This window comes from Microbacterium sp. NPDC055521 (assembly GCF_053619695.1).
In genome coordinates this window covers 53,839-107,347 of record NZ_JBSHJX010000004.1, presented here as the reverse complement: position 1 = coordinate 107,347, position 53,509 = coordinate 53,839, and the positions used below count along the sequence as shown (strand labels likewise).

Below are 53,509 nucleotides of genomic sequence, written 5' to 3'. Positions count from 1 at the left end.
GGACAACGCTCTGCTGAAGTCGGTGCTCTCCTCCCCCGGTGCGGGCGCGGTGCTCGTCGTCGACGGCGACGGCTCGTACGGCACGGCGCTGATGGGCGACATGATCGCGCAGCTCGCGATCGACAACGGCTGGGCGGGGGTCGTCATCCACGGCTGCATCCGCGACAGCGCCGCGATCTCGGCCATGCCACTGGGCGTGAAGGCGCTCGGCACCAACCCCCGCAAGAGCGGCAAGCAGGGCACGGGCGAGGTCGACGTCGCGGTCGAGTTCGGCGGAGTCGCGTTCCGCCCGGGAGCCCGGCTGTACGCCGACGAGGACGGCGTGCTCGTCGAACGCTGACCACCGGCATCCGGGCAAGAATCGGGATTCCTCCGGATCGCGAGGATTCCCCGGTTCTCGCCGTCGCAACCGCCCGGTGCGGTGCGCGCCCCGCCGAGTACGATCGGAGTCGTGACCGAACGCGCTCCCCTCTCCCGCAAACTGTCCGCCATCGCCGAGTCCGCCACACTGAAGGTGGATGCCAAGGCCAAGGCCCTCAAGGCTGAGGGCAAACCCGTCATCTCGTACGCTGCCGGCGAGCCCGACTTCGCGACTCCGCAGTTCATCGTCGATGCGGCGGCGAAGGCTCTCTCCGACCCGGCGAACTACCGCTACACGCCCGCCGCCGGTCTGCCCGAGCTGCGCGAGGCGATCGCTGCGAAGACGCTGCGCGACTCGGGCCTCGAGGTCTCGCCGTCGCAGATCATCGTCACCAACGGCGGCAAGCAGTCCGTGTACCAGGCATTTCAGGCGGTCGTGAATCCGGGCGACGAGGTGCTGCTGCCCGCGCCGTACTGGACCACCTACCCGGAGGCCATCCAGCTCGCCGACGGCGTGCCGGTGGAGGTCTTCGCCGGCGCCGATCAGGAGTACAAGGTCACCGTCGAGCAGCTCGAGGCCGCGCGCACCGAGCGCACCACGGTGCTGGTGTTCGTCTCGCCGTCGAACCCGACCGGCTCGGTGTACTCGCGCGACGAGACGAAGGCGATCGCCGAGTGGGCGCTCGAGCACGGCATCTGGGTGATCAGCGACGAGATCTACCAGAACCTCACCTATGAGGGCGTCGAAGCGACATCGATCGTGCAGGCGCTGCCCGCGATCGCCAACCAGACCATCCTCGTGAACGGCGTGGCGAAGACGTACGCGATGACGGGCTGGCGGGTCGGCTGGATGGTGGGCCCGGCGGATGCCATCAAGGTCGCCGCCAACCTGCAGTCGCACCTGTCGAGCAATGTGAACAATGTCGCCCAGCGCGGCGCGATCGCCGCGCTGAACGGTCCGCAGGACGAAGCCGAGAAGATGCGCGAGGCCTTCGACCGCCGGCGCAGGCTGATCGTGGCGGAGCTGTCGAAGATCGATGGGATGGTGGTGCCCACCCCGACCGGCGCGTTCTATGTCTACCCGGACGTGCAGGGTCTGCTGAACCGCACCTGGACGCGGCGCGACGGCAGCACCGTGACGCCGACGACCTCGCTCGAGCTCGCAGACTTCATCCTCGACGAGGCCGAGGTCGCGGTCGTGCCCGGTGAGGCCTTCGGTCCGTCCGGCTACCTGCGTCTGTCGTACGCCCTGGGCGACGACCAGCTGCTCGAGGGCGTGCAGCGCCTGCAGCGCCTGTTCTCGGCCTGACCTCGGTCACCGAGACCCCTACCTGCCGTCGACGCCCCAGGGCGGGGCATCCCTGCCTGGGGGTCTCGGCGCGAAGTGGGGGCGTCGACCGTCCTCAGCCCTGGTGGCCGATGAGCCACGGCACGCCGAAGCGGTCGACGAGCGTGCCGTCGTGGTCGCCCCACGGGCGCTTCTGCAGCGGGTCGATGATGCGGCCGTCCTCGGCGAGCGCATCGAACCAGGCTGCCAGGGTCGCCGGCTCCGCCGCGCCCAGCAGCGAGAAGAACATGCCGCTCATCTCGAGCGTGCTCTCGCCGGCCGCGGCATCCGCCCCCGCCAGCTCGACGGGACCGTCGAGCATCCCGTGCGCGATCGCGTCGCCGGGGCCGTCGACGCGCCCGGCCTCGGCGTATGTGAACAGGCGCGTCTCACCGCCGAAGACGGATGCGTAGAACGACAGCGCCTCCGCGGCGCGGCCGGGGAACAGGAGGTACGGGATCAGTCCGGTCATCCGGCGAGTGTACGCGCGGCCACCGCGGTGAGCTACAGTTCGACGCCGACGAGCACCGGCTCGGGCTGCAGCAGCAGACCGAACTCGGAGTGCACTCGGCTCTGGATGAACCGGGCCAGCTCGCTGAGCTCGGCGGCGGTCGCGCCGCCCCTGTTGCTGAGGGCCAGCGCGTGCTTGGTCGACAGACCCGCACGAGACTGCGGCAGGCGGAAGCCCTTGCGGATCCCTGCGTTCTCGATCAGCCACGCGGCGCTGACCTTCACCGAGGCCACGGGCTTGTCCTTCCTCGGAGTGAGTCCGTAGTACGAGTCCAGCGGGATGACCGTCACCGAGTCGAGGTCCGGCTCGACAGGCCAGCGCGGGCACTCGGGCGGCAGGCTGCGCGCCACCGGCTCGGGCACGATCGCGTTCTGGAAGAACGAGCCGGCGCTCCAGGTGTCGGGGTCGTCGGCATCGAGCAGCATGCCCTTCCCCGCACGGGTCTGCAGGATCCGCGAGCGCACCCAGGCGAGCGGCACGGGCTCGTAGTCCTCGAGACCCAGCGCTCGGCGCAGCTGCTCGCCGCGCACGATCCGGCCCGCGTCGCCGGTGACGGCGAGGTCGAGGGTCACCGAGAGGATCACGGCGCGACGGCCCTCGGCCTCGCCATAGTGGTGCTTGAGCACCGAGGTGCGGAAGCCCAGGCCGAGATCGGCGGCCGGCAGCACCAGCGGAGCGTCTTCGTGCTCGTCGATCAGCTCGACCTCGACGAGGGTCTCCTGGATCTCCTGCCCGTACGCGCCCACGTTCTGCACGGGGGCGGCTCCGACCGTACCCGGGATGCCGCTCATCGCCTCGATGCCGGCGTAGCCGCGCTCGACGGCGTAGGCGACCAGGGCATCCCAGTTGTGCCCGGCCTGCACGCGCAGCCGGATGCGGCCCTCGTGCGGCGACGGCAGCTCTTCGACGCCCTCGGTGAGCACCCGGATGACTGTGCCGTCGTAGGGCGCGTCGCCGACGAACAGATTCGACCCGCCCCCCAGCACGAGCCAGTCGTCGCCCGCAGACCAGACGTCCTGCAGCGCGGCGAGCAGCTGCTCGCGGGTTCGCGCCTCGAGCATGCGCTGCGGCGCGGCGCCGGTGCGCAGGGTGGTGAGCTCGCGCAGGGCGATGGGGGTGATCTCGATCACGTCGGCGGGTGTCATGTCAGAGCGCGACCCGCAGCTGGGCCTTCACGAGCACGGTCGTCTCGGCCGCCTTCACGGTGAGGTCGATACGCGCCGTGGTCTCGTCGACCGCGCCGACCTTCGCGACGACGTGCACGTCGGCGCCCGTCTCGGCATCCACGACGACCGGCTTGGTGAAGCGCACGCCGTAGTCGACCACACGCGTGCCGGCAGGAAGAGCCGAGAGCACGACCGACGAGGCGAGGCCCATGGTCAGCATCCCATGGGCGAGCACGCCTGGCAGGCCGACGGAGGCGGCCACGTCGTCGCGATAGTGGATCGGGTTGAAGTCGCCGGATGCTCCCGCGTAGCGGACGAGCGATTCGCGGGTGAGGTGCAGGGTGCGCTCGGCGATGACGTCGCCCACCGTGAACTCGGCCATCACGCGGACTCCCCTTCGCTGTCTGAGCCGACCAGCAGCACGCTGACCGCCGTGACGACGTGCTCGCCCGCGGCGTCGGTGATGCTCGCCTCGCTGGTGATCATCGCGTTGCCGCCGAGCGAGCGGATGCCCGTGACCGCCAGCTGCGCGGTGAGCTCGTCGCCGGCGACGATCGGACGGCTGTACTGAAAGCGCTGCTCGGCGTGGATCGTGCGCGCCAGGACGATGCCGGAGTCGGGCTCGGAGAGCAGCTGCTGCAGCGTGAGGTCCTGGATGACCATCGGGAACGTGGGGGGCGCCACGAGATCAGAGTGGCCCGCCGCGCGAGCAGCCTCGACATCGATGTGCTGCGGCGCGTCGGCGAAGACGGCGCGCGCGAACTCGCGCACCTTCTCACGTCCGACGAGGTACGGGGCCGTCGGCGGGAACTCCCGGCCGATCAGTTCACTGTTCACGGGCACCCCACGATCCTACCCGCGAGGTCTGGGCGGGCCCTGCCGGCAGGGCCGGGGAAACGTTTCAGCGGGTGCGCGACCGCAGCGCCCTCAGCGTCATCTGCACGGCGATCACCACGAGGTAGGCGGCGAAGAGGATGTTCCCCGTGAACGGGTCGATCATCGTCGCCAGCCAGGCACCGAGCGCGGTGGTCGTGCAGGCGGAGACGCCGATCAGGGCGGCGGCGACCAGGTCGACGTTGTGGTGGCGCAGGTTGCCGATCGTGCCCGAGACCGCGGTGGGGATCATCATCAGCAGCGACGTGCCCTTGGCCACGAGGTCGCTGGTGCCGAAGCCGAGCATGAGCACGGGGACGATGATCACTCCGCCGCCGACGCCGATCAGCCCGGCGATGACGCCGGTGACCACCCCGACCGCGACCAGCGCGGCGCCGTTGAGCCAGCCGAGCTCGAACTCGGCGGCGCGTGAGGGGATGACGAGGAACAGGCTCACGATCACGACGAGCAGGAAGGCGACGAACCCCCAGCGCAGCGCGGTCTGCGAGACCCGTGGCAGCAGGCGCGAGCCGATCTGCGCGCCCACCACGGCGCCGGCGGCCAGGATGAGTGCGGGGATCCACGCCACCGACCCCGAGATCGCGTACGAGATCACCCCGACGCTCGCGGTCGGGACGATGGCCGCCAGCGATGTGCCGGCCGAGATGCGCTGCCCGAAGCTGAGCAGCAGCACCAGCAGCGGCACGATCACCGTGCCGCCCCCGACCCCGAACAGACCCGAGAGCAGACCCGCCGTCAGGCCGATGCCGATGAAGGAGAGGTAGGCGCGGGGCCCCCGGGTGATGGCCTGGTGCTCTGCGTTCACGCAGTTCAGACTATCTCCGGCGGCCCCGCGCCCCTGATCCCTGCCTCGTGGCGCGGCGGTTCGTCCTCAGACCTCCTGATCGGCCTTGATCGGCACGGCGATCGACTCGGTCAGCGCCTGCTCGTAGCGCTGCTGCCGTCGGCGCAGCCACAGTCCCCCGGCGACCAGCGCCGCGAGCACCGCGTAGGCGGTGGCCGCGAAGGGCTGCGCCACCAGGGTCGTCAGGTCGCCCTGGCTCAGCTGCAGCGCCTTGCGAAGGTACTCCTCGCCCATCGGACCGAGGATCATGCCGACGACCAGCGGGGCCACGGGATACCCGAAGCGCCGCATGAAGTAGCCGAGCACACCGATGATCACGAGGATCAGGATGTCGACGACGGCGAAGTTCAGCGCGTACGCGCCGAAGGCGGCGAACAGCAGGATGCCCGCGTAGAGGTACGGGCGCGGGATCTGCAGCAGCTTCACCCACATCCCGACCAGCGGCAGGTTGAGCACGATGAGGATGACGTTGCCGAGGTACAGGCTGGCCACCAGCGCCCACACCAGCGCGGGCTGGTTCTGGAACAGCTGCGGCCCCGGCTGCAGGCCGTACGCCTGGAACGCGACGAGGATGATCGCCGCCGTCGCGGTGGTCGGCAGCCCCAGCGTCAGCAGCGGCACGAGCACGCCGGCCGCCGCCGCGTTGTTCGCCGCCTCGGGGCCGGCGACGCCCTCGATCGCACCGCGACCGAACTCGTTCTTGCGCTTCGACAGCTTGCGCTCTGTCGCGTACGAGAGGAAGGTCGCGACGTCGGCGCCGCCGGCGGGGATGGTGCCGATCGGGAAGCCGATGGCGGTGCCGCGCAGCCACGGCTTCCACGAGCGCTTCCAGTCGTCCTTCGTCATCCAGCTGCGCCACCCGCCCGTCACCGGGATCACGTCGATGGCTCCGTGGCGCAGACGAGCGGCGATGTACAGCGTCTCCCCCACGGCGAACAGGCCGACCGCGACGAGCACGATGTCGATGCCGTCCGACAACGGCAGCAGCCCCAGCGTGTAGCGCTGCTGCGCGGTGAGCGTGTCGGTGCCCACCAGCCCCAGGAACAGGCCGACGCCGAGCGAGGTCATGCCGCGGGGCACGGAGCTGCCGATCAGCGCGCCGACGGTGACGAAGGCGATGACGATGAGCGCCACGTAGTCGGCCGGGCCGAGATTCACCGCGAACTGCGCGAGCACGGGTGCGAGCAGGGTGAGTCCCACCGTCGCGATCGTGCCGGCGATGAACGAGCCGATCGCCGCTGTCGCGAGCGCGGCGGCGCCTCGCCCGAGCTTGGCCATCCGGTTGCCCTCGATCGCGGTCACGATCGAGGCGGATTCACCGGGTGTGTTGAGCAGGATGCTGGTGGTCGAGCCGCCGTACATCCCGCCGTAGTAAATGCCCGCGAAGGTGATCAGCGACGCGGTCGGGTCGAGGGTGTAGGTCAGCGGCAGCAGCAGGGCCACCGTCATCGCCGGGCCGATGCCCGGCAGCACGCCGACGGCCGTGCCGATCAGCACACCGAAGAACGCGAACACGAGGTACTGCGGCTGCAGCGCGGTCGCGAAGCCCTCGAGAAGAAGTGTCCAGCTGTCCATCAGAACAGTCCTCCCACCCAGCCGAGCGCCGGTCCCCAGGGCAGCGAGAGCCCCATCAGCCCGGCGAAGACGACCTGCACGACGAGGCTCAGCGCGAAGCCGATGAGGAAGGCGAGCCACCAGCGCCTGGCGCCCAGAGACCACGCGACGATGCCGAACAGCAGAGCGGCTGCCGGCGCCCATCCGATGACGTCGATGAGCACGAGGTGCGCGACGACCGCTCCGACGATCTTTCCGAGGGTGAGCCAGTCGGTCTTCGCGTCGGGGTCGATGTCCTCACCGTCTTCGAGCTCTGCCCGCTTGCCGCGAAGCACCGAGACGAGTACGGCGGCGGCAGAGCCGAGCAGCACGATCGACACGAAGATCGGGAAGATCGTCGGGCCGACTTTCACACCGACCGGAACGTGGATCGAGAAGGCCCCGATGAGCGCGAACGCGCCGAGGGCGAGCATGAGCAGGGCGAAGACGAGTTCACCGAGGGGAACCCGCTGAGCGGGCCGAGTGCCCTCGGCCCGCTCAGTCGCCCCGAGGATCGGGGCGTTCATGTCAGATCAGCCCGATGTTCTTGAGCGTCCCGGTGACGTCGGCGATGCTCTCGTCGAGGAACGCGTCGAACTCGGGGCCCACGAGGAAGGCGTCCGCCCATCCCTTCGTCTCGAGCTCCGAGGTCCACGCCTTGTTCTCGTGCATCTCGGTCACGATGCGCTCCAGTTCGTCGCGGTCGGCGTCGGAGATGCCACCGGGGGCCACCACACCACGCCAGTTGGTCAGCACGACGTCGTAGCCGGCGTCGGTGATCGTGGGCACCTCGGGGAGCGCGTCGACCGGCTCCGCAGATGAGACGGCGAGGGCGCGCATCGAACCGTCCTCGATGTACTGCAGGAATTCGCCGACTCCCGAGATGCCCGCGGCGACCTTGTCGCCGACGAGCAGCGAGACGGCCTCGCCGCCACCGGAGTTGGGCGTGTAGTTCAACTTCGACGGGATCTCGGCGCCGTCGACCCCGGCCTCCTCGAGCAGCAGGCCGGCGAGGATGTGGTCGGCGCCGCCTGCGGAGCCGCCGGTCACGGTGACCTCCTGGCCCTTGTCGACGATGTCCTCGACGAGGTCTTCGAGGGTCTTGTACTTCGAGGCCTCCGGCACGACGACCACGAGAGGCTCGTCGGTGAGGCGGGCGATCGGTGTGGTGTCCTCGAGGCGGACGTTCGACGCGTTCGTCTCGATCGCCCCGACCATCACCAGGCCCATCACCATGAGCGTCGCCGGATCCTTCTGGTTCCCGAGCTGCGCGAGGCCGACAGTGCCGCCGGCGCCGCCGACGTTGGTGACGGGGGCCGATCCGACGATGTCGCCGTCGGTGAGCACCTTCGACATCGCGCGACCGGTCTGATCCCACCCGCCACCCGGGTCAGCGGGGACGATGAGCGACACGTCGGTGAAGGACGATGCGTCGCCCTTCGCGTCGGAGTCGGACTGCGGTGCGGCATTCTGCGATGAGCATCCGGCGAGGGCCAGTGCCGCGACTGCGGCGATGGCGACCAGAGCTGAGCGTGACTTCTTCATGCGCTCCTCCTTGAGCGGTGTAGGGATGCTGGCAACGGTATGCACCGTGCCGCAGCCCGCTCTGCTTTCGAAACCATTGGTCGGGCTTTCGAAAGTATTGGTCTCGGACACCGGGCACCCGGAGGCTCCTCGGCCGACCGGCACGGGGAGAATGGACTCGTGGCTTCGAAGACGATGCGCGCGTCACAGATGACGCACAGCAGGATGACGCTGCGCGTGCAGCTGATCCTGCTGCAGGCGCTGATCGTCTCGGTGGTGACACTGATCGCGGGCGTGACGGCCGGAATCATCCAGGCGCACACGGTGCGCGACGCGTATGAGGACCGCATGCTGGCGGTCGCCCAGTCGATCGCGTCGATGCCCGTGGTGCTCGATGCGTTCGATGACGCCGATCCGTCGACGACCGTGCAGCCTCTCGCCGAGACCATCCGTCGCGCATCGGACCTCACGTATGTCGTCGTGGCCGACGCCGACGGCATCCGCTTCTCGCATCCGAATCCCGAGCGGATCGGGCAGAAGGTGTCGACCGACGCGTCTGTGCCGCTCTCCGGCGAGATCTACATGGGCACGCAGACCGGCACGCTCGGGCCGTCGTGGCGTGTGAAGGTGCCGGTCTTCGAAGGCTCCGAGGTGATCGGCACGGTATCGGTGGGCATCCTCGAATCGCAGGGCACGGGAGAGTTCGCCGCCAACCTCGCGTGGATCATCGGCGCGATGCTGGTCGCCGTGATCCTGGGCATCTTCGGCTCGGCGTGGGTGACGTCGGTGATCCGCAGACGCATCCATCTGCTCGAACCGCACGAGATCACCGCCCTCGTGCGCAACCAGGAGACGACGCTGCACGGCCTCAGCGAGGGTGTGATCACGGTCGACGCCTCGGGCACGATCACCCTGGCCAATGACGCCGCGGCTCGCCTGCTGGGGGTGGATGTCGGCGATCTCACCGGCGCACGGGCGGCGGATGTGCTCGACGACGAGCTGCTCGCCGTGCTGCGCGATGGGGAGGATGCCGGGCATCCGGTGATCGTCGGCAGCCACGTGCTGGTGGCTCGCGGCACCGGTGCGCGGGTCGACGGGGAGGCGGTGGACGCCACCATGCTGCTGCGCGATCACACCGAGCTGCACGACGTCGTGCGCCGGGTGGAGGCCGCGGATGCCATCATCGCGTTCCGTCGTCGAGTCGGCCTTCCCAAGGGTCTGAGCGCCGAGACGCTCGACCGCGTCGTCACCGCGCTGGATGAGCACCCCGACACGTCAGCCGCCGAGCTCGGCGACGTGCTCGGGATGTCGCGGGTGAGCGCACGCCGCTACCTCGAGCACCTGGCGAGCACGGGTCGCGCGGTGCGTACCCTGGACTACTCGACGAAGGGCCGCCCCGGCACCCGGTACCGGATGATCGACGCGGCGACGGAGGGCGCGCGCGACTGAGGTCGCCCGCCGGAGCGTCGGACGTGTGCCGGGGACGCCCGTCGCGGGCATCCGGTCGGGCGACGAAGAAGCCCGCCACCCGTGAGGGGCGGCGGGCTTCTTCGATCCGGGGAAGGTCTTACTCGGCCTTCTCCTCGGCGGGAGCCTCGGTGGTCTCCTCAGCCGACTCGACCGGAGCCTCGGTGGTCTCCTCGACGGGAGCCTCCTCGACCTTCTCGGCCTTCTCGGCCTTGGGTGCCTCGGCCTTGGCGGCCGGCTTCGCAGCCTTCTTCTTCGGGGTGACAGGCTCGAGGACGAGCTCGATCACGGCCATGGGGGCGTTGTCACCCTTGCGGTTGCCGACCTTCGTGATGCGGGTGTAGCCACCCTGACGGTCGGCGACCAGCGGCGCGATCTCGTTGAACAGCACGTGCGCGGCGTCCTTGTTGGAACGCAGCACGGTGAGCGCACGACGGCGCGCGTGCAGGTCGCCGCGCTTGCCGAGCGTGATCAGGCGCTCGGCGAGCGGACGCAGGCGCTTCGCCTTGGTCTCGGTCGTCTTGATCGACTTGTGGATGAAGAGCGCTGCCGCGAGGTTCGCGAGAAGAAGGCGCTCGTGTGCGGGGCCGCCTCCGAGGCGGGGACCCTTGGTGGGCTTGGGCATATTCGTCTAGCTCCTGGTCAGAAAGATGTCGGGGTTCAGAAGGACTCGTCTTCGCCTGCGCTGTAGAAGTGGGCGCCGTCGAAACCGGGCACCGAATCCTTCAGCGACAGACCGAGCGAGACGAGCTTGTCGCGCACCTCGTCGACCGACTTCTGTCCGAAATTGCGGATGTTCATCAGCTGCGTCTCGGAAAGGGCGACCAGCTCCGAGACGGTGTTGATGCCCTCGCGCTTGAGGCAGTTGTACGAGCGCACCGACAGATCGAGGTCCTCGATCGGCATGGAGAGCTCGCTGGAGAGCACAGCCTCGACCGGCGCGGGGCCGATCTCGATGCCCTCGGCCTCGACGTTCAGCTCGCGGGCGAGGCCGAACAGCTCGGTGAGGGTCTTGGCTGCGGATGCGACGGCGTCGCGCGGGAGGATCGAGGCCTTGGTCTCGACGTCCAGCACGAGCTTGTCGAAGTCGGTGCGCTCACCCGCACGGGTGGCGTCGACGCGGTAGCTGACCTTGAGCACCGGTGAGTAGATCGAGTCGACCGGGATCTGGCCGGCCTCGGCGTACTCGTTGCGGTTCTGCGACGCCGAGACGTAGCCGCGGCCACGCTCGATGGTCAGCTCGAGCTCGAAGCGAGCGGTGTCGTTGAGCGTCGCGATGACCAGGTCGGGGTTGTGCACCTCGACACCCGCGGGGGCGGAGATGTCGGCCGCGGTGACCTCGCCGGCACCCGTCTTGCGCAGGTACGCGGTGATGGGCTCGTCGCGCTCGCTGGAGACCACCAGCTGCTTGATGTTGAGGATGATCTCGGTGACATCCTCCTTCACGCCGGGGATCGTGCTGAACTCGTGCAGCACGCCGTCGATGCGAATGGTGGTGACCGACGCGCCGGGGATCGACGACAGCAGGCTGCGACGCAGCGCGTTGCCGATCGTGTATCCGAAACCGGGCTCCAGCGGCTCGATGACGAACCGGCTGCGGTTCTCGGAGATCTTCTCCTCGGTGAGAGTGGGACGCTGTGCGATGAGCACTATGTGTTCCTTTCGATCACATGCCCGCTATATGACATGTGTGGGGTGAGGTCTGAAGTTGTGGAAAATCTGGGGGCGAGTCTGCCCTTCCCCAGCCTCGCGGCTCAGGAAGGGCAGAGCGCGAGATCAGACGCGACGGCGCTTCGGCGGGCGGCAGCCGTTGTGCGCCTGAGGCGTGACGTCCTGGATGGACCCCACCTCGAGGCCGGCGGCCTGCAGCGAGCGGATCGCGGTCTCGCGGCCTGAGCCCGGACCCTTCACGAAGACGTCGACCTTCTTGACGCCGTGCTCTGCTGCCTGGCGGGCAGCGGACTCCGCGGCCATGCCGGCGGCGTACGGCGTCGACTTGCGCGAGCCCTTGAAGCCCACGCCACCCGACGAGGCCCAGCTGATGACAGCGCCGGACGGGTCGGTGATCGAGACGATGGTGTTGTTGAACGTCGACTTGATGTGGGCCTGGCCCAGCGCGATGTTCTTCTTTTCCTTGCGGCGCGGCTTGCGCGCGGCGGCCTTGGGTGCAGCCATGAAAGTGTTCTCCTATTCCCTGGCCGCTTAGCGGGCCTTCTTCTTGCCGGCGACGGTGCGCTTCGGGCCCTTGCGGGTACGCGCGTTGGTCTTGGTGCGCTGACCGCGGACCGGAAGGCCGCGGCGGTGACGCAGACCCTCGTAGGAGCCGATCTCGACCTTGCGGCGGATGTCTGCGGCGACCTCGCGGCGCAGGTCACCCTCCACCTTGTAGTTGCCTTCGATGTGGTCGCGCAATGCGACGAGCTGCTCGTCGGTGAGGTCCTTGACGCGGATCGACTCGTCGATCTCGGTCGCCTGCAGGATCTCGACGGAGCGGGTGCGGCCGATGCCGTAGATGTAGGTGAGGGCGATCACCACGCGCTTGTCGCGCGGGATGTCAACGCCGGCAAGACGTGCCATGCGGTTCTCCTGGAGTGTTGTGGAGGTGTGGAGCAGCATCCGGTCCCGGGCCTCCGCCCCGAGGTGTCCGCTCCTTGGGTCCCTGAGCCTGTCGAAGGGTCAGAGCCTGCCGGAGCATCCGATGCTGCCTGTTCTCGATATTCAGTTCTTCAGTTGCCGGGCCGGATGCCGAAGCACGCGGTCCGACCCCTGCTCAGCCCTGGCGCTGCTTGTGACGCGGGTTCGACTTGCAGATGACCATGACGCGACCGTGACGACGGATCACGCGGCAGTGGTCGCAGATGGGCTTGACGCTGGGGTTGACCTTCATGATGCTTCCTGTTCGCTGTCTTCGTGCCGCCCCGCAGGGCAGGCCGTTACTTCTCGGCCGATCAGCGGTAACGGTAGACGATTCGACCGCGGGTCAGGTCGTAGGGCGAGAGCTCCACGACCACGCGGTCCTCGGGGATGATGCGGATGTAGTTCTGCCGCATCTTTCCGGAGATCGTGGCGAGCACCTTGTGTCCGTTGCTGAGCTCAACGCGGAACATCGCATTGGGCAGCGCCTCGGAAATGACGCCCTCGATCTCGATGACACCGTCTTTCTTAGCCATAGCCTCGCTGACGCTTCTGCAGATCGGCCGATCTGCGGTGGGTGGGTGATGAATGTGGTGCAGCCCGTTCGGACACGCCGGAATAAGGCACAAGGCACCAAGGAACTAAGATATACCCTTTGCGGCGCTGCGGCAAATGGAGCCGCCCTCGATCAGGGCAGCACCTTCGGGAGCTCGGTGTTGATCTCGCTGATGTCGAGCCGCTTGCCGTTGATCTCGATCGTCGGTGTGCCCTTGATCTCGTGCGCCTTCGCCTGCGCAGCGCCGTACTTCAGGTACGTGCCGTCGTCGATGCACCCCGCCGCCTTGTCGGCGCCGACCTGGTCGGCGATCTGCTTGAGCTGATCGTCGGTCAGGCCGGTCGAGTTCTCTTCAGGCTGGTTCGCGAACAGCGCATTCAGGAAGTCGAGCGCCTTGTCGGAGTTGTTCTCGGCGACGCAGTACATGGCTGCGGCGGAACGCGACGAGTACTCCGTGCCCTGCGAGAGGTGGTCGAGGATCGCGATGGGGTGGATCTCGAGAGTCAGCTTGTCGGCGGCGGCGGCCTCCTGCAACTGCTGGCCGTACGCCTGCTCGAACGAGTTGCACGCCGGGCACATGAAGTCGAGGTAGGTCGCGACGACATCCTCGCCCTCTCCGACCGTGATGGCACCCGTCTCGGAGTTGACGATGTCGCCCGTCGGCGCCGGCCCTGCATCGGTGGCCTGGTTGTTCAGCCAGACGACGACCGCCCCCAGCGCGACCAGCACGACGACGACGGCGATGGAGATTCCGATGGCGAACCAGTTGGGCTTGCTCTGGGCGTGGGCCATGACAGTCCGATCTTCAGCACAAAATTGTCGCCCCCCATTCTGCCGCGTGCACGCTATGCCTGCCATGTGAACCCGCCGGTCCGACCCGCCCGCGTTTCCTGCATTTCCTCCGCGCCGTGCTGACGCCGCCGCTTCCCCTGATCACCCGGGAGGAGGCTCGAATGCTCGGTGTGAGGATCAGCGGCGCGACTCACATGGTCGTGCGCCGCGGACTGTATGCGCCGCGCAAGCCCTACCTGACACTGAAACCCTGGGAGCAGTACGCGCTCCGAGTAGCCGGAGAAGGCGGCGGCGAACCTCCGCCAAGAGAAACGCCGGGAAGACCGGCTGCGTCGGCACGGGCATCCCTTCGCCCGGTGGGATCTCGCGGATGCCGGGAAGGTCGAGCCCCTTGTCGCCGCCCTCCGGGGCGCGGGACTGGAGCGCAGACATCCGATCCAGTCGGCCATGCTCGCGACGCTGGCGCACAGCCTTCGCGATCGCCGCAATCGTTCGTGAGACTTGAGTTCCAGCACGGGACAGATCTCAGGGAGGGCTGTCTCGTGCGGGAACGCAAGTCTCGCAAGCGCGGCAGGACGGCCGTCGGGCGCGGCGGCTAGGCGATCGGGACGGGGGTGATGCCGAAGGGCGCGAGGCCCGCGGCGCCGCCGTCGGGCGCGGTGAGCACCCAGATGCCGCCCTCGTGGCGGGCGACGCTGTGCTCCCAGTGCGAGCCGTCCGAGCCGTCGACGGTCGAGACCGTCCAGTCGTCGTCCTCGATGAACGTCGCCTCTCCCCCGGCCGTGACCATCGGCTCGATGGCGAGCACCAGTCCAGGTCGGATCTCGGCGCCGGCATCAGGCGTGCGGTAGTTGAACACGCTGGGCGCCTCGTGCATCCTGCGTCCGATGCCGTGGCCGACGTACTCGCGCAGGATGCCGTACGGCTGAGGTTGGGTTCCTGAGCCTGTCGAAGGACGGGAGGGACCCTGCGCTTCGATGTACTCCTGGATCGCCGCTCCGAGATCGCCGATGTGCGCCGCGGATGCCATGGCTGCGACCCCCGCCCACAGCGAGCCCTCAGTGACCCGGGAGAGCTCCTCGCGGCGCGCCACCAACTCGGGACGCGAGTCGTCGGGCACCACGAACGTCACGGCGCTGTCGCCGTTCCAGCCCTGGTACTGCGCTCCGCAGTCGATCGAGACGATGTCGCCCGGCTCGAGCACCCGGTCACCGGGGATGCCGTGCACGACCTGCTCGTTGACCGAGATGCACGTCGTGTGGCGGTACCCGCGCACAAGCTTGAAGTTCGACTCGGCGCCGCGATCGAGGATGGTGCGCTCGGCCACGGCATCCAGTTCCGCGGTCGTGACCCCCGCCCGCACCAGAGGGCGGATCGCGTCGAGAGCCGCGGCGGTGATCAGCCCCGGCTCGAGCATCGAACGCAGCTGCGCCGGTGTCTTGTAGATCGACTTGCGGAACATCGAGGGGTCAGACCAGCTGCCCGATGCCGCGTGCGGCGAGGGCCGACGAGATGCGCTCGGAGATCTCGTCGAGGGAGCCGACGCCGTCGATGCGATCGACGATGCCGCGCTGCTCGTACACCGAGATGATCGGAGCGGTCTCGTGCTCGTAGATGTCGAGACGGTGCGCGATGGCCTCGTCGGTGTCGTCCGAGCGGCCCTGCTCCACGGCACGCAGGCTGAGGCGAGCGATGCTCTCCTCGCGGGGAACGTCGAGCAGGATCACTGCGTCGAGCGACGCGTCGTGCTCGCCGAGGAACGCATCGAGGTGGTGCAACTGCGCCGTGTTGCGGGGGTAGCCGTCGAGCAGGAATCCGCCCTGGGCGTCGTCCTGCGACAGGCGGTCGCGCACGATCTCGCTGGTGAGCTCGTCGGGCACCAGGTCACCGGCGTCGAGGATCGCGGTGACCTTCTGCCCCAACTCGGTGCCCTCTTTGATGTTCGCACGGAACATGTCACCGGTCGAGACGACGGGGATGTTCAGTGCCTCGGCGACGCGGATGCCCTGGGTGCCCTTGCCGGAGCCCTGCGGCCCGACGATCAGCAGTCGTGCGGAAGACGTCATCGGAGGAGCCCTTCGTAGTGGCGCTGCTGCAGCTGCGCGTCGATCTGCTTCACCGTCTCGAGACCGACACCCACGATGATCAGGATCGAGGCGCCACCGAACGGGAAGTTCTGGTTGGCCTGCACCGTCGCCAGCGCGATCAGCGGGATCAGCGCGACGAGGCCCAGGTAGAGAGAACCGGGGAACGTGATGCGGGTGATGACGTAATCGAGGTATTCCGCTGTGGGGCGACCGGCGCGGATGCCCGGGATGAACCCGCCGTACTTCTTCATGTTGTCGGCGACCTCGACCGGGTTGAACGTGATCGCGACGTAGAAGTAGGTGAAGCCGATGATCAGCAGGAAGTACGCGGCCATGTACAGCGGCTGGTCGCCGGATGCCATGTTCGCCAGCACCCAGGCGACCCACGCGGGCGGCTCGCTGCCGTCGGCGGGCGTGTTGAACTGCGCGATCAGCATCGGCACGTACAGCAGCGACGAGGCGAAGATGATCGGGATCACGCCGGCCATGTTGACCTTGATCGGGATGTAGGTGTTCGTGCCGCCGTAGGTGCGACGGCCGACCATGCGCTTGGCGTACTGCACGGGCACGCGACGCTGCGACTGCTCGACGTACACGATCAGCGACATCACCACGATGCCGATGAGCATCACCAGGAGGAAGGTCTCGAAGCCCTTCGCCTCCCAGATGGCCCACATCGACGACGGGAAGGTCGCGGCGATCGAGGTGAAGATGAGCAGCGACATGCCGTTGCCGATGCCGCGCTCGGTGACGAGCTCGGCCATCCACATGATGAGGCCGGTGCCTGCGGTCATCGCGATGATGATGAGCGCCTGTGCCCACCACACGTCGTTGGTCAGCAGGTTGTTGCAGGCGGCGACATCGGTCTGGCCGAACAGCTGGCCGCTGCGCGCCACCGTCACCACGGTCGCGGACTGCAGCAGTGCGAGTGCGATCGTGAGGTAGCGGGTGTACTGGGTGAGCTTGCTCTGGCCGGCCTGGCCCTCCTGGTGGAGGGTCTCGAAGTGCGGGATGACGACACGCAGCAGCTGGGTGATGATCGTCGCGGTGATGTACGGCATCACGCCGAGGGCGAAGATCGACAGCTGCAGCAGCGCACCGCCGGAGAAGAGGTTTACGAGTCCGAGCAGGCCGTCGGTGCCGGCGTTGGCAGCGAGGCACTCCTCGACGTTCGGGAAGTTCACGAACGGAGCCGGCACATTCGAGCCCAGACGGTACAGAGCGATGATGCCGATGGTGAAAAGGATCTTCTGCCGCAGGTCAGGCGTGCGGAAGATTCGCGCGATGGCGCTAAACAAGGGCGTTCCTCCTGAAGGGATTGCCGAACGTGGAAGGACGGCCGAAAGTCCAGGGTAACGCAAAGGAGGGGCCGGACGATCTCCGACCCCTCCCAGCGTTCACCGCGGCTTGATCAGTTGACCGAACCGCCGGCGGCGACGATCTTCTGCTCGGCGCTGCCGGAGACCTTGTCGACTGACACGGTCAGCTTGACCGAGATGTCGCCGTCACCGAGGACCTTGACCTTCTCGTTCTTGCGCACGGCACCCTTGGCGACCAGGTCGCTGACGGTGACATCGCCACCCTGGGGGTACAGCTCAGCGAGCTTGGCCAGGTTCACGACCTGGTACTCGACGCGGAACGGGTTCTTGAACCCGCGCAGCTTCGGGGTGCGCATGTGCAGCGGCATCTGCCCACCCTCGAAGCCGAGGCGCACGGTGTTGCGCGCCTTGGTGCCCTTGGTTCCACGACCGGCGGTCTTGCCCTTCGAGCCCTCACCGCGACCGACACGGGTCTTCGCGGTGTGAGCGCCGGGAACGGGACGCAGGTGGTGCACCTTCAGCACGGTCGGACGCGAAGCCGGGGCGTCGGCGTCCTTCTTGGCCGGTGCCTTCTTGTCGGCGGCCTTGACCGGAGCGGCCTTCGCGGCAGCCGGCTTCTTGGCAGCGGTCTTCGGGGCCTTCTCAGCCTCGACGGTTTCGTTCTTCTCAGCCATTAGTCGATCTCCTCAACCTTGACGAGGTGCGCGACGGCGCGGACGTAGCCGCGGGTCTGAGCGTCGTCGGGACGAACGACCGAGTCGCCGATCCGCTTGAGACCGAGCGAACGCAGCGTGTCGCGCTGGTTCTGCTTCTCGCTCACCTTGGACTTGATCTGCGTGACCTTGAGGCGCTCAGCCATCAGGCACCTACCTTCTGCGCGGCGGCGGCAGCGGCCTTCGCCTCGTTGCGGATGATGATCTCCGGCACGACGGCGTCGTAGTCGAGGCCACGACGAGCGGCGACGGCGCGCGGCTCCTCGAGACCCTGCAGAGCCTCGACCGTGGCGTGCACGATGTTGATCGTGTTCGACGAGCCGAGCGACTTCGACAGGACGTCGTGGATGCCGGCGCACTCGAGCACGGCACGCACCGGACCACCGGCGATGACACCGGTACCGGCAGCGGCCGGACGCAGCAGAACGACGCCTGCAGCGGCCTCACCCTGCACGGGGTGCGGGATGGTCGAGCCGACGCGCGGAACGCGGAAGAAGTTGCGCTTGGCCTCTTCGACACCCTTCGAGATCGCCAGGGGCACCTCGCGGGCCTTGCCGTAGCCGACGCCGACCAGACCGTTGCCGTCACCGACGACCACGAGAGCGGTGAAGCTGAAGCGACGACCACCCTTCACGACCTTCGAGACGCGGTTGATGGTGACGACGCGCTCCAGGAACTGGTTGTCCCCGCGATCGCGCGAGTTGCGGTCGCGGCTCTGGCCACGGTCGCGACCGCCACGGCGGTTGTCGCGCTGCTCACGCTGCGGCTCGGCCTGAGCCTCGGCAGGAGCGGTTTCGGTCACTTCGTTCTCCTTGATGTCACTCACAGTGCCAGCCCCCCTTCACGGGCGCCATCGGCGATGGCGGCGACACGACCGGCGTAGCGGTTGCCGCCACGGTCGAACACTGCCTCGGAAACGCCGGCGGCCTTCGCGCGCTCAGCGACGAGCTCGCCGACCTTGCGGGCCTTGGCGGTCTTGTCACCGTCGAAGGAGCGCAGTTCGGTCTCGAGCGTGGAAGCGGATGCCACCGTGTGGCCCTTGGCGTCGTCGACGAGCTGCACGAACACGTGGCGCGCGGAGCGGTTGACGACGAGACGCGGGCGGACGTCGGAGCCGACGATCTTCTTGCGAAGACGTGCGTGGCGACGCGCGCGGGCGGCGGACTTGGACTTCACAGCCATGGTTACTTACCAGCCTTTCCGGCCTTGCGACGCACGACCTCGCCGGCGTAGCGCACGCCCTTGCCCTTGTACGGCTCGGGCTTGCGGATCTTACGGATGTTGGCAGCGGCCTCGCCGACAGCCTGCTTGTCGATGCCGCTCACGGTCACCTTGTTGGTGCCTTCGACCGTCAGGGTGATGCCTGCGGGCGGGTCGACCAGGACCGGGTGCGAGAAGCCGAGTGCGAACTCGATCGAGTTGCCCTTCTGCTGCACGCGGTAACCGGTGCCGACGACCTCGAGGCCCTTGGTGTAGCCCTGGGTGACGCCGACGATGTTGTTGTTGATGAGGGTTCGGGTCAGACCGTGCAGCGAGCGCGACTCGCGCTCGTCGTCCGGGCGGGTGACGAGAACCTGGTTCTCCTCGACCGTGACCTCGATGGGGTTGGCCAGGGTGAGCGAGAGCTCGCCCTTGGGCCCCTTGACTGCGACCTCGCGGCCGTCGACCGAGACGGTCACGCCGGAGGGGATGTCGATGGGAAGTCGTCCGATTCGCGACATGTCAGATCACCACACGTAGGCGAGAACTTCTCCGCCCACGCCCTTCTGCTCAGCCTGACGGTCGGTGAGAAGACCGGAGGAGGTGGACAGGATGGCAACGCCGAGGCCACCGAGGACCTTGGGCAGCTCGGTCGACTTCGCGTACACGCGCAGACCGGGCTTCGACACGCGCTTGATGCCGGCGATGGAGCGCTCACGGTTGGCACCGTACTTGAGCGAGAGGGTGAGGTCGCTGCCGACGCGGGCGTCGGTGACCTCGAAGCCGGCGATGTAGCCCTCCTGCTGGAGGATCTCGGCGATGTTCGTCTTGAGCTTGCTCGACGGCATGGTCACGGAGTCGTGGTGCGCCGAGTTCGCGTTGCGCAGACGGGTCAGCATGTCTGCGACCGGGTCTGTCATCGTCATAGTGGATTCCTTAGATCATGAGGTTCCGGCTGCCGTTACACGACAGGCGGCCTTCGATGAGAGTCGCGCCCGAGCGGACGCACAATCTTCAATTGTACGGGCACTTCGACAGGCTCAGCGACCCACAGGGGCCACTGAGCCTGTCGAGGTGTTACGCCGGGGCGTCGGCGGCCTTGAACGGGAAGCCGAGCGCACGCAGGAGAGCGCGACCCTCGTCGTCCGTCTTGGCCGTCGTGACCACGGTGATGTCGAAGCCGCGGACGCGGTCGATCTTGTCCTGATCGATCTCGTGGAACACGCTCTGCTCCTGGAGACCGAAGGTGTAGTTGCCGTTGCCGTCGAACTGGTCGGCCGACAGACCGCGGAAGTCGCGGATGCGCGGCAGCGCCAGGTTGACGAGACGGTCGACGAACTCCCACGCGCGGTCGCCACGGAGGGTGACGTGCGCGCCGATGGCCTGGCCCTCGCGCAGCTTGAACTGCGCGATGGACTTGCGGGCCTTCGTGACGATGGGCTTCTGACCGGTGATCTTGGTGAGATCGTCGATCGCGCCCTCGATCACCTTGGAGTCACGAGCCGCCTCACCGACACCGGTGTTGACGACGACCTTGACCAGGCCGGGGATCTGCATGACGTTCGAGTAGCCGAACTCCTCCTGCAGAGCCTTCTTGATCTCGGTGTTGTACTTCTGCTTCAGGCGAGGCTGGGTCTTGCCAGTCTCAGCAGCAGTTGCCGTTGCCATCAGAGGTCCTTACCTGACTTCTTCGCGTAGCGCACGCGGACCGTGCGCTTCACGCCGTCCTTGACCTGCTCCTCGACGCGGTGTCCGACGCGGGTCGGCTTCTTGGTCGAGGGGTCGACGAGAGCGACGTTGGAGATGTGGATCGGGGCCTCGACGGTCTCGATGCCACCGGTCTTGGTGCCGCGCTGGGTCTGGCCGACACGGGCGTGGCGGGTGACGAAGTTGACGCCCTCCACCACAACGCGGTTCTGCCCGACGAGGACGTCGAGGACCTTGCCCTGCTTGCCGCGGTCGCCGCCCTTGTCCTGCTTGCGGCCGCTGATGACCTGAACCAGGTCACCCTTCTTGATTTTCGCCATGATCAGATGACCTCCGGGGCGAGCGAGACGATCTTCATGAACTTCTTGTCGCGAAGCTCACGGCCGACCGGTCCGAAGATGCGGGTGCCGCGGGGCTCCCCGTCGTTCTTCAGGATGACGGCGGCGTTCTCGTCGAACTTGATGTACGAACCGTCGGCACGACGCGTCGACTTGACTGTGCGGACGATGACGGCCTTGACCACATCGCCCTTCTTGACGTTGCCGCCGGGGATCGCGTCCTTGACGGTCGCGATGATGGTGTCGCCCAGACCGGCGTACCGGCGGCTGGAGCCACCGAGAACGCGGATCGTGAGCAGCTCCTTGGCGCCGGTGTTGTCGGCGACCTTGACGCGGGACTCGTTCTGGATCACTTGGCCTTCTCCAGGATCTCCACCAGACGCCAGCGCTTGGTGGCGCTCAGCGGGCGGGTCTCGTTGATGAGAACGAGGTCGCCGATGCCGGCGGTGTTGTTCTCATCGTGCGCCTTGACCTTCGAGGTGACGCGGATGACCTTGCCGTAAAGCGGGTGCTTCACGCGGTCCTCGACCTCGACGACGATGGTCTTGTCCATCTTGTCGCTCACGACGTAGCCACGGCGCGACTTGCGGTATCCACGCGCGCCTGCGTCGCGGACATCGTGCTCGCCGTGCTCCACGGCGTCAGCAGCCTTCTTCTCAGCCATTACTCGGCCTCCTCCTTCGGAGCGGCCTCGTCAGCGGCATCCGCCTTCTTGGCCTTGCTCTTCTTCGCCTTCGCGGGAGCCTCGACCGGAGCGGGCGTCGCACGGATGCCCAGCTCGCGCTCGCGGATCACGGTGTAAAGGCGCGCGATGTCGCGCTTGACGGCGCGGATGCGGCCGTGGCTCTCCAGTTGGCCGGTGGCCGACTGGAAACGGAGGTTGAACAGCTCCTCCTTGGCCTTGCGCAGCTCCTCGACGAGGCGCTGGTCTTCGAACGTGTCGAGCTCGCTCGGTGCGAGCTCCTTGGTGCCGATCGCCATTACGCGTCGCCCTCCTCGCGCTTGATGATGCGTGCCTTGAGCGGCAGCTTGTGAATGGCCCGGGTGAGGGCCTCGCGAGCGAGTTCCTCATTGACGCCCGCGACCTCGAAGAGGACACGGCCCGGCTTGACGTTGGCGACCCACCACTCGGGCGAGCCCTTACCCGAACCCATGCGGGTCTCAGCGGGCTTCTTGGTGAGCGGACGGTCGGGGTAGATGTTGATCCACACCTTTCCGCCACGCTTGATGTGACGGGTCATCGCGATACGAGCGGACTCGATCTGACGGTTGGTCACGTAGGCGGGGGTCAGCGCCTGGATGCCGTACTCACCGAACGACACCTTGGTGCCGCCTGTGGCCTGGCCCGAACGCTTCGGGTGGTGCTGCTTGCGGTACTTGACCTTGCGAGGGATAAGCATCAGGCAGACGCTCCTTCTGCGACGGGAGCCTCGTTGCGACGGTCACCGCGGTCGCCACGGGGGCCACGACGGTCGCCACGCTCGCGCGAAGGCTTCTGGTTGGCCTGCTCGCGAGCAAGCTCCTTGTTGGTGAGGTCGCCCTTGTAGATCCAGACCTTCACGCCGATGCGGCCGAAGGTGGTCTTCGCCTCGTAGAAGCCGTAGTCGATGTTCGCGCGCAGCGTGTGCAGCGGCACACGACCCTCGCGGTAGAACTCCGAGCGGCTCATCTCCGCGCCGCCGAGGCGGCCGGAGACCTGGATGCGGATGCCCTTGGCGCCGGCGCGCTGAGCGCCCTGCAGACCCTTGCGCATCGCGCGGCGGAACGCCACGCGAGCAGAGAGCTGCTCGGCGATGCCCTGCGCGACGAGCTGAGCGTCGGCCTCGGGGTTCTTGACCTCGAGGATGTTCAGCTGGATCTGCTTGCCGGTGAGCTTCTCGAGATCACCGCGGATGCGCTCGGCCTCGGCGCCGCGGCGGCCGATGACGATGCCCGGACGTGCGGTGTGGATGTCCACACGCACGCGGTCGCGGGTGCGCTCGATCTCGATGTTCGAGACGCCGGCGCGGTCGAGCTGCGTCTGCAGCAGACGACGGATCTTGATGTCCTCGGCGACGTAGTCGGCGTAACGCTGGCCCGGCTTCGTCGAGTCCGAGAACCAACGCGACACGTGGTCCGTGGTGATGCCGAGGCGGAAGCCGTACGGGTTGACCTTCTGGCCCATTACTTGCTCGCCTTCTTCGTCTTGGCCGCCGGTGCGGCCGCCTCAGCGACCTCCGGGGTGGCCAGCACGACCGTGATGTGGCTCGTGCGCTTCTTGATCTGCGAGGCACGACCCTGAGCACGGGGGCGGAAACGCTTGAGCGTCGTGCCCTCGTCGACGTACGCGTTCTTCACGTACAGGTCCTGCTCGTCCAGGAATTCGCCGTCACGGTCGGCCTTGACCGACGCGTTGGCGATGGCGGAGTGCACGAGCTTGTAGATCGGCTCGCTGGCACCCTGCGGTGCGAACTTCAGAATGGCCAGTGCTTCCTGCGCCTGCTTGCCCTTGATGAGCGCGACGACACGACGAGCCTTCTGAGGGGTCACGCGGATGTGCTTGACGCGTGCGATGGATTCCACCATTGTTCTCCTCCTCTGTTTCTGTCCAGAGCGTCACCGCGTCAGCGGCGACGGCCCTTCTTGTCGTCCTTCTCGTGGCCGCGGAAGGTGCGGGTGGGCGCGAACTCGCCCAGCTTGTGGCCGACCATGGTCTCGGTCACGAACACGGGGATGTGCTTGCGACCGTCGTGCACAGCGATGGTGTGTCCCAGCATTGCGGGGATGATCATCGAGCGACGCGACCAGGTCTTGATGACGTTCTTCGTACCGGACTCGTTCTGTCCGACCACCTTGCGAAGCAGGTGCTCGTCGACGAAGGGGCCCTTCTTGAGACTGCGTGGCATCTTCCTCTACTCCTACTTGCGCTTCTTGCCGGCGTTGCGGCGGCGGACGATGTACTTGTCACTTTCCTTGTTGGCGTGACGGGTACGACCCTCAGCCTGGCCCCACGGGGAGACGGGGTGACGACCACCGGATGTCTTGCCCTCGCCACCACCGTGCGGGTGGTCGACCGGGTTCATGGCGACACCGCGGACGGTCGGGCGAACGCCCTTCCAGCGCTTGCGGCCGGCCTTGCCCCAGTTGATGTTCGACTGCTCGGCGTTGCCGACCTCGCCGATGGTCGCGCGGCAGCGCGCATCGACGTTGCGGATCTCGCCCGAGGGCAGACGCAGCTGTGCGTAGGGGCCGTCCTTTGCGACCAGACGCACCGAGGCGCCGGCCGAACGGGCCATCTTCGCTCCGCCACCGGGACGCAGCTCGATCGCGTGGATCACGGTACCGGTGGGGATGTTCTTCAGCGGCAGGTTGTTGCCCGGCTTGATGTCAGCGCCGGCACCCGACTCGACGACGTCGCCCTGCTTCAGCTTCGTCGGCGCGAGGATGTATCGCTTCTCGCCGTCGAAGTAGTGCAGCAGCGCGATGCGCGCGGTGCGGTTGGGGTCGTACTCGATGTGAGCGACCTTGGCGTTGATGCCGTCCTTGTCATTGCGACGGAAGTCGATGACGCGGTACTGGCGCTTGTGGCCACCACCGATGTGACGGGTCGTGATGCGGCCCTGGTTGTTGCGACCACCGGTCTTGGAGAGCGGGCGCAGCAGCGACTTCTCAGGCGTCGATCGGGTGATCTCGGCGAAGTCGGCCACCGACGAACCGCGGCGACCCGGGGTCGTGGGCTTGTACTTGCGAATAGCCATTATCTGTCCTTATCCCCCGGTCAGCCGACTGCCGTGAAGATGTCGATGGAACCCGACTTGAGAGACACGATCGCGCGCTTGGTGTCCTTGCGCTTGCCGGTGCCGAAGCGGGTGCGGCGGGCCTTGCCGACGCGGTTGATCGTGTTGACCGAGGCCACCTTGACACCGAAGATCTTCTCGATGGCGAGCTTGATCTCGGTCTTCGAGGCGCGCGGGTCGACGAGGAAGGTGTACTTGCCCTCATCGATCAGGCCGTAGCTCTTCTCGGACACGACCGGTCCGAGGATGATGTCGCGCGGGTCCTTGTTCAGGGCCGTGGCGAGAACGTTCTGCTCGGTCATGCCGAGACCTCCTCTGCGGTCGCGCCTGTCTTCGAGGCGATGAAGCCCTCGAGTGCGGCCTTGGTGAAGACGATGTCGTCGGAGACGACGACGTCGTAGGCGTTCAGCTGGTCGAAGCTGATCAGGTGAACGTTCGCGAGGTTGCGGACGCTCTTCGTGGTCAGCTCGTCGGAGCGCTCGATGACGACCAGCACGTTCTTCGACGGAGCGACGGAGGCCAGCAGGCCGGCCGCAGCCTTGGTCGAGGGGGTGCTGTCGGCGACGAAGGCCTCGACCGCGTGCAGACGCTCGCCGCGCAGACGGTCGCTCAGTGCGCCACGCAGGGCGGCGGCGATCATCTTCTTGGGGGTGCGCTGCGAGTAGTCGCGCGGCTGCGGGCCGTGGACGGTGCCACCGCCGCGGTGCTGCGGCATGCGGATCGAGCCCTGACGGGCGTTACCCGTGCCCTTCTGCTTGAAGGGCTTGCTGCCGGAGCCGGACACCTGGCCGCGAGTCTTCGTGGCGTGGGTGCCCTGACGCGCGGCTGCGAGCTGCGCGACGACGACCTGGTGGATAAGCGGGACGTTGGTCTCGACGTCGAAGATCGAGGCGGGCAGCTCGACCGAGCCTGCCTTCTTGCCGTCGACCGACAGGACGTCGATTGCCAGAGTGGAGTCAGCCATGGGATCAGGCACCCTTCACTGCGTTGCGGACGTACACGATACGACCACGTGCGCCGGGGACGGCGCCCTTGACGAGCATGAGTCCCTTCTCGGCGTCGATGGCGTGCACCGTGAGGTTGAGGACGGTCACGCGCTCGCCGCCCATGCGGCCGGCCATGCGCATGCCCTTGAACACGCGGCTGGGGGTCGACGAGGCGCCGATCGAGCCGGGCTTGCGGTGGTTGCGGTGCGCGCCGTGGGAGGCCGAGACGCCGGCGAAGTTGTGACGCTTCATGACACCGGCGGTGCCCTTGCCCTTGCTGGTGCCGACGACGTCGACCAGCTGGCCTGCCTCGAACACGGCGTCGAGCGTGAGCTCCTGGCCGAGTGAGTAGTCAGCGGCGTCCGCAGTGCGGATCTCGGTGACGTGGCGACGCGGAGTCACGCCGGCAGCCTCGAAGTGGGCGGTCAGCGGCTTGTTGACCTTGCGGGGGTCGATCTGGCCGTAGGCGATCTGAACGGCGTTGTAGCCGTCCTTCTCGGGGGTGCGAACCTGGGTGACCACGTTCGGGGCCAGCTCGATGACGGTCACGGGGATGAGCTTCCCGTTCTCGTTCCAGACCTGGGTCATGCCGAGCTTCGTGCCGAGCATGCCCTTGGAAATCTTTGCGTTGATGTCAACCATGGCGGACCTCAGAGCTTGATCTCGATGTTGACATCGGCGGGCAGGTCGAGACGCATCAGCGAGTCGACGGCCTTCGGCGTCGGGTCGACGATGTCGATCAGACGCTTGTGGGTGCGCATCTCGAAGTGCTCGCGGCTGTCCTTGTACTTGTGGGGCGACCGGATGACGCACACGACGTTCTTCTCGGTCGGAAGCGGCACGGGGCCGACGACGGTCGCGCCCGCACGGGTCACGGTGTCGACGATCTTTCGTGCCGACGTGTCGATGACCTCGTGGTCATACGACTTCAGGCGAATGCGGATCTTCTGTCCCGCCATTGTCTGCTCTCTCTCTATAGGCGTCGTACCGTCCGGGGCCGGGTGACCCTGGGGCATTGGACGCTCGATGGCGCTGGTCGCGCCTTCGGCACTTGCGCACCGCTGTTCTCTTTTCACCATGAAGACGCCAGCATCGGATGCTCGCGTCTTCGAGTGGGAGTTGTTCTGCTGCCCGCGGCCTAGAACCCTGCAGCATCCTTGGGATGTCGCCGTCTATGCACAGTCGTGACAGTGATTCCGCGCATCACGAAGAGCGCAGAAATGTGGAACCTGTCTATTCTGCCACGCGGATTCCGGTGCCGCAAACCCGGGCGTGTCGCGGTCGCGTGTCCCGACCCGCTACTCGGGTAGATGCGTTTTCGCGCTATCATCTCAGGCGCCGGAGATCGTTCCGGCAATGGGGAGGCGACGTGGCAGATTCGCAGAACGCGGTGGTGATCGAGGACGATCCGGACATCAGAGAACTCGTGCGCGAGGTGCTCGAACAGGCGGGGTTCCGCGTGTTCGTGGCGGGCACCGGGGCCGACGGCATCGCTCTGATCGACGAACACCACCCGCTCGTCACGACGCTGGACGTGAGTCTTCCCGGCATGGACGGGTTCGAGACGGCGCGCCGCATCCGCGCGTTCAGCACCACCTACATCGTCATGCTGACCGCGCGGGCGGAGGAGATCGACGCCGTGCAGGGACTGCAGTCCGGTGCCGACGACTATCTGACCAAGCCGTTCCGGCCGCGCGAGCTGCGGGCGCGCATCGACGCCATGCTGCGCCGGCCGCGGTCGCTCAGCGCCCCGGGCAGCGCGTCGGCGCCCGTCGCGCAGCACGACGGCGGCGACGAACAGGACTGGGTCGAGCACAGAGGACTCCGGCTGCATCCCGCGATGCGTCTCGTGACCGCCGACGACACATCGCTCGAGCTCACCCGCAGTGAGTTCGACATCCTCCGGGATCTGCTCACCTCGGGTCGTCGCGTGGTCTCGAAGGAGGTGCTCGCCTTGATGCTGCGCGGTGACCGTATGGCGGGAGGAAGCTATGTGAGCGAGCACGACGTCCGTGCCATCGAAGTGCACGTCGCCAACCTCCGGCGCAAGCTCGGCGAGTCGGCCACGCAGCCCCGGTGGATCGAGACGGTGCGCGGGGTCGGCTACCGCCTGGCGGTCTGAGCGGCTTCGGCCGCTGGTTCTCATTCCGCGATCACGACCGACGCGTCGAGGCTCGTGGTCGCGCGTCCCGCGGCGTCGAACGCCGCACGGATCAGAGCGCGTGCATCCTTGCCGTAGGTGTCGGCGACCGCGACGCCGACACCGATCACCGGGATCACGGCAGTGCCGCGATCGGCCAGATCATCGAGCATCCGTCTCTGGATGCGGCTCGCCATCCGCCGCACCGCAGACGGCGACTCGGCCTCGACGGCGAGCCCGAGGGCGTTCGGTCCGAGTTCGCCGACCGGCGCCATCGCGGGCGCGTAGCGCCGGAGCGACTCGCGGCACAGGGCCATAACCGCCTCCTGCTCGCTCGCCCCGAACGCGATGCCGATCTGCGGGAGGTCGTCGGCGCGGAACGCGATCACGCCCAGCGTGCGCTCCTCTTCGCGGTCGACCTCGATGATCCGCTGCACCATGACGAAGAACGAGCGTGCGGTCAGCAGGCCGTCGCCCGTCAGGCTCAGTTCGCTGCTGCCCTCTCCGAAGACGACCGCGTTGTTGCGGAGCGTGGTCGTCGTGACCAGCGCGACGATCAGGAGCACGATGGTCAGGATCCCCGTGTTGCTCGAATCGAACCACGCGCGGAAGACGTCGCTGGCAGGGCCCAGGATCATGAACACCGCGCTGCGCGCGCCGTAGTAGATGCCGCCCACGATCAGCACGACGGTCAGGCCGATGGTCTCAGGGGTGTCTCCGTTGCGCCCGCGTCGTGACTCGGCGGCGCCGAGCAGCGCGAAGACGGCCACGCCCGCGAACGTCGCGGCGGCGCCAGCCCACTCACCTGCTGCTGCGCCTTCGACGAAGACGGCGGCGACCGAGATGAGGACGGCGGCTGCGACGATCATGCTCGGGCGCAGCAGACGGTGCGCGTTGTGCCGCAGGCATCCCAGCCAGAGGCATCCGACAGTGCCGACCAGCGCCCCGTTGCCGATGGCGAGCGGAACAAGGTGCTCGTCGACCTTCATCCACACCAGGTACGCGATCACGGTGAGGATGCCGAACAGATACGCCACCGCCCACAGCTGACCTGCCCGGCTCTCCTGACGCAGCAGGGTCTCGAGCAGGTACATCACCGCAGCGGAGAGCGCCGCGACAGACACGAGGACGTTGACGGTGTATGCATCCAGCTGCATCAGGTCTCCTCCCGGGCTGCCGGCGACGGCAGCGACATCGTGAACTCGGCACCCTCGCCGAGAACAGTGCTCACCGTGAGCGAGCCGTTGTGCGCCACGACGATGTCGCGGCTGATCGACAGGCCGAGTCCGCTGCCGTGCGTCACGGACTGCCGGACGAGCGCGGAGCGGAAGAACCGCTCGAACAGTCGCGGCACTTCGCCGGCGGGGATGCCCGGTCCGTCATCGCGAACCGCAAGCGCCACCCGATCGGCTTCAGCACGCACCTCGACCTCGACTCGACCGCGGTCTCTGCCGTACTTCACCGCGTTCGAGACGAGGTTGTCGATCACCTGACGGATGCGGTGCGCGTCGACGTGGGCCCAGACCGGGCCGTCCGCGAGCATCTCGATGGCCATGCCGCGTTCCGCCGCGGGCAGCAGCGCCGACTCGATGGAGGCTGCGGCGAGCGCCGTGAGGTCGGTGCGCTCGGGTCTGATCGACAGGGACACCCCCATGCGCGACATCGCCGATGCGGCCACGAGATCCGACACGATGGCGAGCAGCCGAGCGGCGTTGCGCTCGACGACCTCGAGGCTGCGCCGCGACGAGGCGGAGAGGGTCTCATCGTCGAGGACCAACTCGACATAGCCGGTGATCGAGGTCAGCGGGGTGCGCAGCTCGTGCGAGACGGATGCGATCAGGTCTTCCCGTGCGCGCAGCGCGAGCTCCTCCGCGGTCGTGTCCTGGGCCACCACGATCAGCCCGTCGTGCATGATGTTCTTCCCGGTGAGACGGCGTGAGCTGAACTGCAGCGAGCGGCGGGCGAGGTCACCGGGGGCGCCGAACCAGACGAGAGTGCGGTCGATCTCCTCCCCTCGTCGCGCGCGGGCGAGAGGGAGCTCGTCGTCGGCGAGCGGGGTCAGCCCGTCCGAGGCGAACGGCTGCAGTACGTCGGTGTCGCCGATGGCGGAGTGCAGACGGGCCATGGCTTCATTCGCGACGACCTGATCGCCGTTCGCCGTCAGGCGGATGAGCCCGAAGTCGACGGCATCCAGCGCCTCGGTGACGAGCTCCTCCTGGCCTCTGGCGCGATCCACTGCCCGTCGCAGCTCACGCGACTGCTTCTCGAGCACAACGCGCTGCGCACCGGATCTCCACGACGCGACCGCGGCGATCGTCGCCAGTCCCGCGACGACGATCGGGAACACCACGAACGCCGAGAGCAGAGGAGGCGCGTCGACGAGGACGATCGACGCCCAGTAGAGCATGGTGACCACGACGGTCGCTCCGACCACTCCGAGCATGCCGAGCGTCGAACCGACCCACATCGCGGGGAAGAGCCACAGCAGCGGGAATCCGGATGCCGGGGACGAGAGTGTCAGCAGCATGACCGCGCCGATGTCGATCAGCGGCAGGAGCAGCACGAGTCCCACCGGGCTGCGCTGCCACGGGACGAGGATCGCGGCCCCCGTCGCGATGAAGATCAGCGTCAGGCCGAGCATCAGGGCGTCGACCCCGACGACGGCTCCCATCGCGAGCGAGAGGAGCACGGCGAGGAGCACGGCGGTGCCGAGCAGGACCTGGTTGAGCAGAACAGCCCTGTCGCCTACGTGTCGCAGCGCGGTCGGGGCATCCGACGCCAGGAACGTCATTACTCGAATCTAACCCGCGGCATGACAGCCGACGGCACCGTCGTGGGGCGGCGGGGTCAAAGATGCGCAGATCCTGAGCCTGTCGAGGCGACGCCCTTGCCGGTCCGCTCGCGCAGCCCTCTCACGATCGTCACGACGCCGTAGCCGAACAGCCCGGCTGCCACGGCCGGCAGCACCCACGCGCGCGCGACGCCGGTGAACACGTTGTTGATCCAGCCGATGTACGGCACCGAGTACCAGAGTTTGCCGACCACCTGCACCGGCCGTACGGGCGTCTCGTCATCGACGTTGTTGGCGTCACCTCGCGTCACGAACAGACGGTCCCCCGTCGCATCCGACCCGACCCCGACGATGCGATGCGTGGCCACCTGGGGCTCACCCGAACGCAGCTGGAAAGTGATGACGTCGCCCAGCTGGAGTTCATCGCTCGCCGTGGGCTGCACGACGACAAGGGTGCCGGGCGGGTACGTCGGCTCCATCGATCCGGTGAGCACGGCGAACGTCTTCGCGCCGAAGAGGGTCGGAACGACGATGACCGCGGCCGCGATCGCAACGACTGCGGCGAGCAGCGCCCAGGAGAAGCCTGCGAGGATCGGACGCCACCACCGCTCGGGGGCTGCGGCCTGGGGCGATCGGCCCGCGTCCGCCGTGGCTTCGCGTGCGGCGGTTCGTGTCAGCAAGGTCATTCGGATCTCCTCTCGGCGGTCGTGGGAGCGATGGACAGTGTGCCGCGTTTCAGCCCGCGCAAGTGACGGCTCCGAAGAAGTTGCGGCTGACTTTGGCGTCGGCGATGTTCGAGCGCGTGCCGGACGGCGCCTCGAACTGGACCAGCACGCTCTTGTCAGCCAAGTCGAACCACTTCGCGCCGAGCTCGAAGATGGCGATGGCATCTGCGGTGAAGGATCTCGACGCTTCATCCCTGCCGTTGACGACTAAGCGATATGTGCCCGTGGACGGTGCGATGAACGAGACCTTCGCACTGCCCAGCGCTCCCGAGCCGGAGGTGCACTGAGCGACTCCTGCTGTCGGCGCACTCAGCGTCAGCGATGCCGGCTTCGCTGCGGCCGCCCAGTTGTGCAGACGAGGAGTGACGACGACGGTCAGTTTCGCCGATGTTCCCCGATTCACCAGCGACATGCGCGAATAGGTGACGTCGACGCAGACTCTGGCCGTGCTTCCCGGCGCGAGCGCCGCGGCCGGACTGGCGACGTTCACCGTGCCGGTGGCGGGAGTGACGACGTAGGCATCCGATGTCGGCGCCGGACACGCCGCGGAAGCCGACGCCACGGCGACACGGGTTCGGACCAGAGCGGGCGATGCGAACGCCTGCGTCGACGACAGGGCGATGTCCACGCTGGCCCAGGGTGCGCCCCCGGAATTGCTGATCGTGCTCTCGACCAGTCTCGATCCCGTGAAGCCCTCGAGGTTCGCCGCTGTGCCTCCCAGCGTCGCGGTCATGTCGGAAGGTCCCGTTATCGCGAACGATGCGCTGCGCGCGCTGGCGGCGGTCTGAGCGGCAGCTGTCCAATATGCGAACGCCGCAGTCGGTGCAGCGACGACCACGAGCACGGCGGCGGCAAGCCCGGCCGCCCAGGAGCGGCGTGAACCGAGAACGCTCATTGCTGGGCTCCGTTGAGGACGAGGGTCAGTGGCGCGGCCTGGCCCTGGCTGCCGGCAGACGCGGTGGCCGGCAGCTGCTGCCACGCGCACAGCGTCAGCGACTGCTGCGGCACGAGCACGGCGAGCACCGTGCTGTTCGCCCCCACCGCGCCGACCCATGCACCCGCCGGCGGTGTCGTCGCGCACGAGGGCGAGGCCTGTAGTGCGACGTGAACCTGGATCGCGCGCGCGAGCGGCGCCGCAGCGTCCGGCGTCGTCGGGCTGATCGACAGGGCGAGCGGTACCGTACCGGTGTTGATGACCAACGGCGCAGCCGTCGGGTGCAGTCGAGTGGCCGGCCCGCCAGGATGCACCGCGTCGGCGTTCTGAGCGGCGACCGCACTGATGGACAGCTGGGCGCTTCCGGTCGTGATCGCTGTGGCGCCCGGCACGGTTGCTTGCGCTGAGAGGAACGCCATGGTTCCCGGCGCACCGACGACCGCCAGCACGACCGCTCCTGTGACGAGGAGCGTCGCGCCGAGCGGCCGGCGGCGAGCAGGGGAGGTCATGGTCTTCGACGGATCACTTCTGCGAGACGGTGACCGTGGCCGCAGCGAGATCGATCTGCTTGCCCATGCCGGCCTGCGACGGGGTGGTGCCGAGCGGCCAGTTCAGTGAGAACAGGAACTGCCCGCCCGCGGCGCCCTTGGCGACATCGAAACTGAGGGCGTTGATCGTTGCGTTGTTGTAGGTGCCGGAGGCCGTCGCAACCATCTCCGCAGGCAGCTCCCCGTGGCCGGCCCAATCGATCTCAGCCTTGGCCTGGAGGTTGTCGCCCGTGGCGAGGGTGCTGAACCCTACCGTGCAGGTGACGGTGTCGCCCGGCACCATGCGGAAGTCGGCGATCTTGTTGATCGTCGCGCTTGCGCCGCTATTCGTGACCTTCCACTCGCAGCCCTTCGGGATCTCCACGTCGAGCTTGCCGGTGGTGATGGTCGCCGCAGCGGCGGTGGCCGAGTCCTGCCAGTACGCGAGGGTGCCCGCGCCGCCCATGAGCAGAGCGATGGCGGCCGCGACGGCGATGGTTCCCTTGGTGGTCTTGTTCATGACGATTACTCCCCTTGTGTGGATGCGCCCCCATGGCGCGCTTCGCGGAGGAACCGGCCCCGACGACGCGGGCGACAGCGGCTCTAGGAACTCCGGTGAAGCTGCATCCATTGTCACACGAGCGTGTCCCCCAAATGGGGGACACGCGCGAACCCTGAGGTTTCTCTTGTCCCCCGAATGGGGGACAACGGTTTCCGCTGAGGTGATCCTGAGCTTCGAGGGGGCGCGACCGCACGCGGGCGCGGAAAAGGGGTGCTGCGCCAGAATGCGCAGCACCCCCTAGACGGTGCGGGACTGGCCCGCGACGGTCACTCGTTGCCGACGGCCCCGTCGGCATTGTCCCGGATGTCGTCGATCTGCTCCGCCGCTCCAGGAGCGACCTTCTTCGCGAAGTCGGCGATCTCGTCGAGCACCTTGTCGCTGATGTCCTCCGCCTGCTCGCTGCGGCGCGGCCTGCAGCAGTGCACGCAAAGAGGGGCCGGACCCGAAGGTCCGACCCCTCTTTCGAGAAGCAGATGCTTACGCGTTGACCTTGGTCACCGTGCCGGCGCCGACGGTGCGGCCACCCTCACGGATCGCGAAGCCGAGGCCCTCTTCCATGGCGATCGGCTGGATCAGCTCGACCGACATGTCGGTGGTGTCACCGGGCATGACCATCTCGGTGCCCTCGGGCAGCGAGATGACGCCGGTCACGTCCGTGGTGCGGAAGTAGAACTGCGGGCGGTAGTTCGTGTAGAAGGGGTTGTGACGGCCACCCTCGTCCTTCGAGAGGATGTAGGCAGTGCCCTCGAAGTTGGTGTGCGGGGTGATCGAACCCGGCTTCACGACGACCTGTCCGCGCTCGACATCCTCGCGCTTGGTGCCGCGGAGCAGCAGACCGCAGTTCTCGCCGGCCCATGCCTCGTCGAGCTGCTTGTGGAACATCTCGATACCGGTGACCGTGGTCTTCTGCGTCGGACGGATGCCGACGATCTCGACCTCGGAGTTGATGGCAAGGGTGCCACGCTCGGCGCGGCCCGTGACGACCGTTCCACGACCGGTGATCGTGAAGACGTCCTCGATCGGCATGAGGAACGGCTTGTCGCGGTCACGCTCGGGGTCCGGGATGGAGTCGTCAGCGGCCTGCATGAGCTCGACGATCGAGTCGACCCACTTCTCTTCGCCGTTGAGGGCGCCGAGAGCCGAGACCTTGATGACGGGAGCGTCGTCGCCGGGGAAGCCCTGCGACGAGAGCAGCTCGCGAACCTCGAGCTCGACGAGCTCCAGGATCTCCTCGTCGTCGACCATGTCCGACTTGTTCAGCGCGACCATCAGGTACGGCACGCCGACCTGCTTGGCGAGCAGCACGTGCTCACGCGTCTGAGCCATCGGGCCGTCGGTGGCGGCGACCACGAGGATGGCACCGTCCATCTGAGCGGCACCGGTGATCATGTTCTTGACGTAGTCGGCGTGGCCGGGGGCGTCGACGTGCGCGTAGTGGCGCTTCGGGGTCTCGTACTCGATGTGCGAGATGTTGATGGTGATACCGCGCTGACGCTCCTCGGGAGCCGAGTCGATCGTCGCGAAGTCACGCTGGACGTTCGTGGCCGACGGGTACTTGTCTGCAAGCACCTTCGAGATCGCGGCAGACAGCGTGGTCTTGCCGTGGTCGACGTGACCGATCGTTCCGATGTTGACGTGCGGCTTGGTCCGCTCGAACTTGGCCTTGGCCACTGGGTCCTCCTCAGGACGTTCGTGTAGAGATGGCCGGGCACTGGATTGTGACCGGCTCCCTACGGATTTCGGTTTCTCAGTTTAGTAGAGAGTGAATGTGAAGTTGTGGGGTACCGGCTCTTCGACAGGCTCAGGAACCCAGCTGGGCTGCTGAGCCTGTCGAAGACCCGGAGAAGGGCTTACTCGCCCTTGGCCTTCTGGATGATCTCATCCGCAACAGCGCGCGGAACCTCAGCGTAGCTGTCGAACTCCATCGAGTAGACGGCGCGACCCGAGGTCTTCGAGCGCAGGTCACCGATGTAGCCGAACATCTCCGACAGCGGAACCGATGCACGCACGACCTTGACGCCCTGGGCGTCCTCCATCGACTGGATCTGGCCACGACGCGAGTTCAGGTCGCCGATGACATCGCCCATGTACTCCTCGGGAGTACGCACCTCGACCGCCATCAGCGGCTCGAGCAGCACCGGGTTGGCGCGACGTGCGGCTTCCTTGAAGCCCATGGAACCGGCGATCTTGAACGCCATCTCCGAGGAGTCGACGTCGTGAGCAGCACCGTCGACGATGGTCGCCTTGACGCCCACCATCGGGTAGCCCGCCAGGACGCCGACGTTCATCGCATCCTGGAAACCAGCGTCGATCGATCCGATGTACTCGCGCGGGATACGGCCACCGGTGACCGAGTTCACGAACTCGTACGTCTTCTCGCCGTCGAGGTCGAGCGGCTCGATGTTGAACTGGATCTTCGCGAACTGACCCGATCCACCCGTCTGCTTCTTGTGGGTGTAGTCGTGCTTCTCGACGATCTTCTTGATCGTCTCGCGGTAGGCCACCTGGGGCTTTCCGACGTTCGCCTCGACGCGGAACTCGCGCTTCATGCGGTCGACGAGGATGTCGAGGTGCAGCTCGCCCATGCCCTTGATGGTCGTCTGACCGGTCTCGGGGTTGAGCTCGGTGCGGAAGGTCGGGTCCTCCTCAGCGAGCTTCTGGATCGCGAGACCCAGCTTCTCCTGGTCGGCCTTGGTCTTCGGCTCGATGGCGACCTCGATCACCGGCTCCGGGAACGTCATCGACTCGAGCACGACCGGGGCTGCCGGGTCGGCGAGGGTGTCACCGGTGGTGGTGTCCTTCAGGCCGATGACGGCGTAGATGTTGCCCGCGGTGAGCGAGTCGACCGGGTTCTCCTTGTTGGCGTGCATCTGGAAGATCTTTCCGATGCGCTCCTTCTTGCCCTTGGTCGAGTTGACCACGGCGGAGCCGGAGTCGAGGTGACCCGAGTACACGCGCACGTAGGTCAGGCGACCGAAGAACGGGTGCACCGCGACCTTGAAGGCGAGCGCCGAGAACGGATCGTTGGCGTCGGGGTGACGCTCGATGACCTTCTCCTCGTCCTTCGGGTCGTGCGCCTCGATGGCACCGACGTCGAGGGGGTTGGGGAGGAAGTCGACGACCGCGTCCAGCATCGGCTGCACGCCGCGGTTCTTGAATGCCGAGCCGCAGAGCACGGGGTAGATCTCGTTGGCGACGACCATCTTGCGGATGGCGCCCTTGATCTCGTCGATGGTGAGCTCTTCGCCACCGAAGAACTTCTCGAGCAGGGCGTCGTCGGTCTCGGCGACGGTCTCGAGCAGCTGCTGACGGTACTCCTCGGCCTTCTCCTGAAGGTCGGCGGGGATCTCCTGCACCTCGTACGAGGCACCCATGGTCACGTCACCCTTGGAGTCACCGGGCCAGACCAGTGCGCGCATCTGGATGAGGTCGACGACGCCGACGAAGTCGCTCTCAGCGCCGATCGGGAGCTGCAGCACGAGCGGCTTGGCGCCCAGGCGGTTCACGATGGTGTCGACGGTGTAGTAGAAGTCGGCGCCCAGCTTGTCCATCTTGTTGACGAAGCAGATGCGCGGGACGTCGTACTTGTCGGCCTGACGCCACACGGTCTCGGACTGGGGCTCGACGCCCTCCTTGCCGTCGAACACGGCGACCGCGCCGTCGAGGACGCGCAGCGAGCGCTCGACCTCGACCGTGAAGTCGACGTGACCGGGGGTGTCGATGATGTTGATCTGGTTCTTGTTCCAGAAGCAGGTCACGGCGGCCGACGTGATCGTGATGCCGCGCTCCTTCTCCTGCTCCATCCAATCGGTGGTCGCGCCACCATCGTGGGTCTCACCGAGCTTGTGGTTGACACCCGTGTAGAACAGGATGCGCTCAGTGGTGGTGGTCTTGCCGGCATCGATGTGCGCCATGATGCCGATGTTGCGGACCTTGCTCAGGTCGGTGAGCACTTCTTGTGCCACGGGGGTTCCTCCGGGATGGTTCAGGAACGAACAGAGAGTGGGAGCGGATGCCGCGGTGGCGGCATCCGCTCGGCCCCTTACCAGCGGTAGTGGGCGAAGGCGCGGTTCGACTCGGCCATCTTGTGGGTGTCCTCGCGGCGCTTGACCGCGGCACCCAGACCGTTCGACGCGTCGAGGATCTCGTTCTGCAGACGCTCGGTCATCGTCTTCTCACGACGACCCTTGGCGTAGCTGACCAGCCAGCGCAGCGCGAGGGTGTTCGCGCGGTGCGGCTTGACCTCGACGGGAACCTGGTAGGTCGAGCCACCGACGCGGCGGCTGCGGACCTCGAGGGTGGGGCGCACGTTGTCGAGCGCCTTCTTGAGGGTGGCGACGGCGTCCTGGCCGTTCTTCGCCTCGACACCGCGGAGGGCGCCGTAGACGATCGACTCGGCCAGCGACTTCTTGCCGTCGACGAGGATCTTGTTCACCAGCGAGGTGACGATCGGGGCGCCGTATACGGGGTCGTTGACGACGGGGCGCTTGGGTGCGGGTCCCTTACGAGGCATCTGTCTCAGCCCTTCTTCGCGCCGTAGCGGGAACGAGCCTGCTTACGGTTCTTGACTGCCTGGGTGTCGAGCGCACCACGGACGATCTTGTAGCGGACACCGGGGAGGTCCTTCACACGACCACCGCGGACGAGCACCAGCGAGTGCTCCTGGAGGTTGTGGCCCTCACCGGGGATGTAGGCGGTCACCTCGGTGCCGTTGCGCAGCTTCACACGAGCGACCTTGCGCATCGCCGAGTTCGGCTTCTTCGGGGTGGTGGTGTACACGCGGGTGCACACGCCTGCCTGCTGCGGGTTCGCCTTCAGGGCGGGCGCCTTGGTCTTCGTGACCTTAGGCGAGCGTCCCTTGCGAACCAACTGCTGAATAGTTGGCACGTTCTCTCCTCATAGTGCTGCACGGTGACAGCGTGATGGGTTTCACATCATGACCCACCGGCTCGACAGAGGAGTCGGGCTTTTGGTGTGATGGGTATGCCGTGGAGGCGAACCGACGGTGTCGGCGCCCTGCATGCGCGCACAGTCGTGCACACACACGGTCAAGTGTAGACGCCGCGGGGGCGGCGGTCAAATGAGCATCGGATGCTGTGCTACGGCGTATCGGGGTCGAAGGGCGAGTCCAGCGCTTCGCTGAGCTCGGCGAGCATGGCCTCGATCTGCGGCTCGACGTACTGCGATATCGCCGCCTGCACGTGGAGCCGGTGCCGCAGCAGCAGTCCGCAGATCTCGCGCCCGATCATGTTGGCGTACTCGTCGGCGAGCGCGACCTCCTGACGGAGCGCGGCTTTGGCCTCGTCGGACAGCGGGGGCAGCGGGGGCAGCTGGGCGGCCGCGTCGTCGGCCATGCCCGCGACGGTGAAGAGGAACGGAGCCCCTGGGACGGGGTCGGGGTCGAGCGGCATCCCCTCGTATTCGGGCTCGAGGCCCTCGGCGGGACGGTAGGCACGCGACCGATTCCTGGCCGCCTGGTGGTCGAGCTCGGCCTGGAGCATGGGGAGGTTGTGTGCCGTGTACTCGGCGACGGCCTGGTCGACGATCGCCTTGATCCGCGTCGAGAGTCCGTGCTGCACCCCGTGCGGCACGTTTCCGCCGATGCCGACGGCGGAGAGCACGGGAGAGCCGAGGCAGCGACGACACGGTGCCACCCGGCCGCGGTGCGTCGCCGGCGCCCAGCGCGGCACCCAGCGCAGCCAGGCCTCGACGGCCTGGTCGACGAGGGATTCCAGCGACCTCTCCACGAATACAGAGTAGGGCCGGGATGCCGCGCAGGGACGCTTTCCGCGAGGGGCGGCGCGTCTTCCGGGGTCACTCCGAGTCGCTGCGCTCCCACGGCCACCGCGGGGTGCCCGAGCGTGAGCGCCGCAGCGCGACGGCGATCCACCCGGCGATCAGGGCGACGACGATGATGACGAGACTCGATCCGCGCACGACGATCTGCGAGGCGGCGGCGGATGCGTGGGCGAGTCCGGAACCGCCGGCCATGGCCGACAGCCACACGGCGGCGAGATGCATGAGCGCCGTGGCCAGCGCCACGAGCACCATCGCTCCGTACGGGGGAAGCGGCCGGCGCAGCACCGACGCCAGCAGCAGCGCGAACACGGCGATCGCGACGGCCATGCCCGCGACCCCCGGCCAGAGGGTGAGCCCCTCGACGGAGATGATGTCGACGTCGGCGAAGTACGACAGCATCCCGAGTCCGAGAATGGCGAAGGCGCCGAAGCAGACCGTGCCCACCACTCCGGCGAGAAATGCAGAGACCCCCTCCGGCACGGGGCCGTGGGGGTCTCTGAGGGTCATGCCGTCAGACTACGCTCATCGCAGCGCGGCGGGGCCTGCTTCGAGCGTGCGCTCGTACTCCGCCTGCGCCTCCGCGTTGAGCACCTTCTTCCTGGCCCCGCTTCGCGCGACCCAGGCGCCGAACCAGATCGTGAGCTCGCGGGCGAAGATGAACGACGCGATGGCGAGCGGCGCGAGCACCTGCTCGTTCACCAGTTCGAGGGACTCGGTCGCGGTCACCCGCCAGAACGGTGCCTGGAACAGCTGCCCGAGGATGTAGCCGCCGTAGGTCGCGATGGCCACGAACACGCCGAAGATGACCCACTTGCCCCAGCGCGCACGATTGATGAAGGCGCCGAGCAGCCAGAACGAGAGGAAGAACACGACCACCGGAACCCAGAACGCCCAGGTCGTCAGCGGCTCGAGCGCGGACGTGCCGATGTTCTCGACGCTCACGTCGCCGCGCAGGGCCCCGAAGCCGAGCATCGCCGCGAGATAGAGGACGGCGAACGCGACCGCCGCCACCAGGCCGATGGCGCCCGCGGTGCCGCGGTTGCCCAGCTCGCGGGGCGGCTCGGGCGCCTGCACGAAGATCGGCTGCGGCGCGGCGGGAGGTGCGACCGGCTCTGCCGGGACGACCCGCGTCTCGGCATCCGATGAGGAGGTCGCGTAGGCGTCGTCGGCGACGGTGTGGTGGTGAACGCGGTCGGCGTCGATCACCCGAGTCGCGTCGGGGTCGTGGTTCTCGGTCGGAGAGACGGATGCCGTGGTGTCGCGCAGCTCGCTGCTGGCGACTGCAGCGCGGTGCTCGTCGACATGGTGCTCGTCTACCCCGGCCTCGTCAAGGCGGTGCTCGTCAAGGCGGTGCTCGTCTGCACGGTGCTCGTCGACCCCGGCCTCGTCGACGCGCTGCTCGTCGACACGGTGCTCGTCGACTCCGGCCACGTCGGCGCGAGGCGCATCCGCACGGTCGACGTCCGCGGCAGCGGAACGCGAGGCGAAGGGTCCGTCATCGCGGCGCGCAGCGTCATAGCCGCGGGCCTCGGTCGAGCGCTCGAAGCCTTCGCGCGACTCGACGTGCTCAGCGGCACCGAAGGTGCCGGGGTGATCGCGTTCCGCGGCGGCGAACGCCTCCATGTCGGGGTCGGCGGGCGTCGCCGCAGCATCCGTGCTCGGCACACCCGCGCGTGCAGCGGCAGCGGCGTCGAGTCCCTCGTTGGCGCTGCCGACGACGTCGTCGACGTCGTCGTGCTGCTCGTTCTTCGGAACCTCGGGGTCACTCATGGGTTCGCCTCTCGTCGTAGATGCACCCCGAGGCTAACTCCCCGCACGTTTCACACCGCGAAGGCGTGCCGATGTGTTGGTGATGTCCGGTTGCGCGGCCAGGCGCTCGGCGCAGCCCCGGGCGCATCAGCGGGGCACTGTGCCGTCGATCAGCTGACCCACCAGGTAGAGCAGTCCGGGCCCCGCCGGCAGCGACAGCCACACCAGGGCGCCCACGATTCCCGCGCACAGGAAGCCGACGATCCACGTGATCGCCAGGTTGCGCCCTCCGACCCGTGCTGCCATGCCCTCACCGTATGCCGAGGACGGGCCCGAGACGAGCATCCCTCGCCGCGCGCTCCCGGCTCCGCTGACTGCCGCAGGAGGCGGGGATGCCGCTCCCCGCCCGTTGCACGTTCAGACACCGTCGTCAAGGCGCAAGACGGCCGCGCGCGCGGCGCCTAGCGTGAGCAGGGTCACGGCGCCCGAGTCGTGACGGATTGCGGAGTTGCCGATGGACACGATCGACGATGAGGCCACCGCTCCCCTCCTCGACGGGCGGTACCGACTCGACGGATGCGTGGGCAGGGGCGGCACCGCGATGGTCTATCGCGCCCACGACATGCTGCTGCGGCGCACCGTCGCGATCAAGCTGCTGCGCGCTGACGACGAGATGCCGCTGGAATCCGAGCGGGTGCACAGTGAGACGGCGCTGCTGGCATCCCTCTCGCATCCCTCGCTCGTCGCCCTCTACGACGCCAAGCTCGATCTGCCCCACCCCCGCTATCTGGTGATGGAGTTCATCGACGGCCCGACGCTCGCCACGCATCTCACGCGGGGTCCGCTCAGCGGTCGCGAGGCGGCCGCGATCGGTCGCGACCTCGCCGACGCACTGCGGGTCGTGCACCAGCGCGACATCGTGCACCGCGACGTGAAGCCGTCGAACGTACTCCTCGCGCGTGCCGACGGCGACGCAGGCTGGAATGCCAAGCTCACCGACTTCGGTATCGCCTTCCACCCCGACGAGGCGAGGCGCACCTCACCGGGGATCGCGATCGGCACAGCCGCGTACATGGCGCCCGAGCAGGTACGGGCTGATCCGATCACGCCTGCCGCCGACATCTACTCGCTCGGCCTGGTGCTGCTCGAGTCGCTCACCGGCGAGCCCGCCTTCCCGCGCACCCGCGACGTGCAGACCGCGCTCGCCCGGCTGGTCAGCGAACCGAGCATCCCGGACCAGCTCGGCACCGAGTGGGTGCACCTGCTGCGCCGGATGACCCACAGCGAGCCCGACCAGCGCCCGACGGCGGCCGAGGTCGTGCACGAGGTGTCGATGATGTCGGCGGATGCCCGTGACGACACGACCGGAGTGCCGCACGATGTCACCGGAACGACCAAGGCGCTGCCGGCGGTCTCCATCGCCACTCCGGTGGCGCCGAAGATCGCGTCGGCGACGACTCCCGACGTTCAGGAGCGTCGGCCCCTGCGTCGTCGGACGATGGGCGCGTTCGCCGCTGCTGCCGCGGCGGCGGTCGTGCTCGCGGGCGGGTGGATGGCCTGGCCGGCGGGCTCGCCGACGCCGACGATCACCCCCGCGCAGGTCGCGGAGACGCCCGCTGCTCCGGATGCCGATCAGCCGGTCACCACGCCGATCGCCGAGACACCTGTCGAACCGGTGCAGCAGGCCGAGCCCGACCAGTCCGAGGTGCAGACCGCGGGCAGCACGACGGCGGACAACGCGACGGCGGACAACCCGAGCGGCAACCCGAATGCCGGCCCGGGGAACGACTCGGGAAGCTCGCCCGAGACGAACTCAGGCAAGGCCGCCGGCAAGAGCGACTCTGCTCACGGCCAGCGCGGCGGCAAGGGCGACGGCAAGGGGAACGGCAAGGGGAACGGCAAGAAAGACAAGTGATGCAGGCCCTCCAGCCTGTGCAACCGACGCTCTATGGTGGTAGTCATGGCTGACTCTTCGTTCGACATCGTCTCCAAGGTTGACCACCAGGAGGCGGACAACGCTCTCAACCAGGCGCGCAAGGAGATCGAGCAGCGCTACGACTTCAAGGGCACCGGCGCCTCGATCTCGTGGAGCGGCGAGCAGATCGTGATCGTCGCCAACTCCGAGGAGCGCGTGAACGCCGTGCTCGACGTGTTCCAGTCGAAGCTGATCAAGCGCGGCATCTCGCTGAAGAGCCTCGAATCGGGTGAGCCGGTCGCGAGCGGCAAGGAGTACCGCCTGACCTCGAGCCTCAAGGACGGCATCTCGAGCGAGAACGCGAAGAAGATCGGCAAGATCATCCGCGACGAGGGCCCGAAGGGCGTGAAGAGCCAGATCCAGGGCGACGAGCTGCGCGTGCAGTCGAAGAGCCGCGACGACCTGCAGTCCGTGATCGCGCTGCTCAAGGGCAGCGACCTCGACATCGACCTGCAGTTCATCAACTACCGCTGACGTCGGGCGCCGCCGGCGCGCGGCATCCGGACTTCTGGATTTCTCCCGCCTGACCTCGACCGTTCGGCGGCATCGAACTGGCGTCACGACGGTGCCGTGTCGCACCCCTGGGTAGAATGCCGGTGTATGGGTTGTATGGGGCAACCCGGGGGACGCCGTCAGGCGTATTGGGGAGAGACATATGGTCGACGTCCAACGACCGCAGAGAGCGGATCTCGCGGCGAAGAAGCAGCTGCTCGCCGAAGGGCTGTTCCACCTGATCGGTGAGCGGATCGTCAGCGGCGAGCTCGCTCCGGGAGCGCGGATCCGCGACAGCGAGCTGGCCGTCGAGCTGTCGGTGTCGCGCACCCCGGTGCGCGAGGCGCTGCAGCGGCTGGAGCGGATGGGGATGGTCACGATGTACCCGAGCAGGTACACCGAGGTCTCATCGATCACGTCCGATCAGGTCGAGACGGCGCACGTCTTCGCCGGGCTGCAGGCAAGCATCACCGCGCGCCTCGCCTGCCCGCTCCTGACACCGGGCGAGGTGAAGGCGGTCTGTCGACTCACTCGCGCCGTGGCCGCCGATGTGTCGGACACCGCCGCGACCGCGAGCGCGCGCCGTGCTCTGTTCGAGTATCTGGCCGCGCGCTCGGGCAACGCGCTGCAGCAGGCGCTGATCGACGAGGTCGCCCTCGCGCTCGCCCGCGCCCTGAAGACGCACGAGGTGCCCGTCGAGCGACGTCCGTCGGTGATCACCGCGTGCGCCGATCTGGAGGACGCGTTCCGACGCGGCGATGCGGATGCCGCAGAGCGGGCATGCCGGCAGATGTACTGGATCACCTGACGGAGGTGAGCGCCCAGCCGCGCGCCCAGCGGTCGAGGCGCGCGTACGCCTCGGTGCGCACATCACGGCGCGACAGGAAGACGTCGTGCAGCGCGCCATCGAGCCGCTCGACGGTCACCGAGCGACCGAGCTTGAGAGCGGCTCGGGCGATGTCCTCCACGACGAGCACGCTGTCGGCCGAGGTCAGCTCGTCCGACCATCGCGTGGGCAGGGCTGATCGCGCCGAGAGCAGCACGCAGATCGGCACCTCGATGTCGAGCCCCCGTGACACGGCGGCGTGCCCGGCGAGCACCGCGCTCAGCCAGGCGGCGTGCACGGTCATCGCCTGCTCCGGCCGCCATTCGGGGTTCACGTCGACCGGATCGTCGGGGTCGGCCACCTCACGCTGCGCCCGCGTGTAGAAACCGAGGTCGACCTGCGGGGCCGCGTCCATCGGACGCAGCCGCGCCTGCAGCTCGACCATCGGGGTGATCGCCGCCCGCGCCGCACCGAGCTGGAATTCCAGCCACGGGGCGTTGAGCACCACCGCGTCGACCTTTCCCGGATGCCGCGAAGCCCAGAGACTGAGAATCAGCCCGCCGGTGGAGTGGCCGAGCAGCACGAGACGCCGCCCCCCGGCATCCCCCCTGGCCGTCAGCGCCGCCGCGATGTCGGCGTCGTACTCCGCGAGATCTGTCACGTATCCCGGTGTCTGGCCCGGCCGCAGGCTGCGGCCGTACTTGCGCAGGTCGAGTGCGAAGAACCGCGCACCGCGATCGGTCCAGAATCGGGCGAGCCGCTTCTGGAAGAAGTAGTCCGACCAGCCGTGCACGTAGAGCACGTCGACGTCGGCGAGCGGTCGATGATCGCCCCCCGGCCGCCACCACGGGACGGGGTCCGGCAGCGCCCGCACGACGGTCGCGACGATCTGGCCCTCGACGTCGTCTCCCAGCGGCAGCGTGAGCTGCTGGAAGCCCTCACCGAGGACATCGGGAACCCACTCGGCCATGCCTTCAACCTAGCGGGCGCGCGAGCTCACTCCCCGCGCGAGACGCGCACCATCTCGTCGCGAGGCACGAGCTTCACGCGAGCACGCTCGTGCGGGACGCCGAGCTCGATCTCGTGCGCATCCAGACGGTGCCAGCCGTCGAGGTCGGTCCAGGCGACGCCACGCTCGGCGAGCAGCGCCGGAATGGCCTCGTCGGACGGATCCTCCGGCTGCCACCACGAGCCCTGGTCGTTGATGAGGTGGCGCACGGTCTCCATGGCATCCGACTTGGTGTGGCCGATCAGGCCGACCGGACCGCGCTTGATCCAGCCGGTGGCGTAGATGCCGGGCACCCGCTGGTTCGACTTCGTCTCGAGCACCTGCCCCTCGCGGTTCGGGATCACGCCGTGCTTCTTGTCGAACGGCACACCGGGCAGCGGCGAGCCGAAGTAGCCGATCGCGCGGTACAGAGCCTGCATCGGCACCTCGCGCAGCTCGCCGGTGCCGACTGCGCCGCCGGCGCCGTCGGACTTCGTGCGCTCGTAGACGAGCGCCGCGACGCGGCCGTTCTCGTCCTTCTTCACCTCGACGGGGCGGGCCCAGAAGTGCAGGTGCAGGCGGCGGGACGCCGCGCCGCCTGAGTTGTTCGCCGAGTCGAGCTTGCGCCACGACTGCATGACGCGATCCATCACCATGACCTGCTTGTTGCTGGTGACGGCCTGACGCGACGCTTCGTCGTAGTCGAAGTCCTCGTCGTACACGACCATGTCGACGTCGCGCAGCTCTCCGAGCTCGCGCAGCTCGAGGGGGGTGAACTTCACCTGCGCGGGGCCGCGACGGCCGAACACGTGCACGTCGGTGATGCGGCTGGCCTTCAAGCCCTGGTAGACGTTGTCGGGCACCTCGGTGACCAGCAGGTCATCGGCGTGCTTGGCGAGCATGCGCGCGACGTCGAGCGCGACGTTGCCGTTGCCGATGACGCCGACCGACTCGGCATCCAGACTCCACTCGCGGGGGACATCCGGATGCCCGTCGAACCAGCTCACGTACTCCGCGGCGCCGAACGAGTGGTCGGCGTCGATGCCGGGGATGTCGAGCGACGAGTCGCGCACGGCGCCGGTGGCGAAGATCACGGCGTTGTAGTGGCGCTTGAGGTCGTCGATCGTGATGTCGGTGCCGAAGCGCACGTTGCCGAACAGGCGGATGTCGCCGCGGTCGAGCACGTCGCGCAGCGCCGTGATGATGCCCTTGATGCGCGGATGATCGGGGGCGACGCCGTAGCGGACCAGACCGTAGGGTGCGGGCAGCTGCTCGAACAGGTCGATGGAGACATCGAACCTGCGCTCTGCCTTGAGCAGGAGGTCGGCGGCGTAGATGCCTGCCGGTCCCGCCCCGACGATGGCCAGCTTGAGCTTCGTCATAGGGTTCCTTCCGTCAGCTGCTGCGATCAGCGAGTGTCTCCGCGAAGCGGGTCAGCGCGTCGCGCACGGTGCCCTTGGGCAGCGGCGCGAGCGCGGCGACGGCGTCGGCCGTCCACGTGCGGGCGAGAGTCAGAGTCCGGGTGGTGGCGTCATTGTCACGCAGCGCGGCGAGCGGTGCGTCGAGCACCGAGGGGTCCGCGCCCTCGGCGATGCGCGCCACACCCTCATCGATGCGGCGTGCGAGGTCGACGTCGTCGGGGGAGGTACTCGTCTTCAGCAGCAGCGACGGCATCGTCGGCACACCGGCGCGCAGGTCGGTGCCGGGCACCTTGCCGGTCTCCTCGGCGTCGGCCGACAGGTCGATCACGTCGTCGAGCAGCTGGAACGCCACCCCCACCTTCTCGCCGTAGACGCGCAGCGGCTCTTCGAACTCGGCCGGCGCGTTCGAGAAGATCGCACCGCCCTGCGTCGCCGCGGCGATCAGCGAGCCGGTCTTGTCGGCCAGCACCTGGATGTAGAAGTCGATCGGGTCGTCGTCGGGCTGCGCCCCCACCGTCTCGCGCAGCTGGCCGAGCACGAGCCGCTCGAACGTGTCGGCCTGCAGGCGCATCGCACGGTCGCCGTACCGGGCCATGATCTGGCTCGCGCGCGAGAACAGGATGTCGCCGGTGAGGATGGCGACGTTGTTGCCCCACACGGCGTGCGCTGCGGGCACGCCACGACGGGTGTCGGCGCCGTCCATGACGTCGTCGTGGTACAGCGAGCCGAGGTGCGTGAGCTCGAGCGCCTTGGCGACGTCGATCACCGCTGGCGTGCCACCGTCGCCGAGTTGAGCGGTGAGCAGGGTGAGCACCGGCCGGATGCGCTTGCCGCCGGCCTCGTAGAGGTAGCGAGCTGCGGCATCCGCGATGGAGTCCGCGACCTTGACCTCTTCGGCGATCCCCGCCTCGACCAGGTCGAGACCGGCCTCGATGCGCGAGGCGACCCGGCGCGCGCCGGGGCCGAGGAAGATGCGGTCGCTGAAGCCGAGTCGGCTCGCCAGTCGCGTGCCCGGGGTCGCGGGGCCTGAAGTCACGTACTCAACCCTACCTTCGCGACAGGGAGTGACGGCACGGCGGGCGCGCAGAAGACGATCACGCGAGCGCGTCGACGAGCGGTCGGAATTTCACGCGTGTCTCGAGCAGCTCCGACTCCGGTTCGCTGCCCGCGACGATGCCCGCACCGGCGTACGCCGTGACCCGCCTCGCACCGGATGCCGTGCGGGGTGCCTCACCGAACTGGGCGCAGCGCAGCGCGATCGCCCACTCGCCGTCCCCGGCGGCGTCGATCCACCCGACCGGTCCGGCGTAGCGCCCCCGATCGAACGGCTCGATGCGGCGGATCGCGGCGATCGCGGCATCCGTCGGCGTGCCCGCGACCGCGGCGGTGGGATGCATCGCCCCGACCAGATCGAGCGACGACGCGCCGTCGCTGAGGCGCCCCGCCACGTCGGTCGCGAGGTGGAAGAGATTGGGCAGCTCGAGAACGAACGGCTCGGTGTCGGCATCGAGCGTGCCGGTGTGCGGATCGAGCGCGGCGAGAACGCTCTGCACCGCGTACCGGTGCTCGTCGAGGTCTTTGCCGCTGCCGGCGAGCGCGGCGGACGCCGCGTGATCCTCCGACGGATCGGCCCCCCGCGCCGCCGTACCCGCCAGCACGCGCGCCGTGACCACTCGCTCGTGCGACGTGACCAGCGTCTCGGGGCTCGCGCCGATGAGACCGTCGACGGCGAACGTCCACGTGTCGGGATACCCGGTCGACAGCGCGCGCACGAGGCGGCGCAGGTCGGCGTCGCCGGGCACCGTGCCGGTCAGATCGCGGGCGAGCACGACCTTGCTGTAGTCGCCCGCGGCGATCTCGTCGAGCGCACGGCGCACGGCATCCTGATACCCCTGCGGCGTCTGCGCGCCCGGGCCGACGCGGCCTGCCCAGTGCGGGCCGAAGACGACCGGGTCGGGAGTCGGAGCGAAATCCGCGTCGGATGCCGGACGGATGCGGGTGACCCAGCTGCGTCCGTCGCGCAGCCCGATCACCGTCTGCGGCACGAGCAGCACGCTGTCGGATGACGAGTCCTCGTCGAAGACCAGCGCACCGAAGCCGACGAGCCCGGTGCCCGGGAGGCGCACCTGATCATCGATGTCGGCGCGGGCGGTGATCTCACGCCAGGTGTCGGCGATGACGTCGCTGCGCAGCCGTCCGGCGCCCGCCGGGACGCGGACGGCGGCGGCGATCCCGGCGCCTGCGGCCACGATCCCCTCGCCACGACGAAGCCAGGCCAGGGGCCGGACGGCGGAGGTGTGTGCCAGCAGATCCCCGACGGGTGGGATCTCGCGGGTCTCGGCGACCAGGCGGATGCTGCTCACCCGTACAGCCTATCCGTCGCGCGCGGCGGCGGCGTTCGGGGCGGCGCGACGCGTCGGACGTGATGTTCTCCGGGGGGGGTTACCTTTCGGGGGCCGACACTCCACATGTCGGCCGGATCCCCGCATCCCGTCCGACATCTGGAGTGTTGGCCCCCGGTTCGTATCGGGCGGGCGGCAGGCGGGGGGGGGCCTGTGGCGGGCGTCAGCGGTCGAGGCCGAAGGCGTTGAGGCGGTCGATCCACGGGTCGGCGGTGGCGTCGTCGAACGGGGCCAGCTGCGCGCGCACCTGCTGCTCGAGTTCGAGGGCGCGGGCCTCGAGGTGGGTCACGACCTCGACCGGGTAGCCGTACCGGATGCTGTGCTCGGCCCACTCGTCGCGGTCGTCGACATAGGTGCCCTGCGCGTTGAGGCGGCGCACCACGTCGAGGTCCATGTCGATCGCCGTCGACGGGAGGAGATCGTCGCGCCAGCGCACGTCCCACGCCAGGTCGATGTAGACCCGCAGGTCGCGGGGGTGCCCGCGGTGCACCGTGAGGGCGAAGTCGCTGTGATCGCGGGGCACGAGTGTGACGTTCGGCGACTCGGCGATGAAATCGGCACCGGGTCGGTGGCTGCGCCAGCCGATCGGCTGCCCGACCCAGTCTCCCCACCCGTCGGCGCCCAGGTAGACGACGTGGTTGTTCCAGTGCGGCGAGCCGTCCCACTTGCGCCAGGCCATGACCATCGGTGTTCCCGGTTCGGGGCGGTTCGCACTCACCCGGCGAGTCTATGCCGCACCGCCGCGCACGGATGTCGGCCCGGAACACACATGTCGGCGGCTTCCGGGCATCCGGACCGACATCCGTCCAGGCGACCGACATCCGTGCATCCGACCGCGCCTAGGATCGAAGCATGGAGCCGAACCGCGCCGATCTCGGCAAGAACCCGTCCCGTGTCAGCGGCATGTTCGACCAGGTCGCGAAGGGGTACGACCGCACGAACACGGTCATGACCCTCGGCAACGACGCGCTGTGGCGGGCGGCGACGACCCGCGCGGTCGCGCCGAAGCGCGGCGAGCGGATCCTCGATCTGGCCGCCGGCACGGCATCCTCCTCCGCCTCCCTCGCCGCGAGCGGAGCGCACGTCGTCGCCGCCGACTTCTCCCCCGGCATGCTGGCGGAGGGCCGGCGCAGGCACGGGCACCTGCACAACATCACCTTCGCCGAGGCGGATGCCACGGATCTGCCGTTCAGCGACGAGGAGTTCGACGCTGTCACCATGTCGTACGGGCTGCGCAACGTGCAGGATCCGAAGAAGGCGCTGCGCGAGCTGCTGCGCGTCACCAAGCCAGGCGGGCGCATGGTGATCAACGAGTTCTCGACCCCTCCCGGCCGGTTCTTCCGCGGGTTCTACAACTTCTACAACGCGCAGGTGCTGCCGAAGGTCGCGCGTCTCGCCGGCACCAACGGCGACGCCTACGACTACCTGAACGAGTCGATCCGCGACTGGCCCGACCAGCGCACACTGGCGGCGTGGATCCGCGAGACGGGCTGGACGGATGTCGAGTACCGCAACCTCTCATTCGGCATCGTCGCGCTGCACCGCGCTCGCAAGCCCCAGGCCTGACCTCGCTCTCAGCTGGCCGCGAGGCGCTTCTTCTCCGCCTCGACGTCGAAGTCGGCAGCCGGCCACTGCGGGTCGATGTCCTCCATGGCGTCGATGAGAAGCTCCTGCACGGCCAGGCGCGCGTACCACTTGTGGTTCGCCGGCACGACGTACCAGGGCGCATCCGGCGTCGAGGTGCGGTCGAACACGGTCTGGTAGGCATCCATGTAGTCGTGCCAGCGCATCCGCTCGTCCACGTCACCGGGGTTGTACTTCCAGTGTTTGTCAGGCCGGTGCAGCCGCTGCATCAGCCGATCCTTCTGCTCGTCGGGTGAGATGTGCAGCATGACCTTGACGATGCGGGTTCCGGATGCCTCGATGCGGCGCTCGAAGTCGACGATCGCGCCGTAACGGCGTTCGATCTCGGCCTCGTCGGCGAGACCGCGCACGCGGCCGATCAGCACATCCTCGTAGTGCGAGCGATCGAAGACGCCGATCATGCCCGGCCGGGGCAGGCGCTTCTCGATGCGCCAGAGGAAGTCGTGGGCGAGCTCCTCTTCGGTGGGCGCTTTGAACGCCGCGACGTCCACGCCCTGCGGGTCGACACCGCCGACGACGTGCCGGACGATCCCGCCTTTGCCCGCGGTGTCCATCGCCTGCAGCACGAGCAGCACCGCGTCATGGCCGGCTCCCACGTGACTGGCCGCGAACAGCCGCTCCTGCAGTTCGTCGAGGCGCTGCTCGCGCTCCTCGAGCAGCGCGGTGCCGCTGCCCTTGCCGCCGTCGAAGCCAGGGTGCGCGTCGGCGTCGACGTCGGCGAGCGAGAAGCCCTCGCGCACTCGGAGCAGTTCTGCCGGTTCGGTCGTCCACGCGTGCGTCGCCATGCAGACATCATGCCCCTGCGAGGCGCGACCGCGCAGCGCGCCGCACTCAGCGGGGCTGAGCCGAAGTGTCGGTGGCCTGCTTCACAATCGGATGCATGGACACCGTTCTCGCCATCGTCATCGCGCTGGTCGCGGCCGCACTCGCCGGAGCGCTCGGCTTCGTGGTCGGCTCTCAGCGCGGCCGCGCGGCCGATGACGATCAGCGTGCCGAGGCGACGGCTGCGCGACTGCGCGTCACCGCGCTCGAGCGGGATGCCGAGGCGCTGCGCGCCGAGACCGCCTCTCGCGTGCAGGACGAGCGGATGCTGGCCGATCGGCGTGTCTCCGAGGCCAGGCAGCTGGCCGAGACGGCGCTCGCAGACGCTCGACGCGAGGCGCAGGAGCGGCTCGAGCACGAGCGGGCGGAGCATGCGCGGCGACTGGTCGAGGTGCGCGAGGAAGCCGACGCGGATGTGCTCGCGGAGCGCCGTCGTGCCACCGAGCGCCTGGACGAGCTGAAGGCCGATCAGAAGCGGCTCGCCGACGAGTTCGATGCGCTCAGCCGCCGGGCGCTCGAGGCGAACACGAAGGCGTTCCTGCAGCAGGCGGAAGAGCGTCTCAAGCGCAGCCAGAGTGAAGGAGCGGCCGAGCTGCAGAAGCGGCAGGATGCCGTGCAGCAGCTCATCGACCCGATCCAGAAGACGCTCGACACGGTGAAGTCGGAGATGACGACCGCCGAGAAGACGCGACTGGAGGCCCATGCGGCGCTCGCCGAACAGCTGCAGTTCATGCGCCAGTCGTCGGAGACGCTCGGTTCCGAGACCCGCAACCTCGTGAACGCGCTGCGCGCGCCGCAGGTGCGGGGCCGGTGGGGCGAGCTGCAGCTGCGGCGCGTCGTCGAGGCCTCGGGCATGGTGAATCACGTCGACTTCGACGAGCAGCTGCACCACGCGACCGACGACGGGGCGCTGCGGCCGGATCTCGTGGTGCACCTGGCCGGCGACAAGCGCGTCGTCGTCGATTCGAAGGTCGCGTTCAGCGGGTACCTCGAGGCGATGGAGGCCACCGACGACACCGTCCGCACACAGCGGCTGCAGGCGCACGCCCGCCATCTGCGCAAGCACATCGACGACCTCGGCGCCAAGGAGTACTGGGACGTCGTGGCCGGCTCGCCCGAGTTCGTCGTGATGTTCGTGCCCGCCGAGCCGTTCCTGGCTGCTGCGCTGGACCAGGACGCGACTCTCTACGAGTACGCCTTCGAGCGCAACGTCGTGATCGCGACGCCCTCGACGCTCGTCGCGCTGCTGCGCACCGTGGGGCACGCGTGGCGGCAGGATCAGCTGGCGCAGGAGGCGCAGCAGATCTTCACCGTGGGCAAAGAGCTGCACAAGCGGCTCGGCACACTCGGGCAGCATCTGGCCAAGCTCGGTCGCAGTCTCAACTCGACCGTCGACGCGTACAACCGGTTCGCCGGATCGCTCGACCGCAACGTCGTCACGCAGGCCCGCCGGTTCAGCGCCCTGCAGGGGCTCGACGACGTGCTCACCGAGACGCAGCCGGTGGAGGCGCAGGCGGTCGCACCGCAGAAGAGCGATCTGTACGAGATCGAGGCGGGCGGCGCCGACGCTTCCGACGAGCGCTTCGCGAGCGCCGACCTGGGCGAGATCACCCAGCGCCTCGACTGACGATGCTCGCCCTCAGCGCTCGAGCGGCACCTCGATGATCTGCGGCCCTGCGATGGCGGAGGTCAGCGCCTGGTCGAGCGCGGAGCGCGTCGTCACCCGCTGATACTCCCACCCGTACGCCGCGGCCAGCTCGGCCAGCTGCACGCGGTGCGGGGTGTAGAACACGCGATCGAGGTCGGCCTGCGCTGCGGAGGCGGCCACCTCGAGGCCGTCGAAGATCGTCCCGCCGCCGTCGTTGCCGACGATCACCTGCACCCGCGGCGCCGGCTCGTCGGGCGGCAGCAGCAGCGC

At 68.1% G+C, this 53,509-nt stretch carries 69 protein-coding genes (2 of these 69 running past the window's edge); 9 read left to right on the top strand and 60 right to left on the bottom strand.

Annotation, left to right across the window (positions count from 1 at the left end; all coding sequences use genetic code 11):
* Together rraA and ACWGSM_RS05790 are read left to right on the top strand one after the other, a co-directional pair.
* On the top strand, nt 1-340 hold the 3' portion of the coding sequence (gene rraA / locus ACWGSM_RS05795) for a ribonuclease E activity regulator RraA (RefSeq protein WP_452321993.1). Its footprint begins 125 nt before the window's first position; the window shows 340 of its 465 coding nt (coding positions 126-465); its start codon lies beyond the left edge, outside the window; it ends in the stop codon at nt 338-340.
* 111 nt (nt 341-451) lie between these two features.
* Complete coding sequence (locus tag ACWGSM_RS05790) at nt 452-1,669, top strand: pyridoxal phosphate-dependent aminotransferase (RefSeq protein ID WP_452321992.1); 1,218 nt, start codon at nt 452-454, stop codon at nt 1,667-1,669.
* 94 nt (nt 1,670-1,763) lie between these two features.
* Here the strand turns inward: ACWGSM_RS05790 and ACWGSM_RS05785 are convergent, their stop codons facing one another.
* The 8 genes from ACWGSM_RS05785 to ACWGSM_RS05750 form a co-directional block, all read right to left on the bottom strand.
* Nucleotides 1,764-2,159, bottom strand: coding sequence for a VOC family protein (locus ACWGSM_RS05785; RefSeq protein WP_452321991.1), 396 nt, complete (start codon nt 2,157-2,159; stop codon nt 1,764-1,766).
* A 32-nt stretch (nt 2,160-2,191) separates the two neighbouring features.
* A complete protein-coding gene (locus ACWGSM_RS05780; protein ID WP_452322137.1) occupies nt 2,192-3,328 on the bottom strand; it encodes a UDP-N-acetylmuramate dehydrogenase in 1,137 nt (378 codons plus the stop codon).
* 16 nt (nt 3,329-3,344) lie between these two features.
* On the bottom strand, nt 3,345-3,746 hold the full coding sequence (locus ACWGSM_RS05775) for a MaoC/PaaZ C-terminal domain-containing protein (RefSeq protein WP_452322136.1): 402 nt from the start codon (nt 3,744-3,746) through the stop codon (nt 3,345-3,347).
* Nucleotides 3,746-4,207, bottom strand: coding sequence for an FAS1-like dehydratase domain-containing protein (locus ACWGSM_RS05770; RefSeq protein WP_452321990.1), 462 nt, complete (start codon nt 4,205-4,207; stop codon nt 3,746-3,748). The genes ACWGSM_RS05775 and ACWGSM_RS05770 overlap by 1 nt, the downstream gene beginning before the upstream one ends.
* 58 nt (nt 4,208-4,265) lie before the next feature.
* Entirely contained in the window at nt 4,266-5,063 is a 798-nt protein-coding gene (locus ACWGSM_RS05765) for a sulfite exporter TauE/SafE family protein (protein WP_452321989.1), read from the bottom strand.
* A 66-nt stretch (nt 5,064-5,129) separates the two neighbouring features.
* The gene (locus tag ACWGSM_RS05760) at nt 5,130-6,677 is read right to left on the bottom strand and encodes a tripartite tricarboxylate transporter permease (RefSeq protein ID WP_452321988.1); all 1,548 of its coding nucleotides are present in this window, start codon (nt 6,675-6,677) and stop codon (nt 5,130-5,132) included.
* Nucleotides 6,677-7,222 carry a tripartite tricarboxylate transporter TctB family protein gene (locus ACWGSM_RS05755; RefSeq protein ID WP_452321987.1) on the bottom strand — a complete coding sequence of 182 codons (546 nt, stop codon included), beginning with the start codon at nt 7,220-7,222 and terminating at the stop codon, nt 6,677-6,679. The genes ACWGSM_RS05760 and ACWGSM_RS05755 overlap by 1 nt, the downstream gene beginning before the upstream one ends.
* 1 nt (nt 7,223) lies before the next feature.
* Nucleotides 7,224-8,240 carry a Bug family tripartite tricarboxylate transporter substrate binding protein gene (locus ACWGSM_RS05750; protein WP_452321986.1) on the bottom strand — a complete coding sequence of 339 codons (1,017 nt, stop codon included), beginning with the start codon at nt 8,238-8,240 and terminating at the stop codon, nt 7,224-7,226.
* Nucleotides 8,241-8,399: 159 nt separating this feature from the next.
* Between ACWGSM_RS05750 and ACWGSM_RS05745 the strand changes: the two genes are divergently transcribed.
* On the top strand, nt 8,400-9,668 hold the full coding sequence (locus tag ACWGSM_RS05745) for a PAS domain-containing protein (RefSeq protein ID WP_452321985.1): 1,269 nt from the start codon (nt 8,400-8,402) through the stop codon (nt 9,666-9,668).
* A gap of 118 nt (nt 9,669-9,786) precedes the next feature.
* Here ACWGSM_RS05745 and rplQ read toward each other — a convergent pair whose 3' ends face one another.
* From rplQ to rpsJ, 30 genes are all read right to left on the bottom strand, one after another.
* Nucleotides 9,787-10,311 (bottom strand): 50S ribosomal protein L17, encoded by a 525-nt coding sequence (gene rplQ / locus ACWGSM_RS05740; RefSeq protein WP_452321984.1) that lies wholly within the window; start codon nt 10,309-10,311, stop codon nt 9,787-9,789.
* A 35-nt stretch (nt 10,312-10,346) separates the two neighbouring features.
* Nucleotides 10,347-11,336, bottom strand: coding sequence for a DNA-directed RNA polymerase subunit alpha (locus ACWGSM_RS05735; protein WP_452321983.1), 990 nt, complete (start codon nt 11,334-11,336; stop codon nt 10,347-10,349).
* Nucleotides 11,337-11,462: 126 nt separating this feature from the next.
* Nucleotides 11,463-11,861, bottom strand: a complete 399-nt coding sequence (rpsK, locus tag ACWGSM_RS05730) for a 30S ribosomal protein S11 (protein ID WP_071644012.1) — start codon at nt 11,859-11,861, stop codon at nt 11,463-11,465.
* Between the two features lie 27 nt (nt 11,862-11,888).
* Entirely contained in the window at nt 11,889-12,263 is a 375-nt protein-coding gene (gene rpsM / locus ACWGSM_RS05725; RefSeq protein ID WP_452321982.1) for a 30S ribosomal protein S13, read from the bottom strand.
* A gap of 193 nt (nt 12,264-12,456) precedes the next feature.
* On the bottom strand, nt 12,457-12,573 hold the full coding sequence (gene rpmJ / locus ACWGSM_RS05720; RefSeq protein ID WP_071644008.1) for a 50S ribosomal protein L36: 117 nt from the start codon (nt 12,571-12,573) through the stop codon (nt 12,457-12,459).
* Nucleotides 12,574-12,634: 61 nt separating this feature from the next.
* Entirely contained in the window at nt 12,635-12,856 is a 222-nt protein-coding gene (infA, locus tag ACWGSM_RS05715; RefSeq protein WP_017201569.1) for a translation initiation factor IF-1, read from the bottom strand.
* Nucleotides 12,857-13,008: 152 nt separating this feature from the next.
* Nucleotides 13,009-13,668, bottom strand: a complete 660-nt coding sequence (locus tag ACWGSM_RS05710) for a DsbA family protein (protein WP_452321981.1) — start codon at nt 13,666-13,668, stop codon at nt 13,009-13,011.
* 595 nt (nt 13,669-14,263) lie between these two features.
* A complete protein-coding gene (map, locus tag ACWGSM_RS05705; RefSeq protein ID WP_452321980.1) occupies nt 14,264-15,130 on the bottom strand; it encodes a type I methionyl aminopeptidase in 867 nt (288 codons plus the stop codon).
* A 7-nt stretch (nt 15,131-15,137) separates the two neighbouring features.
* On the bottom strand, nt 15,138-15,734 hold the full coding sequence (locus ACWGSM_RS05700; RefSeq protein WP_452321979.1) for an adenylate kinase: 597 nt from the start codon (nt 15,732-15,734) through the stop codon (nt 15,138-15,140).
* Nucleotides 15,731-17,053 (bottom strand): preprotein translocase subunit SecY, encoded by a 1,323-nt coding sequence (secY, locus tag ACWGSM_RS05695; RefSeq protein ID WP_452321978.1) that lies wholly within the window; start codon nt 17,051-17,053, stop codon nt 15,731-15,733. Before secY ends, ACWGSM_RS05700 begins: the two co-directional genes overlap by 4 nt.
* Nucleotides 17,054-17,166: 113 nt before the next feature.
* Entirely contained in the window at nt 17,167-17,748 is a 582-nt protein-coding gene (rplO, locus tag ACWGSM_RS05690) for a 50S ribosomal protein L15 (RefSeq protein ID WP_452321977.1), read from the bottom strand.
* On the bottom strand, nt 17,748-17,933 hold the full coding sequence (rpmD, locus tag ACWGSM_RS05685; protein ID WP_071640253.1) for a 50S ribosomal protein L30: 186 nt from the start codon (nt 17,931-17,933) through the stop codon (nt 17,748-17,750). The genes rplO and rpmD overlap by 1 nt, the downstream gene beginning before the upstream one ends.
* Nucleotides 17,933-18,613 carry a 30S ribosomal protein S5 gene (gene rpsE, locus ACWGSM_RS05680; protein ID WP_271639519.1) on the bottom strand — a complete coding sequence of 227 codons (681 nt, stop codon included), beginning with the start codon at nt 18,611-18,613 and terminating at the stop codon, nt 17,933-17,935. Before rpsE ends, rpmD begins: the two co-directional genes overlap by 1 nt.
* The gene (gene rplR / locus ACWGSM_RS05675) at nt 18,610-18,969 is read right to left on the bottom strand and encodes a 50S ribosomal protein L18 (RefSeq protein ID WP_101188495.1); all 360 of its coding nucleotides are present in this window, start codon (nt 18,967-18,969) and stop codon (nt 18,610-18,612) included. Before rplR ends, rpsE begins: the two co-directional genes overlap by 4 nt.
* Before the next feature lie 2 nt (nt 18,970-18,971).
* Complete coding sequence (gene rplF, locus ACWGSM_RS05670) at nt 18,972-19,508, bottom strand: 50S ribosomal protein L6 (RefSeq protein WP_452321976.1); 537 nt, start codon at nt 19,506-19,508, stop codon at nt 18,972-18,974.
* Nucleotides 19,509-19,514: 6 nt separating this feature from the next.
* On the bottom strand, nt 19,515-19,913 hold the full coding sequence (rpsH, locus tag ACWGSM_RS05665) for a 30S ribosomal protein S8 (RefSeq protein WP_313355390.1): 399 nt from the start codon (nt 19,911-19,913) through the stop codon (nt 19,515-19,517).
* A gap of 151 nt (nt 19,914-20,064) precedes the next feature.
* Nucleotides 20,065-20,655 (bottom strand): 50S ribosomal protein L5, encoded by a 591-nt coding sequence (rplE, locus tag ACWGSM_RS05660; RefSeq protein ID WP_452321975.1) that lies wholly within the window; start codon nt 20,653-20,655, stop codon nt 20,065-20,067.
* Nucleotides 20,655-21,014 carry a 50S ribosomal protein L24 gene (gene rplX / locus ACWGSM_RS05655; RefSeq protein WP_452321974.1) on the bottom strand — a complete coding sequence of 120 codons (360 nt, stop codon included), beginning with the start codon at nt 21,012-21,014 and terminating at the stop codon, nt 20,655-20,657. The genes rplE and rplX overlap by 1 nt, the downstream gene beginning before the upstream one ends.
* Before the next feature lie 2 nt (nt 21,015-21,016).
* Complete coding sequence (rplN, locus tag ACWGSM_RS05650; protein ID WP_452321973.1) at nt 21,017-21,385, bottom strand: 50S ribosomal protein L14; 369 nt, start codon at nt 21,383-21,385, stop codon at nt 21,017-21,019.
* On the bottom strand, nt 21,382-21,696 hold the full coding sequence (gene rpsQ / locus ACWGSM_RS05645) for a 30S ribosomal protein S17 (RefSeq protein ID WP_452321972.1): 315 nt from the start codon (nt 21,694-21,696) through the stop codon (nt 21,382-21,384). Before rpsQ ends, rplN begins: the two co-directional genes overlap by 4 nt.
* Entirely contained in the window at nt 21,696-22,013 is a 318-nt protein-coding gene (gene rpmC, locus ACWGSM_RS05640; RefSeq protein ID WP_101188489.1) for a 50S ribosomal protein L29, read from the bottom strand. The genes rpsQ and rpmC overlap by 1 nt, the downstream gene beginning before the upstream one ends.
* Nucleotides 22,013-22,432, bottom strand: coding sequence for a 50S ribosomal protein L16 (rplP, locus tag ACWGSM_RS05635; protein ID WP_452321971.1), 420 nt, complete (start codon nt 22,430-22,432; stop codon nt 22,013-22,015). The genes rpmC and rplP overlap by 1 nt, the downstream gene beginning before the upstream one ends.
* Complete coding sequence (gene rpsC / locus ACWGSM_RS05630; protein WP_071640276.1) at nt 22,432-23,196, bottom strand: 30S ribosomal protein S3; 765 nt, start codon at nt 23,194-23,196, stop codon at nt 22,432-22,434. The genes rplP and rpsC overlap by 1 nt, the downstream gene beginning before the upstream one ends.
* Nucleotides 23,196-23,597, bottom strand: a complete 402-nt coding sequence (gene rplV / locus ACWGSM_RS05625; protein WP_182254257.1) for a 50S ribosomal protein L22 — start codon at nt 23,595-23,597, stop codon at nt 23,196-23,198. The genes rpsC and rplV overlap by 1 nt, the downstream gene beginning before the upstream one ends.
* A gap of 38 nt (nt 23,598-23,635) precedes the next feature.
* Entirely contained in the window at nt 23,636-23,917 is a 282-nt protein-coding gene (gene rpsS, locus ACWGSM_RS05620; RefSeq protein ID WP_071640280.1) for a 30S ribosomal protein S19, read from the bottom strand.
* Nucleotides 23,918-23,929: 12 nt separating this feature from the next.
* On the bottom strand, nt 23,930-24,769 hold the full coding sequence (gene rplB / locus ACWGSM_RS05615; RefSeq protein WP_336646366.1) for a 50S ribosomal protein L2: 840 nt from the start codon (nt 24,767-24,769) through the stop codon (nt 23,930-23,932).
* A 20-nt stretch (nt 24,770-24,789) separates the two neighbouring features.
* A complete protein-coding gene (gene rplW, locus ACWGSM_RS05610) occupies nt 24,790-25,110 on the bottom strand; it encodes a 50S ribosomal protein L23 (RefSeq protein ID WP_099194598.1) in 321 nt (106 codons plus the stop codon).
* The gene (rplD, locus tag ACWGSM_RS05605) at nt 25,107-25,772 is read right to left on the bottom strand and encodes a 50S ribosomal protein L4 (RefSeq protein WP_313355371.1); all 666 of its coding nucleotides are present in this window, start codon (nt 25,770-25,772) and stop codon (nt 25,107-25,109) included. The genes rplW and rplD overlap by 4 nt, the downstream gene beginning before the upstream one ends.
* 4 nt (nt 25,773-25,776) lie before the next feature.
* On the bottom strand, nt 25,777-26,436 hold the full coding sequence (gene rplC, locus ACWGSM_RS05600) for a 50S ribosomal protein L3 (RefSeq protein ID WP_452321970.1): 660 nt from the start codon (nt 26,434-26,436) through the stop codon (nt 25,777-25,779).
* An 8-nt stretch (nt 26,437-26,444) separates the two neighbouring features.
* Entirely contained in the window at nt 26,445-26,753 is a 309-nt protein-coding gene (gene rpsJ / locus ACWGSM_RS05595; RefSeq protein WP_017201594.1) for a 30S ribosomal protein S10, read from the bottom strand.
* Between the two features lie 410 nt (nt 26,754-27,163).
* Here rpsJ and ACWGSM_RS05590 point away from each other — a divergent pair, with 410 nt between their 5' ends.
* On the top strand, nt 27,164-27,916 hold the full coding sequence (locus ACWGSM_RS05590) for a response regulator transcription factor (protein ID WP_452321969.1): 753 nt from the start codon (nt 27,164-27,166) through the stop codon (nt 27,914-27,916).
* Between the two features lie 20 nt (nt 27,917-27,936).
* Here ACWGSM_RS05590 and ACWGSM_RS05585 read toward each other — a convergent pair whose 3' ends face one another.
* The 15 genes from ACWGSM_RS05585 to ACWGSM_RS05515 form a co-directional block, all read right to left on the bottom strand.
* Complete coding sequence (locus ACWGSM_RS05585) at nt 27,937-29,091, bottom strand: hypothetical protein (protein WP_452321968.1); 1,155 nt, start codon at nt 29,089-29,091, stop codon at nt 27,937-27,939.
* Nucleotides 29,091-30,725 carry a sensor histidine kinase gene (locus tag ACWGSM_RS05580; RefSeq protein ID WP_452321967.1) on the bottom strand — a complete coding sequence of 545 codons (1,635 nt, stop codon included), beginning with the start codon at nt 30,723-30,725 and terminating at the stop codon, nt 29,091-29,093. Before ACWGSM_RS05580 ends, ACWGSM_RS05585 begins: the two co-directional genes overlap by 1 nt.
* A 56-nt stretch (nt 30,726-30,781) precedes the next feature.
* Nucleotides 30,782-31,411, bottom strand: coding sequence for a signal peptidase I (locus ACWGSM_RS05575; RefSeq protein ID WP_452321966.1), 630 nt, complete (start codon nt 31,409-31,411; stop codon nt 30,782-30,784).
* A gap of 49 nt (nt 31,412-31,460) precedes the next feature.
* Nucleotides 31,461-32,345, bottom strand: coding sequence for a hypothetical protein (locus ACWGSM_RS05570; RefSeq protein ID WP_452321965.1), 885 nt, complete (start codon nt 32,343-32,345; stop codon nt 31,461-31,463).
* A complete protein-coding gene (locus ACWGSM_RS05565) occupies nt 32,342-32,893 on the bottom strand; it encodes a hypothetical protein (protein WP_452321964.1) in 552 nt (183 codons plus the stop codon). The genes ACWGSM_RS05570 and ACWGSM_RS05565 overlap by 4 nt, the downstream gene beginning before the upstream one ends.
* A 13-nt stretch (nt 32,894-32,906) precedes the next feature.
* Nucleotides 32,907-33,431, bottom strand: a complete 525-nt coding sequence (locus ACWGSM_RS05560; protein ID WP_452321963.1) for an alternate-type signal peptide domain-containing protein — start codon at nt 33,429-33,431, stop codon at nt 32,907-32,909.
* A 308-nt stretch (nt 33,432-33,739) separates the two neighbouring features.
* The gene (locus ACWGSM_RS05555; RefSeq protein WP_452321962.1) at nt 33,740-33,898 is read right to left on the bottom strand and encodes a hypothetical protein; all 159 of its coding nucleotides are present in this window, start codon (nt 33,896-33,898) and stop codon (nt 33,740-33,742) included.
* A gap of 52 nt (nt 33,899-33,950) precedes the next feature.
* Nucleotides 33,951-35,144 carry an elongation factor Tu gene (tuf, locus tag ACWGSM_RS05550; protein WP_452321961.1) on the bottom strand — a complete coding sequence of 398 codons (1,194 nt, stop codon included), beginning with the start codon at nt 35,142-35,144 and terminating at the stop codon, nt 33,951-33,953.
* Nucleotides 35,145-35,323: 179 nt separating this feature from the next.
* Nucleotides 35,324-37,438, bottom strand: a complete 2,115-nt coding sequence (fusA, locus tag ACWGSM_RS05545) for an elongation factor G (RefSeq protein WP_452321960.1) — start codon at nt 37,436-37,438, stop codon at nt 35,324-35,326.
* 77 nt (nt 37,439-37,515) lie between these two features.
* A complete protein-coding gene (gene rpsG, locus ACWGSM_RS05540; protein ID WP_017201608.1) occupies nt 37,516-37,986 on the bottom strand; it encodes a 30S ribosomal protein S7 in 471 nt (156 codons plus the stop codon).
* A 5-nt stretch (nt 37,987-37,991) separates the two neighbouring features.
* A complete protein-coding gene (gene rpsL, locus ACWGSM_RS05535) occupies nt 37,992-38,360 on the bottom strand; it encodes a 30S ribosomal protein S12 (RefSeq protein WP_018187369.1) in 369 nt (122 codons plus the stop codon).
* A 212-nt stretch (nt 38,361-38,572) separates the two neighbouring features.
* A complete protein-coding gene (locus ACWGSM_RS05530) occupies nt 38,573-39,220 on the bottom strand; it encodes a spermidine/putrescine ABC transporter substrate-binding protein (RefSeq protein WP_452321959.1) in 648 nt (215 codons plus the stop codon).
* Nucleotides 39,221-39,287: 67 nt separating this feature from the next.
* Entirely contained in the window at nt 39,288-39,779 is a 492-nt protein-coding gene (locus ACWGSM_RS05525; RefSeq protein WP_452321958.1) for a hypothetical protein, read from the bottom strand.
* A 15-nt stretch (nt 39,780-39,794) separates the two neighbouring features.
* The gene (locus ACWGSM_RS05520; protein ID WP_452321957.1) at nt 39,795-41,042 is read right to left on the bottom strand and encodes an ABC transporter; all 1,248 of its coding nucleotides are present in this window, start codon (nt 41,040-41,042) and stop codon (nt 39,795-39,797) included.
* Between the two features lie 126 nt (nt 41,043-41,168).
* Nucleotides 41,169-41,327: a hypothetical protein gene (locus tag ACWGSM_RS05515; protein WP_452321956.1), complete on the bottom strand. Its 159-nt coding sequence runs from the start codon at nt 41,325-41,327 to the stop codon at nt 41,169-41,171.
* A 208-nt stretch (nt 41,328-41,535) separates the two neighbouring features.
* Between ACWGSM_RS05515 and ACWGSM_RS05510 the strand changes: the two genes are divergently transcribed.
* The 3 genes from ACWGSM_RS05510 to ACWGSM_RS05500 all read left to right on the top strand — a co-directional run bounded on the left by ACWGSM_RS05510 (nt 41,536) and on the right by ACWGSM_RS05500 (nt 44,296).
* A complete protein-coding gene (locus ACWGSM_RS05510; protein WP_452321955.1) occupies nt 41,536-42,936 on the top strand; it encodes a protein kinase domain-containing protein in 1,401 nt (466 codons plus the stop codon).
* Nucleotides 42,937-42,981: 45 nt separating this feature from the next.
* Nucleotides 42,982-43,470, top strand: a complete 489-nt coding sequence (locus tag ACWGSM_RS05505) for a YajQ family cyclic di-GMP-binding protein (protein ID WP_271639493.1) — start codon at nt 42,982-42,984, stop codon at nt 43,468-43,470.
* Between the two features lie 181 nt (nt 43,471-43,651).
* Nucleotides 43,652-44,296: a GntR family transcriptional regulator gene (locus ACWGSM_RS05500; RefSeq protein ID WP_452321954.1), complete on the top strand. Its 645-nt coding sequence runs from the start codon at nt 43,652-43,654 to the stop codon at nt 44,294-44,296.
* Here ACWGSM_RS05500 and ACWGSM_RS05495 read toward each other — a convergent pair.
* The 5 genes from ACWGSM_RS05495 to ACWGSM_RS05475 all read right to left on the bottom strand — a co-directional run bounded on the left by ACWGSM_RS05495 (nt 44,289) and on the right by ACWGSM_RS05475 (nt 49,843).
* On the bottom strand, nt 44,289-45,284 hold the full coding sequence (locus ACWGSM_RS05495) for an alpha/beta hydrolase (protein ID WP_452321953.1): 996 nt from the start codon (nt 45,282-45,284) through the stop codon (nt 44,289-44,291). The two genes, ACWGSM_RS05500 and ACWGSM_RS05495, sit on opposite strands and share 8 nt — an antisense overlap.
* A gap of 26 nt (nt 45,285-45,310) precedes the next feature.
* Nucleotides 45,311-46,684 carry an FAD-dependent oxidoreductase gene (locus ACWGSM_RS05490; RefSeq protein WP_452321952.1) on the bottom strand — a complete coding sequence of 458 codons (1,374 nt, stop codon included), beginning with the start codon at nt 46,682-46,684 and terminating at the stop codon, nt 45,311-45,313.
* A 13-nt stretch (nt 46,685-46,697) separates the two neighbouring features.
* On the bottom strand, nt 46,698-47,759 hold the full coding sequence (locus ACWGSM_RS05485; protein WP_452321951.1) for a polyprenyl synthetase family protein: 1,062 nt from the start codon (nt 47,757-47,759) through the stop codon (nt 46,698-46,700).
* A 58-nt stretch (nt 47,760-47,817) separates the two neighbouring features.
* Nucleotides 47,818-49,086, bottom strand: coding sequence for an isochorismate synthase (locus tag ACWGSM_RS05480; RefSeq protein ID WP_452321950.1), 1,269 nt, complete (start codon nt 49,084-49,086; stop codon nt 47,818-47,820).
* 202 nt (nt 49,087-49,288) lie between these two features.
* Nucleotides 49,289-49,843, bottom strand: coding sequence for a DUF402 domain-containing protein (locus ACWGSM_RS05475; protein ID WP_452321949.1), 555 nt, complete (start codon nt 49,841-49,843; stop codon nt 49,289-49,291).
* Nucleotides 49,844-49,977: 134 nt separating this feature from the next.
* Between ACWGSM_RS05475 and ubiE the strand changes: the two genes are divergently transcribed.
* Entirely contained in the window at nt 49,978-50,691 is a 714-nt protein-coding gene (gene ubiE / locus ACWGSM_RS05470) for a bifunctional demethylmenaquinone methyltransferase/2-methoxy-6-polyprenyl-1,4-benzoquinol methylase UbiE (RefSeq protein WP_452321948.1), read from the top strand.
* Nucleotides 50,692-50,699: 8 nt separating this feature from the next.
* On the opposite strand, the gene ACWGSM_RS05465 is transcribed toward ubiE, so the two are convergent.
* Nucleotides 50,700-51,554: a polyphosphate kinase 2 family protein gene (locus ACWGSM_RS05465; RefSeq protein ID WP_452321947.1), complete on the bottom strand. Its 855-nt coding sequence runs from the start codon at nt 51,552-51,554 to the stop codon at nt 50,700-50,702.
* Between the two features lie 95 nt (nt 51,555-51,649).
* Between ACWGSM_RS05465 and rmuC the strand changes: the two genes are divergently transcribed.
* Complete coding sequence (rmuC, locus tag ACWGSM_RS05460) at nt 51,650-53,218, top strand: DNA recombination protein RmuC (protein ID WP_452321946.1); 1,569 nt, start codon at nt 51,650-51,652, stop codon at nt 53,216-53,218.
* Between the two features lie 12 nt (nt 53,219-53,230).
* Here the strand turns inward: rmuC and menD are convergent, their stop codons facing one another.
* Nucleotides 53,231-53,509: the 3' portion of a 2-succinyl-5-enolpyruvyl-6-hydroxy-3-cyclohexene-1-carboxylate synthase gene (menD, locus tag ACWGSM_RS05455; protein WP_452321945.1), read on the bottom strand. The gene runs 1,476 nt beyond the window's last position; the window shows 279 of its 1,755 coding nt (coding positions 1,477-1,755); the start codon falls outside the window, past its right edge; it ends in the stop codon at nt 53,231-53,233.

Excerpts from the sequence above, each read along its gene's own strand:
- ACWGSM_RS05560 (WP_452321963.1), bottom strand. The coding sequence starts at position 33,431 with ATGAACAAGACCACCAAGGGAACCATCGCCGTCGCGGCCGCCATCGCT.
- rpsK (WP_071644012.1), bottom strand. The coding sequence starts at position 11,861 with ATGGCTGCACCCAAGGCCGCCGCGCGCAAGCCGCGCCGCAAGGAAAAG.
- rpmD (WP_071640253.1), bottom strand. The coding sequence starts at position 17,933 with ATGGCTGAGCGCCTCAAGGTCACGCAGATCAAGTCCAAGGTGAGCGAG.
- ACWGSM_RS05515 (WP_452321956.1), bottom strand. The coding sequence starts at position 41,327 with ATGGCAGCACGGGTCGGAGGGCGCAACCTGGCGATCACGTGGATCGTC.
- rplB (WP_336646366.1), bottom strand. The coding sequence starts at position 24,769 with ATGGCTATTCGCAAGTACAAGCCCACGACCCCGGGTCGCCGCGGTTCG.
- rpsH (WP_313355390.1), bottom strand. The coding sequence starts at position 19,913 with ATGACGATGACAGACCCGGTCGCAGACATGCTGACCCGTCTGCGCAAC.
- ACWGSM_RS05750 (WP_452321986.1), bottom strand. The coding sequence starts at position 8,240 with ATGAAGAAGTCACGCTCAGCTCTGGTCGCCATCGCCGCAGTCGCGGCA.
- rplC (WP_452321970.1), bottom strand. The coding sequence starts at position 26,436 with ATGGTTGACATCAACGCAAAGATTTCCAAGGGCATGCTCGGCACGAAG.
- rplO (WP_452321977.1), bottom strand. The coding sequence starts at position 17,748 with ATGGCTGAGAAGAACGAAACCGTCGAGGCTGAGAAGGCCCCGAAGACC.
- ACWGSM_RS05700 (WP_452321979.1), bottom strand. The coding sequence starts at position 15,734 with ATGACGTCTTCCGCACGACTGCTGATCGTCGGGCCGCAGGGCTCCGGC.
- ACWGSM_RS05580 (WP_452321967.1), bottom strand. The coding sequence starts at position 30,725 with ATGACGTTCCTGGCGTCGGATGCCCCGACCGCGCTGCGACACGTAGGC.
- rplD (WP_313355371.1), bottom strand. The coding sequence starts at position 25,772 with ATGGCTGACTCCACTCTGGCAATCGACGTCCTGTCGGTCGACGGCAAG.
- rplP (WP_452321971.1), bottom strand. The coding sequence starts at position 22,432 with ATGCTTATCCCTCGCAAGGTCAAGTACCGCAAGCAGCACCACCCGAAG.
- rpsC (WP_071640276.1), bottom strand. The coding sequence starts at position 23,196 with ATGGGCCAGAAGGTCAACCCGTACGGCTTCCGCCTCGGCATCACCACG.
- rmuC (WP_452321946.1), top strand. The coding sequence starts at position 51,650 with ATGGACACCGTTCTCGCCATCGTCATCGCGCTGGTCGCGGCCGCACTC.
- ACWGSM_RS05500 (WP_452321954.1), top strand. The coding sequence starts at position 43,652 with ATGGTCGACGTCCAACGACCGCAGAGAGCGGATCTCGCGGCGAAGAAG.
- map (WP_452321980.1), bottom strand. The coding sequence starts at position 15,130 with ATGTTCCGCAAGTCGATCTACAAGACACCGGCGCAGCTGCGTTCGATG.
- rplV (WP_182254257.1), bottom strand. The coding sequence starts at position 23,597 with ATGGTGGAATCCATCGCACGCGTCAAGCACATCCGCGTGACCCCTCAG.
- ACWGSM_RS05710 (WP_452321981.1), bottom strand. The coding sequence starts at position 13,668 with ATGGCCCACGCCCAGAGCAAGCCCAACTGGTTCGCCATCGGAATCTCC.
- rplE (WP_452321975.1), bottom strand. The coding sequence starts at position 20,655 with ATGGCAACGGCAACTGCTGCTGAGACTGGCAAGACCCAGCCTCGCCTG.
- ACWGSM_RS05490 (WP_452321952.1), bottom strand. The coding sequence starts at position 46,684 with ATGACGAAGCTCAAGCTGGCCATCGTCGGGGCGGGACCGGCAGGCATC.
- ACWGSM_RS05760 (WP_452321988.1), bottom strand. The coding sequence starts at position 6,677 with ATGGACAGCTGGACACTTCTTCTCGAGGGCTTCGCGACCGCGCTGCAG.
- ACWGSM_RS05510 (WP_452321955.1), top strand. The coding sequence starts at position 41,536 with ATGGACACGATCGACGATGAGGCCACCGCTCCCCTCCTCGACGGGCGG.
- ACWGSM_RS05520 (WP_452321957.1), bottom strand. The coding sequence starts at position 41,042 with ATGAGTGACCCCGAGGTTCCGAAGAACGAGCAGCACGACGACGTCGAC.
- infA (WP_017201569.1), bottom strand. The coding sequence starts at position 12,856 with ATGGCTAAGAAAGACGGTGTCATCGAGATCGAGGGCGTCATTTCCGAG.
- ACWGSM_RS05565 (WP_452321964.1), bottom strand. The coding sequence starts at position 32,893 with ATGACCTCCCCTGCTCGCCGCCGGCCGCTCGGCGCGACGCTCCTCGTC.
- ACWGSM_RS05775 (WP_452322136.1), bottom strand. The coding sequence starts at position 3,746 with ATGGCCGAGTTCACGGTGGGCGACGTCATCGCCGAGCGCACCCTGCAC.
- ACWGSM_RS05755 (WP_452321987.1), bottom strand. The coding sequence starts at position 7,222 with ATGAACGCCCCGATCCTCGGGGCGACTGAGCGGGCCGAGGGCACTCGG.
- ACWGSM_RS05575 (WP_452321966.1), bottom strand. The coding sequence starts at position 31,411 with ATGACCTTGCTGACACGAACCGCCGCACGCGAAGCCACGGCGGACGCG.
- ACWGSM_RS05465 (WP_452321947.1), bottom strand. The coding sequence starts at position 51,554 with ATGGCGACGCACGCGTGGACGACCGAACCGGCAGAACTGCTCCGAGTG.
- rplQ (WP_452321984.1), bottom strand. The coding sequence starts at position 10,311 with ATGCCCAAGCCCACCAAGGGTCCCCGCCTCGGAGGCGGCCCCGCACAC.
- rpmJ (WP_071644008.1), bottom strand. The coding sequence starts at position 12,573 with ATGAAGGTCAACCCCAGCGTCAAGCCCATCTGCGACCACTGCCGCGTG.
- ubiE (WP_452321948.1), top strand. The coding sequence starts at position 49,978 with ATGGAGCCGAACCGCGCCGATCTCGGCAAGAACCCGTCCCGTGTCAGC.
- ACWGSM_RS05570 (WP_452321965.1), bottom strand. The coding sequence starts at position 32,345 with ATGAGCGTTCTCGGTTCACGCCGCTCCTGGGCGGCCGGGCTTGCCGCC.
- ACWGSM_RS05585 (WP_452321968.1), bottom strand. The coding sequence starts at position 29,091 with ATGCAGCTGGATGCATACACCGTCAACGTCCTCGTGTCTGTCGCGGCG.
- rplF (WP_452321976.1), bottom strand. The coding sequence starts at position 19,508 with ATGTCGCGAATCGGACGACTTCCCATCGACATCCCCTCCGGCGTGACC.
- rplW (WP_099194598.1), bottom strand. The coding sequence starts at position 25,110 with ATGACCGAGCAGAACGTTCTCGCCACGGCCCTGAACAAGGACCCGCGC.
- rpsM (WP_452321982.1), bottom strand. The coding sequence starts at position 12,263 with ATGGCACGTCTTGCCGGCGTTGACATCCCGCGCGACAAGCGCGTGGTG.
- rplX (WP_452321974.1), bottom strand. The coding sequence starts at position 21,014 with ATGGCGAAAATCAAGAAGGGTGACCTGGTTCAGGTCATCAGCGGCCGC.
- rpsG (WP_017201608.1), bottom strand. The coding sequence starts at position 37,986 with ATGCCTCGTAAGGGACCCGCACCCAAGCGCCCCGTCGTCAACGACCCC.
- ACWGSM_RS05785 (WP_452321991.1), bottom strand. The coding sequence starts at position 2,159 with ATGACCGGACTGATCCCGTACCTCCTGTTCCCCGGCCGCGCCGCGGAG.
- rpmC (WP_101188489.1), bottom strand. The coding sequence starts at position 22,013 with ATGGCGATCGGCACCAAGGAGCTCGCACCGAGCGAGCTCGACACGTTC.
- ACWGSM_RS05525 (WP_452321958.1), bottom strand. The coding sequence starts at position 39,779 with ATGACCCTCAGAGACCCCCACGGCCCCGTGCCGGAGGGGGTCTCTGCA.
- ACWGSM_RS05505 (WP_271639493.1), top strand. The coding sequence starts at position 42,982 with ATGGCTGACTCTTCGTTCGACATCGTCTCCAAGGTTGACCACCAGGAG.
- rpsS (WP_071640280.1), bottom strand. The coding sequence starts at position 23,917 with ATGCCACGCAGTCTCAAGAAGGGCCCCTTCGTCGACGAGCACCTGCTT.
- ACWGSM_RS05495 (WP_452321953.1), bottom strand. The coding sequence starts at position 45,284 with ATGGCCGAGTGGGTTCCCGATGTCCTCGGTGAGGGCTTCCAGCAGCTC.
- rpsQ (WP_452321972.1), bottom strand. The coding sequence starts at position 21,696 with ATGGCTGAGAAGAAGGCTGCTGACGCCGTGGAGCACGGCGAGCACGAT.
- rplR (WP_101188495.1), bottom strand. The coding sequence starts at position 18,969 with ATGGCTGTGAAGTCCAAGTCCGCCGCCCGCGCGCGTCGCCACGCACGT.
- rpsJ (WP_017201594.1), bottom strand. The coding sequence starts at position 26,753 with ATGGCGGGACAGAAGATCCGCATTCGCCTGAAGTCGTATGACCACGAG.